The sequence below is a fragment of the Neorhizobium sp. T7_12 genome (assembly GCF_002968535.1).
Lineage (GTDB): Bacteria > Pseudomonadota > Alphaproteobacteria > Rhizobiales > Rhizobiaceae > Neorhizobium > Neorhizobium tomejilense.
This window is the reverse complement of the sequence record NZ_PVBK01000016.1, coordinates 1-56914: the sequence shown is the minus strand read 5'-3', so window position 1 is coordinate 56914 and position 56914 is coordinate 1. Positions and strand designations below refer to the sequence as shown.

50 protein-coding genes and 3 pseudogenes (1 of these 53 cut by a window edge) are annotated in these 56914 nt (G+C 60.6%); 24 read left to right on the top strand and 29 right to left on the bottom strand.

Annotated features, from left to right (window positions below):
- A protein-coding gene (locus tag C5J26_RS25320; protein ID WP_105404291.1) for a hypothetical protein crosses the window boundary here: on the bottom strand, nucleotides 1-209 show its 5' portion. Its footprint begins 160 nt before the window's first position; 209 of the gene's 369 nt are visible here — the first part of the coding sequence; it begins with the start codon at nucleotides 207-209; the stop codon falls past the left edge of the window.
- A gap of 200 nt (nucleotides 210-409) precedes the next feature.
- On the opposite strand from C5J26_RS25320, the gene C5J26_RS25315 reads away from it, so the two are divergent.
- Nucleotides 410-1132, top strand: a complete 723-nt coding sequence (locus C5J26_RS25315) for a L,D-transpeptidase (protein WP_105404352.1) — start codon at nucleotides 410-412, stop codon at nucleotides 1130-1132.
- Between the two features lie 106 nt (nucleotides 1133-1238).
- A complete protein-coding gene (gene recX / locus C5J26_RS25310; protein ID WP_105404290.1) occupies nucleotides 1239-1793 on the top strand; it encodes a recombination regulator RecX in 555 nt (184 codons plus the stop codon).
- A gap of 21 nt (nucleotides 1794-1814) precedes the next feature.
- Here the strand turns inward: recX and C5J26_RS25305 are convergent, their stop codons facing one another.
- From C5J26_RS25305 to C5J26_RS33385, 3 genes are all read right to left on the bottom strand, one after another.
- Nucleotides 1815-2282 carry a group III truncated hemoglobin gene (locus C5J26_RS25305; RefSeq protein ID WP_105404289.1) on the bottom strand — a complete coding sequence of 156 codons (468 nt, stop codon included), beginning with the start codon at nucleotides 2280-2282 and terminating at the stop codon, nucleotides 1815-1817.
- A 140-nt stretch (nucleotides 2283-2422) separates the two neighbouring features.
- Nucleotides 2423-2758 carry a type II toxin-antitoxin system HicB family antitoxin gene (locus C5J26_RS33390; RefSeq protein WP_105404288.1) on the bottom strand — a complete coding sequence of 112 codons (336 nt, stop codon included), beginning with the start codon at nucleotides 2756-2758 and terminating at the stop codon, nucleotides 2423-2425.
- On the bottom strand, nucleotides 2755-2868 hold the full coding sequence (locus tag C5J26_RS33385; RefSeq protein WP_245441271.1) for a type II toxin-antitoxin system HicA family toxin: 114 nt from the start codon (nucleotides 2866-2868) through the stop codon (nucleotides 2755-2757). The genes C5J26_RS33390 and C5J26_RS33385 overlap by 4 nt, the downstream gene beginning before the upstream one ends.
- On the opposite strand from C5J26_RS33385, the gene C5J26_RS33560 reads away from it, so the two are divergent.
- Entirely contained in the window at nucleotides 2839-2973 is a 135-nt protein-coding gene (locus tag C5J26_RS33560; protein ID WP_256386093.1) for a hypothetical protein, read from the top strand. The two genes, C5J26_RS33385 and C5J26_RS33560, sit on opposite strands and share 30 nt — an antisense overlap.
- A 122-nt stretch (nucleotides 2974-3095) precedes the next feature.
- On the opposite strand, the gene pcaF is transcribed toward C5J26_RS33560, so the two are convergent.
- Genes pcaF through C5J26_RS25280 form a run of 3 tightly spaced genes read right to left on the bottom strand, consistent with a single transcriptional unit; the run spans nucleotide 3096 to nucleotide 5721 of the window.
- Nucleotides 3096-4301: a 3-oxoadipyl-CoA thiolase gene (gene pcaF, locus C5J26_RS25290; RefSeq protein ID WP_105404287.1), complete on the bottom strand. Its 1206-nt coding sequence runs from the start codon at nucleotides 4299-4301 to the stop codon at nucleotides 3096-3098.
- Between the two features lie 11 nt (nucleotides 4302-4312).
- Entirely contained in the window at nucleotides 4313-5002 is a 690-nt protein-coding gene (locus tag C5J26_RS25285) for a CoA transferase subunit B (protein ID WP_105404286.1), read from the bottom strand.
- Nucleotides 4999-5721, bottom strand: a complete 723-nt coding sequence (locus tag C5J26_RS25280) for a 3-oxoacid CoA-transferase subunit A (RefSeq protein WP_105404285.1) — start codon at nucleotides 5719-5721, stop codon at nucleotides 4999-5001. Before C5J26_RS25280 ends, C5J26_RS25285 begins: the two co-directional genes overlap by 4 nt.
- 204 nt (nucleotides 5722-5925) lie before the next feature.
- Here C5J26_RS25280 and C5J26_RS25275 point away from each other — a divergent pair, with 204 nt between their 5' ends.
- Both C5J26_RS25275 and C5J26_RS25270 read left to right on the top strand, forming a co-directional pair.
- Nucleotides 5926-6681 (top strand): IclR family transcriptional regulator, encoded by a 756-nt coding sequence (locus C5J26_RS25275; RefSeq protein WP_105404284.1) that lies wholly within the window; start codon nucleotides 5926-5928, stop codon nucleotides 6679-6681.
- Between the two features lie 85 nt (nucleotides 6682-6766).
- Nucleotides 6767-7015 carry a WGR domain-containing protein gene (locus C5J26_RS25270; RefSeq protein ID WP_172746060.1) on the top strand — a complete coding sequence of 83 codons (249 nt, stop codon included), beginning with the start codon at nucleotides 6767-6769 and terminating at the stop codon, nucleotides 7013-7015.
- A gap of 63 nt (nucleotides 7016-7078) precedes the next feature.
- Here the strand turns inward: C5J26_RS25270 and pobA are convergent, their stop codons facing one another.
- Complete coding sequence (pobA, locus tag C5J26_RS25265) at nucleotides 7079-8251, bottom strand: 4-hydroxybenzoate 3-monooxygenase (protein WP_105404282.1); 1173 nt, start codon at nucleotides 8249-8251, stop codon at nucleotides 7079-7081.
- A gap of 117 nt (nucleotides 8252-8368) precedes the next feature.
- On the opposite strand from pobA, the gene C5J26_RS25260 reads away from it, so the two are divergent.
- Nucleotides 8369-9265, top strand: a complete 897-nt coding sequence (locus C5J26_RS25260) for a helix-turn-helix domain-containing protein (RefSeq protein ID WP_105404281.1) — start codon at nucleotides 8369-8371, stop codon at nucleotides 9263-9265.
- Between the two features lie 58 nt (nucleotides 9266-9323).
- Here the strand turns inward: C5J26_RS25260 and C5J26_RS25255 are convergent, their stop codons facing one another.
- Complete coding sequence (locus tag C5J26_RS25255) at nucleotides 9324-9866, bottom strand: Pycsar system effector family protein (protein WP_105404280.1); 543 nt, start codon at nucleotides 9864-9866, stop codon at nucleotides 9324-9326.
- 114 nt (nucleotides 9867-9980) lie between these two features.
- Between C5J26_RS25255 and C5J26_RS25250 the strand changes: the two genes are divergently transcribed.
- From C5J26_RS25250 to C5J26_RS25225, 6 genes are all read left to right on the top strand, one after another.
- Nucleotides 9981-13640, top strand: a complete 3660-nt coding sequence (locus C5J26_RS25250; RefSeq protein ID WP_105404279.1) for a FecR domain-containing protein — start codon at nucleotides 9981-9983, stop codon at nucleotides 13638-13640.
- The gene (locus C5J26_RS25245; RefSeq protein WP_105404278.1) at nucleotides 13640-15589 is read left to right on the top strand and encodes an adenylate/guanylate cyclase domain-containing protein; all 1950 of its coding nucleotides are present in this window, start codon (nucleotides 13640-13642) and stop codon (nucleotides 15587-15589) included. Before C5J26_RS25250 ends, C5J26_RS25245 begins: the two co-directional genes overlap by 1 nt.
- A 187-nt stretch (nucleotides 15590-15776) precedes the next feature.
- A complete protein-coding gene (locus C5J26_RS25240; protein ID WP_105404277.1) occupies nucleotides 15777-16802 on the top strand; it encodes an ABC transporter substrate-binding protein in 1026 nt (341 codons plus the stop codon).
- Between the two features lie 33 nt (nucleotides 16803-16835).
- The gene (locus tag C5J26_RS25235; RefSeq protein WP_105404276.1) at nucleotides 16836-17717 is read left to right on the top strand and encodes an ABC transporter permease; all 882 of its coding nucleotides are present in this window, start codon (nucleotides 16836-16838) and stop codon (nucleotides 17715-17717) included.
- A complete protein-coding gene (locus C5J26_RS25230; protein ID WP_105404275.1) occupies nucleotides 17693-18442 on the top strand; it encodes an ABC transporter ATP-binding protein in 750 nt (249 codons plus the stop codon). Before C5J26_RS25235 ends, C5J26_RS25230 begins: the two co-directional genes overlap by 25 nt.
- Before the next feature lie 73 nt (nucleotides 18443-18515).
- Nucleotides 18516-19892: an LLM class flavin-dependent oxidoreductase gene (locus C5J26_RS25225; protein WP_105404274.1), complete on the top strand. Its 1377-nt coding sequence runs from the start codon at nucleotides 18516-18518 to the stop codon at nucleotides 19890-19892.
- A 97-nt stretch (nucleotides 19893-19989) separates the two neighbouring features.
- Here C5J26_RS25225 and C5J26_RS25220 read toward each other — a convergent pair whose 3' ends face one another.
- The 9 genes and pseudogenes from C5J26_RS25220 to C5J26_RS25185 all read right to left on the bottom strand — a co-directional run bounded on the left by C5J26_RS25220 (nucleotide 19990) and on the right by C5J26_RS25185 (nucleotide 29963).
- Entirely contained in the window at nucleotides 19990-21549 is a 1560-nt protein-coding gene (locus tag C5J26_RS25220) for a bifunctional diguanylate cyclase/phosphodiesterase (protein WP_105404273.1), read from the bottom strand.
- Nucleotides 21550-21665: 116 nt separating this feature from the next.
- Nucleotides 21666-22019 (bottom strand): response regulator, encoded by a 354-nt coding sequence (locus tag C5J26_RS33715; RefSeq protein WP_371681949.1) that lies wholly within the window; start codon nucleotides 22017-22019, stop codon nucleotides 21666-21668.
- A 150-nt stretch (nucleotides 22020-22169) separates the two neighbouring features.
- Nucleotides 22170-22724 (bottom strand): annotated as a pseudogene (locus tag C5J26_RS33710) (ATP-binding protein); the annotation flags it as partial.
- 616 nt (nucleotides 22725-23340) lie between these two features.
- A complete protein-coding gene (locus C5J26_RS25210) occupies nucleotides 23341-24861 on the bottom strand; it encodes an ATPase domain-containing protein (RefSeq protein WP_105404271.1) in 1521 nt (506 codons plus the stop codon).
- A 120-nt stretch (nucleotides 24862-24981) separates the two neighbouring features.
- A complete protein-coding gene (locus C5J26_RS25205; RefSeq protein ID WP_105404270.1) occupies nucleotides 24982-26046 on the bottom strand; it encodes a DUF2218 domain-containing protein in 1065 nt (354 codons plus the stop codon).
- Nucleotides 26043-26879, bottom strand: a complete 837-nt coding sequence (locus C5J26_RS25200) for an ABC transporter ATP-binding protein (RefSeq protein WP_105404269.1) — start codon at nucleotides 26877-26879, stop codon at nucleotides 26043-26045. The genes C5J26_RS25205 and C5J26_RS25200 overlap by 4 nt, the downstream gene beginning before the upstream one ends.
- Nucleotides 26876-27916: an iron chelate uptake ABC transporter family permease subunit gene (locus C5J26_RS25195; protein WP_105404268.1), complete on the bottom strand. Its 1041-nt coding sequence runs from the start codon at nucleotides 27914-27916 to the stop codon at nucleotides 26876-26878. The genes C5J26_RS25200 and C5J26_RS25195 overlap by 4 nt, the downstream gene beginning before the upstream one ends.
- Nucleotides 27913-28956, bottom strand: coding sequence for an iron ABC transporter permease (locus C5J26_RS25190; protein WP_172746058.1), 1044 nt, complete (start codon nucleotides 28954-28956; stop codon nucleotides 27913-27915). The genes C5J26_RS25195 and C5J26_RS25190 overlap by 4 nt, the downstream gene beginning before the upstream one ends.
- Nucleotides 28953-29963 (bottom strand): ABC transporter substrate-binding protein, encoded by a 1011-nt coding sequence (locus C5J26_RS25185; RefSeq protein ID WP_206051221.1) that lies wholly within the window; start codon nucleotides 29961-29963, stop codon nucleotides 28953-28955. Before C5J26_RS25185 ends, C5J26_RS25190 begins: the two co-directional genes overlap by 4 nt.
- A 312-nt stretch (nucleotides 29964-30275) precedes the next feature.
- Here C5J26_RS25185 and C5J26_RS25180 point away from each other — a divergent pair, with 312 nt between their 5' ends.
- Nucleotides 30276-32414: a TonB-dependent siderophore receptor gene (locus C5J26_RS25180; protein ID WP_105404266.1), complete on the top strand. Its 2139-nt coding sequence runs from the start codon at nucleotides 30276-30278 to the stop codon at nucleotides 32412-32414.
- Nucleotides 32415-32559: 145 nt separating this feature from the next.
- Here C5J26_RS25180 and C5J26_RS25175 read toward each other — a convergent pair whose 3' ends face one another.
- The 6 genes from C5J26_RS25175 to C5J26_RS25150 all read right to left on the bottom strand — a co-directional run bounded on the left by C5J26_RS25175 (nucleotide 32560) and on the right by C5J26_RS25150 (nucleotide 41582).
- Nucleotides 32560-33930 carry an alpha-glucosidase/alpha-galactosidase gene (locus C5J26_RS25175; RefSeq protein ID WP_105404265.1) on the bottom strand — a complete coding sequence of 457 codons (1371 nt, stop codon included), beginning with the start codon at nucleotides 33928-33930 and terminating at the stop codon, nucleotides 32560-32562.
- A gap of 25 nt (nucleotides 33931-33955) precedes the next feature.
- Nucleotides 33956-35623: an ABC transporter ATP-binding protein gene (locus C5J26_RS25170; protein ID WP_105404264.1), complete on the bottom strand. Its 1668-nt coding sequence runs from the start codon at nucleotides 35621-35623 to the stop codon at nucleotides 33956-33958.
- A 10-nt stretch (nucleotides 35624-35633) separates the two neighbouring features.
- On the bottom strand, nucleotides 35634-36782 hold the full coding sequence (locus C5J26_RS25165) for an ABC transporter permease (RefSeq protein WP_105404263.1): 1149 nt from the start codon (nucleotides 36780-36782) through the stop codon (nucleotides 35634-35636).
- A gap of 1 nt (nucleotide 36783) precedes the next feature.
- Nucleotides 36784-37791, bottom strand: coding sequence for an ABC transporter permease (locus tag C5J26_RS25160; RefSeq protein WP_105404262.1), 1008 nt, complete (start codon nucleotides 37789-37791; stop codon nucleotides 36784-36786).
- Between the two features lie 114 nt (nucleotides 37792-37905).
- Nucleotides 37906-39993: an ABC transporter substrate-binding protein gene (locus tag C5J26_RS25155; RefSeq protein WP_105404261.1), complete on the bottom strand. Its 2088-nt coding sequence runs from the start codon at nucleotides 39991-39993 to the stop codon at nucleotides 37906-37908.
- 122 nt (nucleotides 39994-40115) lie between these two features.
- Nucleotides 40116-41582: an alpha-glucosidase/alpha-galactosidase gene (locus C5J26_RS25150; protein WP_105404260.1), complete on the bottom strand. Its 1467-nt coding sequence runs from the start codon at nucleotides 41580-41582 to the stop codon at nucleotides 40116-40118.
- Between the two features lie 202 nt (nucleotides 41583-41784).
- Here C5J26_RS25150 and C5J26_RS25145 point away from each other — a divergent pair, with 202 nt between their 5' ends.
- Complete coding sequence (locus C5J26_RS25145) at nucleotides 41785-42693, top strand: AraC family transcriptional regulator (protein WP_105404259.1); 909 nt, start codon at nucleotides 41785-41787, stop codon at nucleotides 42691-42693.
- Nucleotides 42694-42916: 223 nt separating this feature from the next.
- Here the strand turns inward: C5J26_RS25145 and C5J26_RS25140 are convergent, their stop codons facing one another.
- The gene (locus tag C5J26_RS25140) at nucleotides 42917-43804 is read right to left on the bottom strand and encodes a LysR substrate-binding domain-containing protein (RefSeq protein WP_105404258.1); all 888 of its coding nucleotides are present in this window, start codon (nucleotides 43802-43804) and stop codon (nucleotides 42917-42919) included.
- A 110-nt stretch (nucleotides 43805-43914) separates the two neighbouring features.
- Between C5J26_RS25140 and C5J26_RS25135 the strand changes: the two genes are divergently transcribed.
- Entirely contained in the window at nucleotides 43915-45168 is a 1254-nt protein-coding gene (locus C5J26_RS25135) for an SRPBCC family protein (protein WP_105404257.1), read from the top strand.
- A complete protein-coding gene (locus C5J26_RS25130) occupies nucleotides 45158-46243 on the top strand; it encodes a hybrid-cluster NAD(P)-dependent oxidoreductase (RefSeq protein WP_105404256.1) in 1086 nt (361 codons plus the stop codon). Before C5J26_RS25135 ends, C5J26_RS25130 begins: the two co-directional genes overlap by 11 nt.
- 50 nt (nucleotides 46244-46293) lie before the next feature.
- Here C5J26_RS25130 and C5J26_RS25125 read toward each other — a convergent pair whose 3' ends face one another.
- On the bottom strand, nucleotides 46294-46899 hold the full coding sequence (locus tag C5J26_RS25125) for a dimethylsulfoniopropionate lyase (RefSeq protein ID WP_105404255.1): 606 nt from the start codon (nucleotides 46897-46899) through the stop codon (nucleotides 46294-46296).
- Nucleotides 46900-46902: 3 nt separating this feature from the next.
- Nucleotides 46903-48939, bottom strand: coding sequence for an NADH:flavin oxidoreductase (locus tag C5J26_RS25120; protein WP_105404254.1), 2037 nt, complete (start codon nucleotides 48937-48939; stop codon nucleotides 46903-46905).
- A gap of 144 nt (nucleotides 48940-49083) precedes the next feature.
- On the opposite strand from C5J26_RS25120, the gene C5J26_RS25115 reads away from it, so the two are divergent.
- The 5 genes from C5J26_RS25115 to C5J26_RS25095 all read left to right on the top strand — a co-directional run bounded on the left by C5J26_RS25115 (nucleotide 49084) and on the right by C5J26_RS25095 (nucleotide 53650).
- Nucleotides 49084-49713, top strand: coding sequence for a TetR/AcrR family transcriptional regulator (locus tag C5J26_RS25115; protein ID WP_046669143.1), 630 nt, complete (start codon nucleotides 49084-49086; stop codon nucleotides 49711-49713).
- Nucleotides 49714-49750: 37 nt separating this feature from the next.
- Entirely contained in the window at nucleotides 49751-50530 is a 780-nt protein-coding gene (locus tag C5J26_RS25110; RefSeq protein WP_105404253.1) for a pyrroline-5-carboxylate reductase, read from the top strand.
- Nucleotides 50531-50589: 59 nt separating this feature from the next.
- Nucleotides 50590-51591, top strand: coding sequence for an ABC transporter substrate-binding protein (locus C5J26_RS25105; protein ID WP_046669145.1), 1002 nt, complete (start codon nucleotides 50590-50592; stop codon nucleotides 51589-51591).
- Nucleotides 51592-51690: 99 nt separating this feature from the next.
- The gene (locus tag C5J26_RS25100) at nucleotides 51691-52578 is read left to right on the top strand and encodes a proline/glycine betaine ABC transporter permease (protein ID WP_105404252.1); all 888 of its coding nucleotides are present in this window, start codon (nucleotides 51691-51693) and stop codon (nucleotides 52576-52578) included.
- A complete protein-coding gene (locus tag C5J26_RS25095) occupies nucleotides 52571-53650 on the top strand; it encodes a glycine betaine/L-proline ABC transporter ATP-binding protein (RefSeq protein ID WP_105404251.1) in 1080 nt (359 codons plus the stop codon). The genes C5J26_RS25100 and C5J26_RS25095 overlap by 8 nt, the downstream gene beginning before the upstream one ends.
- A gap of 37 nt (nucleotides 53651-53687) precedes the next feature.
- On the opposite strand, the gene C5J26_RS25090 is transcribed toward C5J26_RS25095, so the two are convergent.
- Nucleotides 53688-54575, bottom strand: a complete 888-nt coding sequence (locus C5J26_RS25090; protein WP_206051220.1) for an AraC family transcriptional regulator — start codon at nucleotides 54573-54575, stop codon at nucleotides 53688-53690.
- A 165-nt stretch (nucleotides 54576-54740) separates the two neighbouring features.
- Here C5J26_RS25090 and C5J26_RS33705 point away from each other — a divergent pair.
- Nucleotides 54741-54926: pseudogene (locus tag C5J26_RS33705) on the top strand (inositol utilization protein); the annotation flags it as partial.
- Nucleotides 54923-55684, top strand: a complete 762-nt coding sequence (locus C5J26_RS25080) for an SDR family oxidoreductase (protein WP_105404249.1) — start codon at nucleotides 54923-54925, stop codon at nucleotides 55682-55684. The pseudogene C5J26_RS33705 and the gene C5J26_RS25080, both read left to right, overlap by 4 nt.
- A gap of 46 nt (nucleotides 55685-55730) precedes the next feature.
- Here C5J26_RS25080 and kdgR read toward each other — a convergent pair whose 3' ends face one another.
- Nucleotides 55731-56654, bottom strand: a complete 924-nt coding sequence (kdgR, locus tag C5J26_RS25075) for a DNA-binding transcriptional regulator KdgR (protein WP_245441267.1) — start codon at nucleotides 56652-56654, stop codon at nucleotides 55731-55733.
- Nucleotides 56655-56713: 59 nt separating this feature from the next.
- Here kdgR and C5J26_RS25070 point away from each other — a divergent pair.
- A pseudogene (locus C5J26_RS25070) lies at nucleotides 56714-56914 on the top strand (hypothetical protein); the annotation flags it as partial.

Genomic DNA, 56914 nt, shown 5'->3' with positions numbered 1-56914 from the left:
TAGATCATCCGTTGCGCCGTTTCGATCTGGGATTCAACCGGCGCGCCGTCGTTATAGGGCAGACCGACGCTGATACTCGATTGCAGGTTGATGTAACCTTCAGGTCGCTGCGGAAGGTTTGGGGGCATATGAGTCGACTGAGACCAGGCAGGGAGCGCCGATGCGAACAGCAGGGCGGCGAGGGTGATCGACTTGAGCGATTTGCGCATGAAATAACCTCCGGTTGCGGCTTATTGGCATGCAGGCGATGAAGGTGACGTTCCCGAAACAGCTCGAATTTTAGCTGACCCGCCGTTCTCGGCCGATGACGGAAAGGTCACCGTGATGTGAATGCGTCGCGCCTTGCTGGTCTGGGCTGGAAACCGCTACTAGCTCACATACGTTGATTTTCAGAAAGATCTTTCGGTCCATGACCAGCGAATACCAGATGTCGCGGCGCGCCTTCGTGATAGGCTCCGTCTCGATGACCGCGACGCTTGCCGGCTGCGCCACCACCGCTGAACGGGCTCCGGTCCCGGAAATGGCCCGCCGTCCGATCGAGCCCCCGAGCGAAGCGGAGCTGCAGGCCCGATACGCCGCCGTCGAGGACAGCGGCCACTTGTTGCCGGCAATCCCCTACAAGCAGATCGACCCGAAATATTATCGCCAGCGCGTGGTCGATCCGACCGGCGAACTGCCGGGCACGGTGGTCGTCGATACGCCCGGCCGTTTCCTCTACGTAGTCGAACCCGGCGGCACCGCGATGCGCTACGGCGTCGGCATTGGCAAGGACGGTTTCGCCTGGCAGGGCGAAGGTGTCATCCACTGGCGCCAGCCCTGGCCGCGCTGGAAACCGCCGAACGAGATGGTCGCGCGCCAGCCGAGCCTCAAGAAGTTCTCCATCGAGAACGGCGGCATGGATCCGGGTATCAAGAACCCGCTTGGTGCACGGGCGCTTTACATCTTCCAGAACGGCCAGGATACGCTCTACCGCCTGCATGGTTCGCCGGAATGGGCTTCCATCGGCAAGGCGACGTCGTCGGGCTGCGTGCGCCTGGTCAACCAGGACGTCATGGACCTCTATACGCGCGTCCCCTATCACGCCCGCATCGTCGTGCATCAGGATGTGCTGAAGGCCGTTCCCACCGTCTGACGCGGCTGCCGCGATGATGTTGTTTCGCCACGGCGGCATGATGTAAGAAGTCCGGCGCCGCCTTGCAGGAAGCGGCGGTAAAAGCGGTCGGAGGCTTAAACTGAATCTGGACGACGAGACGCGGCAATCCGATGCGCCGACGCCGCGCATGCTCTCCTGGGCGCGCAATTCGACGATCTATCGCATAAACCGGCGCATGCACACGGAAAAGCAGCTCTTCGACGCCATAGCGCGCAAGGCACGTGAGAAATTCGAGGATATCGGTGAGACCCAGGTCAGGGCGCTTGCCGAATTCGCCGTTAAATTCGCCTATGACAACAAGGCGCTGGATGATGCCGCCTTTGCCGAAATGAGCACCCGCTCGGGCATGCGCGGCGGCAGGTCCAGACGGGCCATTGCCCAGAAACTGTCGCAGAAGGGCGTGGCCAGCAGCACCGTCGCGGCCGCCATTGCCGAGGCGGATGATTTCCACGCGGCCCTCATCCTGGCCCGCAAACGGGCCTTCGGGCCGTTCCGCAAGAGCGAGCTCGACGAAAAACGCAAGGCTAAGGAGTTTTCCGCCTTCGCCAGGGCAGGTTTCAGCTTCGATATCGGCAAGAGGATCTTCGAGATGTCGATCGATGAGGCCGAGGAAGCACTGGATGCGGGCCGCGACCTCTAGGTTGGATCGACCTGCAGCTTGTCAGGCCTGTTTGAGCGCCGGGTCGTCAAGCGCCGGATTGTAGAAGAGAGACAGCGTCAGGCTTCGCGCGATCCGGTCCGCCGTTGTCATGAACCACGCTTTCGCCTCCGGGCTCGGAGCGATGTCGTCCAGGGTCGCGGCAAACAGCTCCAGCCATTTCGGGAAAAGCTCAGGGCTCATGTTGGCGACGCCTGCATGCGCCTGGACCGGCTTTCCGCCATAGGCACCGTTGCGGAAGGCGACGGAGGACCAGAAGCTTTTCATTTTCGCCATATGCTCCGGCCAGCGTCCGGAAAGCCGTGCGTCGAACACAGGCCCCAGTTCCGGATGCTCCAGTATGCGGCCGTAAAACGTATCGACCAACGTGCCGATGAAGGCGTCGTCGATGCCGATCGCCTTCATTTCCGCTTCCGCGCGTTCCCGGATCGCCGCGATATGTGCCGCGCGTCCCTGCAATTCGTCGCTCATCTCAAAACCTTGGGTTCCGCCGCATTTGCGGCCCGCTTTATATAGGCTCAGCGGATGCGGGACCCAAGGCCTGATGCCCGGTTGCGACGATGTGTCAGGCGAAGATGGGTGGCAATGTCGAATTTGCGCGAGCGGTGCCACTACGACCGTGCTGCGGTCGCGATTGTCTCGGCAAGCCATTCGTTGAGGCTTTGATCGTTGGCGGCAGCGGCGATGACGGCCGCTTCATGGGTGCGCGGATCGAGCCGGACGTTGAATCGCCCCGAAAACGAGCGAAAAGGCTCAATCCTCTTTTCCTTGCAGATTTCAAGGAAGGTCCGGAGCGACTTTTGACCCTCCGCCATCAGGCCATCGAGACTATCAGAATAGAAGTCGGCGCCGCCATTCAGGCCGAGGAACTCCCCGCGAAACATGCCGATCTCCGGATCAAGTGAGACAACCGCTTTGTGGCCTTCGATTTCGATGACATTTCTCATGGTTTCACTCCATGGCTTTCAAGCCATTTTCGAATGCTGGCGACCGCGCCCTTGTCCGCATCGGGGGATGGATGTGGGCGATGGAACACCCTGACCTCGCCGAACAGCACGACACCGACCCGGGATCCCTCCCGCTCGGTCACGTCCGCTCCAAGCGCTTCGAACAGGGCTCGATATCCACCCAACGGATCGAACCGCTCACGGGCCTTGTATAGATCAGCTCAAGCGTGGCGCGATGGCGTTTCTTCATGCTATTTGGTACCACTATATAGTACCAAAATAAAGAGGCCGGCATCAATGCCGGCCTCGATTCATGACAGAGGGTGAGAAACGGGTGCTAAACGCGCTCCAACGCCACCGCAATTCCCTGCCCGACACCGATGCACATCGTGGCGAGTGCATATCTGCCCTTGCGGAGCGACAGCTCCAGCGCTGCCGTGCCGGAAATGCGGGCGCCGGACATGCCGAGCGGATGGCCGAGCGCGATCGCGCCGCCATTCGGATTGATATGTTCGGCATCTTCCTGGAGGCCGAGTTCGCGCAGGACGGCGATGCCCTGGCTTGCAAAGGCTTCGTTGAGCTCGATGACGTCGAAATCCTTCGGCGAGAGCCCCAGGCGGGCGCAAAGCTTCTGCGTGGCAGGGGCCGGGCCGATGCCCATGATGCGTGGCGGAACGCCGGCGGTAGCGCCGCCCATGATACGGGCGATCGGCGTCAATCCGTACTTCGTCGCCGCCGCTTCCGAAGCGATGATCAGGGCAGCAGCGCCGTCGTTAACGCCCGACGCGTTGCCGGCAGTCACCGTCGCGCCCTCGATCTTGTTCAGTACCCTGAGCTTGGCGAGTGCTTCCATGTTGGTCGCGCGGGGATGTTCGTCCTTAGAAACGACCACCGGATCGCCCTTCCGCTGCGGGATGGTCACCGAGGTGATTTCCTTGGCAAGACGGCCATTCTCCTGTGCCGCCGAGGCTTTCGCCTGGCTGCGGACGGCAAACGCATCCTGGTCCTCGCGGGAAACCTTGTAGTCGATCGCCACGTTGTCGCCGGTTTCCGGCATGGAATCGACGCCATACTGCTTTGTCATCAGCGGGTTGACGAAACGCCAGCCGATCGTGGTGTCGTAGATCTCGGCATTGCGCGAAAAAGCGGTGTCGGCCTTCGGCATCACGAAGGGCGCCCTGGACATGCTTTCGACCCCGCCGGCGATCATCAGTTCGGCCTCGCCCGCCTTGATGGCGCGGGCAGCGGTGATGACCGCATCCATGCCCGAACCGCACAGCCGGTTCATGGTCGTGCCGCCGAGCGAAACCGGCAGGCCTGCAAGCAGCGCCGACATGCGGGCAACATTGCGGTTGTCTTCGCCGGCCTGGTTGGCGCAGCCGTAGATGACATCGGCAACCGCTTCCCAGTCGACGGAAGCGTTACGTTCCATCAACGCTTTCAGGGGGATCGCCCCAAGGTCGTCGGCGCGGACGGCAGAGAGCGAGCCGCCGAAGCGGCCGATCGGAGTGCGGATATAATCGCAGATATAGGCTTCGGTCATGATCTTCTCTCTCACAGTTTCGGCACGACGAGATCGGCAACCGGTCCATCGATATGGAGGCGGGCGCCAGTCATGGCCTGCAGTTCCTCGACGGTCATACCGGCGAGCTTTTCGCGCAGGACGAAATGCTTCTCGACGATGTCGATCACGGCGTGGCTCGTATAGACCCGAGTGATACAGGCAACGCCGGTCAGCGGAAAGGTACAAGCTTCAACTAATTTCGGCTCGCCGTTCTTGGTGACGTGCTCGGTGATGACGCAGACCTGCTTGGCGCCGTGCACGAGGTCCATGGCGCCGCCGACGGCCGGCACGCCCTTGGAGCCGACACGCCAGTTGGCGAGGTCGCCGTTCTGGGCCACCTGGAGCGCGCCCAATATGGCAACGTCGAGATGGCCACCGCGCACCATGGCAAAGCTGTCGGCATGGTGGAAGAAGGCAGCGCCCGGCTTCAGCGTCACGGCCTTCTTGCCGGCGTTGATCAGGTCCCAGTCCTCTTCGCCTTCGGCGGGCGCTTCGCCGAAGTTGAGAATGCCGTTTTCGGTGTGGAAGATCGCCTCGCGGCCGGGCGGCTGGTAGCGGGCGACCATTTCCGGAAAACCGATGCCGAGGTTCACATAGGCGCCGTCCTTTATGTGCTGGGCGGCGCGCCAGGCGATCTGGGCGTTGGAAAGCTTGATGTCTTCGCGCGTATCGATGGTCATGCCTGGGCTCCTGGGGCGTAGGCCACTCCGGCTCGGATGAGGACTTCTTCCTGCTGCGGGTTGGCGACCTCGACAACGCGATCGATGAAGATGCCGGGCGTCACGACGTGCTCGGGATCGATGCCGCCGGGCGGCACGATCTTCGACACCTGCACGATCGTCTTGGCGGCAGCCATGCACATCAGCGGGTTGAAGTTGCGACCGGCCTTGTTGTAGGTGAGGTTGCCCAATGGATCGCCGAGCTGCGCCTTGACGATGGCGAAATCCGCCTTCAGCCAGCGTTCCTGGACATAATGGCGGCCGTCGAACTCGGCGATCACCTTGCCGTTGGCAAGCTCGGTGCCGTAGGCCGTCGGCGTGTAGAAGGCCGGGATGCCGGCGCCGCCGGCGCGAATGCGCTCGGCAAGCGTGCCTTGTGGCACGAGTTCGAGCTCGATTTGGCCTGCCAGATAGCGGTCGGTAAAGGCGCGCGGATCTGAGGATTTCGGAAATGAGCAGATCATCTTCCTGACCATGCCGGCGTCGATCATCGCGGCAATGCCGATGCGGCCGTTTCCGGCATTGTTATTGATGACGGTCAAGTCCTTGATACCTTTGTCGATCAGGGCATGGATCAGCTCGATCGGCGCGCCCGATCCGCCAAAACCGCCGATCATGATGGCCGCGCCATCACCGATCTCGGAGACGGCTTCCGCCGTGCTCCCGATTGTCTTGTCCATACGGGATATCTCCTTCGCTATACCCGGCGAACGTGCCCGCCGTGCCTCCGGGAAAACAGATAGATCAGCACGGCAGGGACAGCAAGAAATATGTGCGGTAATTGACCTTTGTTCATATACCGCACATATTGTGCGAACTGGCGATGCGGAGCGTGCACATCCTCATGGCCTCACATTGCATCGACACCGGGCACAGGGAAAACCATGCAGGAAACGGATTTCGTCAGCGGCTTCGCGCGAGGCCTGAAGGTGATAGAGGCTTTTGGCGAAACCACGCCGCGGCTGGCGATCGCGGACGTGGCAAAGGCGACCGGGCTCGACCGGGCAACGGCCCGCCGCTGCCTGCTGACCTTGGCCGAACTCGGTTATGCCGATTATGATGGAAAATTCTTCGTGCTGACGCCGAAGATTCTGCGGCTTGGCCATGCCTATCTCTCCGCCACCCCCCTGCCCCACATCGTCCAGCCTTTTCTCGACAAGCTCGCCGAGGAGGTTCACCAGAGCGCATCCGCAAGCGTGCTCGACGGTACCGAGGTCGTTTATATCGCCCGCGCTTCGCAAAAGCGGGTGATGTCGATCAACCTGATGCCCGGCAGCCGCCTCCCCGCCTATTGCGCCTCGATGGGCCGCGTCCTGCTGGCGGCCATGCCCGATAGCGAGAGCCTGGCGCTCCTGAAACAGAGCAACCTGAGACCCTTCACCCCTCGCACCCTTACCGATCCTGTCCGCCTGATGGAGGAGCTCGCCCGCGTTCGCGAACAGGGTTTCGCGGTCATCGACCAGGAACTGGAGCTCGGCCTCTGCTCGATCGCGGTGCCGCTGGAAAACGACCGCGGCCGGGTGGTCGCCGCGATCAATATCGGCGCACCGGCGGCAAGCGTCCCTGCGGTTGAAATGGCCGAGCGTTATCTGGAACCGCTGAAGGGCATCGCAAGGCTGTTGAAATCCCTGCTGCGCTGAACCCATCAGCGCCGTGAATCGATGAGGCGGGATCGATTCAATCATGTCGTTGGACGGCAGAATCCGGACTTGCGATTCTGCGGGCATGACTAGCGAACCGCTTCTCCTCACCCGCCGCGACCCCGCCCGAAACATGGCTCGCTTCTATGTGCTCACCGTTGAGCCCGATCTTTTAGATGGCGCGGCGCTCACCCGCAACTGGGGCCGCATCGGCACCAAGGGGCGTTTCCGCATCGATCTGTTCGGCTCTTGGCAGGAAGCGGAGCGCCGGTGTTTGGCACTTGTCCGCAGCAAGGTGAAGCGGGGTTATCAGCAGAAAGCGGAGACCGGCTGACAGCTCTCCATTTCGGGCAGCCTCGGTTATGGCATTGCCGATCCGTGGCCGATCGATGCCACGTCAGAGGGGCAGGCCCACATAGTTTTCCGCAAGCGCCGTCGACGCTGCCCGCGAATGGGTCAGATAGTCCAGCTCGGCTTCCTGGATCCTCTGGTCGAATTCGCCCGTGTCTGGAAAACGATGCATCATCGTCGTCATCCACCAGGAGAAGCGCACCGCTTTCCATACGCGCGCAAGCGCCCTCTCGGAATAGGCGTCGATGCCGGCGTCGGAGCCGTCCCGATAGTGCTCCCTGAGCCCGGCAAAGAGGTAGTGGACATCGCTTGCAGCCAGGTTCAACCCCTTGGCTCCCGTCGGCGGCACGATATGAGCTGCATCGCCGACGAGGAACATGCTGCCGAACCGCATCGGCTCGGCAACGAACGAGCGCAACGGTGCGATCGACTTCTCGAAGGACGGTGCGGTGATCAGCGCTTCGGCATGATGCGCAGGCAGGCGGCGGCGGAGTTCGTCCCAGAACCGGTCGTCGCTCCAGTCCTCGATCTTCTCGTCGAGGGCGCATTGGATATAGTAGCGGCTGCGGGTCGCCGACCGCATCGAACAAAGCGCGAAACCCCGTGGATGGTTTGCATAGATCAGCTCATCGCTGACGGGCGCAACCTCCGCCAGGATACCGAGCCAGCCGAACGGGTAGACCTTTTCGAAAACACGGATTGCGCTTTTCGGCACGGCGTTGCGGCTCGGCCCGTGAAAACCGTCGCAGCCGGCTATGAAATCGCAATCGATGCGATGGGTGCTGCCGTCTTTTTCGTAGGTGACGAAGGGGGAGCTGGTATCAAAATCATGGGGCGTGACATTGGCGGCTTCGTAGATCGTCCGGGCTCCGCTTGCCTCGCGACGTTCCATCAGGTCGCGGGTCACTTCCGTCTGGCCGTAGACCATGACGCGCTTGCCGCCGGTCAACCCGTGGAGATCGATCCGGTGGTCGCGGCCGTCGAAGGCGAGCGAGAAGCCCTCGTGCGGCAGGCCTTCGGCGTGCAGCCGCGCGCCGGCCCCGGCCTGGTCGATCAGCCCGACCGTGCCTTCCTCCAGCACGCCGGCACGGACCCGGCCGAGGATGTAATCCTTGCCGACACGATCAAGGATGATGTTGTCGATACCGGCTCCCGTCAGAAGCTGGCCAAGTAAGAGGCCCGACGGTCCGGAGCCGATAATGGCGACCTGCGTTCTCATGCATCTCCTCCCGAGTGTTTTTCGTTTTGGCAAATTGTGCTCGGGTTCCCCATTGGCGGCAATGGACATTCGAGCCAAAAAATTGGACAAACCGAACATCGAGGCTGGAGATACCCGATGGACAGGCACATACCGATCTACCAGCTATACGGAGAGGATCCAGGCAAACGGCATGATTTCTGGCTGCATTGTGAAACAATCAGGTCGAGAAGCAGCCGCCACCAGTGGGAAATCCGCCTTCATCGGCATGAGGCATTCTTTCAGATCCTGTACATCGAGGCTGGGTCAGGCGACGCGACCTTCGGCAGCGAAACGCATCCCATCCGGCCACCGGCGATAGTCGCCGTCCCCCCCGGCCTCAGTCACGGCTTCCGGTTCTCCCGCGATATCGAGGGTCTGGTCATCACCATCCTGAGCTCCCATCTCGGCCACCAGCCGGGAGAGCGCAGCCGCTTCGGCGAATGGCTCGCGACACCGCACCTGACCCCGCTCGATTTGCTGAATGCCGACGCCGCCTACGTGGTGCAAACGCTGAAACGAATTGGCGAGGAATTTGATCACCGCAACAACGGACGCAACGAACTTCTGGCTTCCTATGTAAAGCTCGCCCTGAGGTTGACCGCGCGCATCTCTCACGCCGACAACCCCAACCATGCCCCCGCGAACGAAGGCGAGCGGCGGATGGACATGCTGAACGGCCTGATCCAGCAGCATTTCCGGTCGCACAAGCCGATATCCTTTTATGCCGGCGAACTTGGCATCTCGCTGACGCATCTCAACCGCATTGTCCGGTCGATGGCGGGCTGCACGGCGCACGACCTGCTCACCACCAAACTGATCGAAGAGTCCAAGCGCGAGCTCGTCTTCTCGCTCGCCTCCGTGCAGGAGGTCGGCCATCGCCTCGGCTTTGCCGACCCTGCCTATTTCTCGCGTTTCTTCGTGAAGCAGACAGGGGAAACGCCCCGCGCCTGGCGCCTGCGAGAAATCCAGTCGCTGGACAAGGCAATTTTCTAGGACCGCGGCTATTGCACTGCCCTCACAACCGGAAACACCAGGCGCCTATCGAGGCACTTCAGGTCACCAGAAGAAGCAAGACGTATGCAATTACGGTAAACAGCATTCCGCGGAAGGCATAGGAGACGCAGCGGTATTTCTGCCGGGCGATCAGGGATAGCACGTCGGCGTTGTCCAGGTATTCCTTGAAGAGGTAACTGACATCGCTGCGCTGCGCCGCGTGCTCGAATATTGCTCTGTGCTGCGGCCATGTGCCCCAAAAAAGCGAGGTGGATTTCTCCACCCGCCGCGGCAGCACGACAAGGATGGCCGAAAGAATTGACGAAACCGAAGCTACAGCGAGCAAAGCCGAAACAACCACTGCGGCCCACGTGCCTTCGGTATAACGCGTCAAGGTGAACACGCCTCGCCCCTCGCTCGACGAGATCAGAAAAGCAAGCATGAAGGTAAAGATATAGGCGGCCTTCTGATCCGATATTTTGATCTGATCGTAGAATACGTCGTTTATCTTTCGAACATGGTTGAAGTATTCCTCGGTGATCTCGCCGGACGCCATCGGCATTTCGAGCATCTCGGTCGGCGCGCATTCAAAGTCGCTCAACTTGCGTTTCCCCCTGTTCCGAACTGTTCCCCTGTTAATACAGTCCACCCGAAAAGCAATGCCATTGCTAAAGGTCGTCTTGACACTTGCCATGTTTCTAAGCAGTTGTGAGGTATGTCGGGGGCGTTCAATCGGTTTTATGTTGCAGCAATCGCGCTGCCTATACTTGCTGGCGGGCTGATACCCCCTGCAGCGGCAGAGCCCGTCCAACGGTCAGGGCGGGCCGCCGGCGCAGTCATTGCCCGCAAGGTGGGCGAGGAAGTCCGCTTTATCGACGTGTCCAACTGGCAGTTCGTCGACCTGAAGCAGGACCTTCTTAGCGGTGACGTGCTGCGCACCAATGCGACCGGCCAGCTTGCAATCCTCTTTTCAGACCGGACGCAGGTCCGGCTCGGCCGCAATTCCTCGCTCGTCGTCAAGCAGATCACCGCCAGCACCAGTTCCGACACTGTGCTGGAGCTCCAGTCCGGTACTATCTGGGCCCGCGCAGAACGCGGCGGGCCTGGCGTACGGGTTGAAACGCCGGCGGCGGCAGCGGCGATCCGCGGCACCGATTGGACGATGACGGTCAAGGGCGACCAAACCTCGCTCAACGTTCTCGAGGGCGTCGTCCAGCTGAGCAATCCGCAGGGCAGCGTCGAAGTGCGGCAGGGCGAAGGAGCCGTTGCTTCTATCGGCCAGGCGCCGCGCAAGATCGTCATCGTCGACTCCGACGACCGCGAACAGATGCTGTTCTTCCTGCCGCCGCGAGAGGCATTCGAGCGGATGCCGCCGTCTGCACAGCCAGTCGCCGAGATGCGCCGCAATGCTGATCGTATCGCAGCCATTCCCCTCGAGCGCCGTAGCGCAGAGGATTGGGTCGCACTTGCCGAAGCCCAGCTTTCGCTCGAAGGCCGGCAGCGGGCGCGGCAGACGCTGGCAAATCTCAAGGGCCGGCCGCTTTCTCCCTCGCAGCAGGCCCGCGTGACGCTGATCGAGGCGGTCCTCGCCGCAAGCGAGACCCGCTATGCCGAGGCCGCCAAACTATTCGAGAAAGCGCAGCGGGGGCTCGACCCGAAACGACGGGGTATCGCACTCTATGGCGGCTATTACGCCCGCGCGCTTGCCGACCCCAACCGGGCCGAGGCACTTCCGCCACAGGTGGGGGGATCGGACGGCGCATTTCTGCGCGCCTATGCGCTTGGCTTCCTGCAGGATCTGGGGGCGGCCATAAAGGTTCTCCAGGAGGCGGAGCGCCAGTATCCGGATGATCCGGAACTGCCGGCATATCGCGGCTGGCTTGCCATTCTGCTGAACGATCGCGCCCAGGCGGAAGAGGCGCTCAACCGGTCCCTCTCGATTGATCCCGCCGAACCGACGGCGCTCGAGGCGCGCTCGCATTTCCGCGCCGGCTTCAAGGGTGATTACCAGGGCGCGCTCGCCGATCTCGAAGCGGCCATCAAGGTCGCGCCCGGGGGCTCGACGACCTGGAACGCGATCGGCAACATCCAGGCGGCGCGGAGCGCCAATCGCGAGGCCGAAGCCGCCTTCAAGAAGTCGATCGAGCTCGATCCGCAGGATCCTCTCAGCCATTCGAACCTGGCGCTCTTTTATCTCGATATCGGCCGCATCGAGGATGCCAAGCGGGAAATCGACATCGCGCTCGCCATCGATCCTGGCTTCGACACGGCGCTTGTCGCGCGCGGTCGGTACTATCTGCAGACGGGCGAGCTGGACAAGGCGGTCGACGATCTGCTCGCAGCAAGCGTTGCCAATCCCGGATATTCGCAGGCGCAGCTGCTGCTGGCGGCTGCGAACTATGAGAAAGGCGACCGGGTACCGGCCGAGCAGGCGACGGAAAATGCCGAGAGGCTCGATGACAATGATCCGGTGATTTCTGCCCTGCGCACGGCGGTCGCGATCGACAATTACGATTCGGAAGGCGCCATTCGCAACGCGCAGGAATATCTGCGGCGCTCCAAGGCCCGCGGCGGCGATTTCACCTCGCTCGGCGCCAACCAGCAGGCGGGGTCGACGCTGAACGACGCGTTCCGTCTGCAAGGCATGAATGCCTGGGGCGAATATTACAGCGATGCGGCCTTCGATCCCTTCGCCGGCGCCGCCTATATCGACCAGAGCATCCGCGGCAGCGCCAATCCGTTCGTCAACAACTACTTCTACGGCGACGACGTCATCACAAATACGCCAAACGGGCAGGCTTTCTCGTCCTTCCTGCAGGGCCTGATGCTGGAACCCCATATCATTTCCGGCCGCTCGCGCTCGGCCAACATCATCAGGCGCCCGTTCTTCGAGGGCTCGATCGGCGGCGGGATCAATACCGCAGGCGGCGAACTGGACTATATTGGGGAGGGAGAGGTTCAGGGATACAGCAACCTGCCCTTCCCGATCAGCTTCTATGGGAACTTACAGTGGCAGAGGGTACCGGACAGCCGTGATATTGGCGCGCTGACTGATCTCAATACGGAGAACAAGCCGATCAGCGGAAATGGCTATGTGTCCGCAAGCCCCACTGCTTTTGACCGGATGGTTATCTATTTCAACTCCGGCGAGAACGAGTTTGCCCAGGACTATGCATTCGATCTAGGGGGCGCAGGTATTTTCCCCGTTATATCTGACTTGAATGTAACAAGCCGAGCCACGACCGCCGGTCTCGGCTGGAGCCATAGCGTCGGGTACCGAAATGTTGTGAACGCCGCACTTATGTTTAGCGGCGTTTCGTCTCGCAGCCATCTATATCGGGAAATTGATTTAGGCGTTTTGGCTGTTCCCTTCGTCGATCAAACGGATAGGTTCCGACAGGAGAGTTATACCGCCGCTGTAAACCACATGATCGGCGACGGTGACTTGACGTGGCGCTATGGTATCGAAGGTGGATGGGTAGATTCATCGAGTTCTAGCGACGATCTTATCACCCCAACGCCCACCTCAGTGTCAGACAGCAGCATGGTGGGCCGCGCTTACGTCGATCTCCATCACGAGATCACGCCCGACCTCAAGGCAGAATACGCGCTGTTCGGTTCCATAGTGGATGGAGGTTCGGATGTTCAGCGCCTGGAACCTCGGATTGGAATTGCGTGGTCTCCTGCCGAAGGTCAATGGCTGCGCGCAGGGTTCATTCGAAGCAGCTTTGATTTATCGACGCCGACCTTGTCTCCCGTTGGGGTGGTCGGCCTCCAGCCAAACCAGATTTCGATTGCGACCGAAGGCTATACGGATACGGCGGCATTGCGGTGGGATGCGGAGTGGAGTCGTGATTTCCTAACCGCAGTGGAGTTTCAGCATCAAGATATTGATAATCTGCGTATCAGCCGGCCGCTGTCCGCCATTCCTTTCGCAACCGCCGAAGGGCGCATTGATCGAGCCAGCTTGACGGCCAATGTTCTGCTAGGCGATGGCTTCGGATTATCCTCAACGGTTGCATACACCGACTCTGAGGACCGGGACCCCGCATCCGCTACATTTGGCGGCTCCTTGCCTTTCGTGCCGGAATGGGGAGGACAGGTGGCTCTTACGTGGGTCAATGAGGCCAATATCAAAGCTACTCTTGCCGCCAATTATGTGGGGAAACGCGATGACTCCACCGGCAGGGAATTGGACGACTACTGGACGATGGATGCCAGTCTGATTTGGGAGCCCCTTGATAAACGGCTCGAGCTTGAACTTGGCGCCTTTAATCTTCTCGATGAAGATTTCATCCTGGATCAAGACGATTTCGGCAACCCGATTGCCGGTTGGGGCCGGTCCTTCCGAGGCACGCTCAAAGTTCGGTTCTGATGGACGGCGGGCGCGGCTTCTCCTTTTCGGCCCGGCGTTTTTTCTCGTCGCGCGGCATTCAAGTCGCCGTTCTCGCTGCATTTTTCTTCGCGGCGGTGGCACTTATCGCCCGCCTGCCCGGCTGGCCGCTGATTGACTATCGAGCTTTCGATTACCTCTCGACCGTCGGGGCGAAGCCGCTTGCCGAGGATGGACCGATCATCGTGGCGATCGACGAGCCGTCGCTGGCGGAGATCAACATCCAGTGGCCGTGGCCGCGCAGCCTGCATGCCAGGCTGATCACCCAACTGAGGGCCGCTGGCGCCCGGGTGATCGGCCTCGACATCATCTTTTCCGAACCGTCGGTGCCGGCCGAGGACAAAGCGCTTGCCGAAGCACTTGGGCCGGACGTGGTGCTGGCGGGCGACGAGACGCTTGTGACCTCGGACCAGGCCGACCAGTTCATCCGGGTCATGCCGTTGCAGACGTTTTCCGACAGGCAGGCGCGGACGGGAATTGCCTCAGTCGCCCTGCATCGCGATGGCGTGCTGCGCGAGATGCCCGACTATGACGACGGCTTTGCCGCCGTGGTCGCAACGGCCGCGGGTATCGAGGTGGGTCTGCCGGAGCCCGGGAGCCTTATTCAAGTGTTTGGCGGTCCCCGCACCTATCCGACGGTGTCCTATTACCAAGCCCTCGATCCCGAAAACTTCCTGCCGCCAGGGATATTCAAGGGCCGGATCGCCATTGTCGGGTTGAGCCTGCAAAATGCGCCGTCGATCGACAACGGCGGGGCCGACGCCTTTCCGACCTCCTATACGGTTCACAACGGCAAGCTGACGGCCGGCGCCGAGATTCAGGCGACCATTCTCGACAACCTGCGGCTCAAGAGGTCCATCGCCGAAGCCAGTGGCCCGACGAAACAACTGCTGCTGCTGGCCGCAGTCGTGGCGGCCTCCGTTCTTGTCTGGAAGGGTACCGGCTGGCGCACGGTCGCACTCGGCGCGGTGGCGATTGTCGTACTGTTCGTCGGCAGCTATGTCAGCTTGCGCTTCGGTCGCATCTTCCTGTCCCCTATAGCGTCGTCGCTCGCCTTTGCCGGCATGGCCGCAGCGCAGGCGACGCTCGATTATGCCCAGGAGCGGAAGAACCGCCGGCAGATCACGCGGGCTTTCTCGCAATATCTGGCACCCGCACTGGTCGATCAACTCGCCCGCGATCCATCCAAACTGAAGCTCGGCGGCGAGACACGCGAGCTTTCGATCCTGTTCTGCGATGTGAGGGGCTTTACCACCATCGCCGAACAGCTCAAGGATGATCCCCAACAATTGACGATGTTGATCAACCGGCTGCTGACGCCGCTGTCCGACATCGTGCTTTCACAGGGCGGCACGATCGACAAGTACATCGGTGACTGCCTGATGGCCTTCTGGAATGCACCGCTCGACGACCCGTTGCACGCGGTCCATGCGGTATCAGCCGCGCTTGATATGCTCGACTCGATGCAGGCGCTGAACGACGACCTGAGGGCCGAAGCGGAGGCGACGGGCCGGACCTATTATCCACTGGCGATCGGGATCGGCATCAATACCGGCGAATGCGTGGTGGGCAACATGGGCTCGACGAGCCGTTTCGACTATTCCGCACTCGGGGACGCTGTCAATCTGGCAGCGAGACTTGAAGGCGCGTCGAAGGCTTACGGGGTGCCGTTGCTATTGGGTGAACGGACCGCACAGGCCGTGGGCGAAACGTTCGCGGTCTTCGAACTCGACCGTATTCGGGTCAAGGGCAAGACGGAAGAGGTTCCCGTCGCCACGGCGCTTCGGGAAAGTCCCGACACGGCGCGCGAGGTCCATGCGCAATTTCTTCAGGCACGCTACCGCGGTGATATCGCTCTCCAGCGGTCTCTGGCCCAGAGGCTCATGCGTGATGTGCCGGCGCTCTCGGCGTACCATGGGCAGGCGCTTTAGCCTCAGAGCAAGAAATCGGATTGCCGCATCAAGGTCGTCGGTTCTCATGTCGACGATCGACATGTTGGGACGATATTTCACTATCCGGCGCATTCTTAAATTAATTAGTCTATTTCTTTTATAGAAAATATCTCACCCTTCCGTGCATCGACTTTCGTGTCCTGCAACGACAAGAGGAAAATCAACGATGACATTGGTGAAAACAGTGAGAACCGTGCTGTTCGGCCTGCTCGCCTTCGGCACCATGGGCGGGGTGGTCGCGGCCCAGACGAACGCGCCTCTTCTTCCGAAGGTGCCGCCGGGGACGGTCCTGACGGTCGGGGATCCGGTGACGCAAAAGGCGCTGGAGGTCTCAGGCTTGATCAAGGAGCTGTCGTTCGAAGTCAAATGGGCAAATATCAGTGGCGGCCCGCAAACCTCGGAAGCGTTCCGCGCCAGGGCACTCGACGTCGGGTCGGTTGCAGAAATTCCCTCGATCTTCGCCAACTGGAACAACCTGCCGGTTCGCAACATCGCCTATCGCGAACGCCGCGACCCGATTGCCAATCCCATCTACCGCTTCGGAGTGGCGCCAGGCGCCGGCATCAAGACGCTGGCCGATTTCCGCGGCAAACGCATCGCATTCAGCCCGGGCCAGGCCCAGGGAGCACTCGTCCTTCGTGCACTCCATGCCGCAGGCCTCAAGAAAAGCGACGTCACGCTGGTGGAACTGCCAAGCACCGGCGACGTCTATCCGAAGGCGTTGGCCAGCAAACAGGTCGATGTGGCGCCGCTCGGGGGCGTCTATATAAGGCGCTATATCGCGCAATACGGCTCCGATGGCGCCACGCTCGTGCAACACGGGCTGCGCGATGATCCAGGTCATCTCTATGCACCGCAATGGGTGCTGGACGATCCGGCAAAGGCCGCGGCACTCGCCGAATATGTCGGGCTTTGGGCACGTGCGACCGAGTGGGTGAACAAGAACCCGGAAGCCTGGATCAAGACATACTACGTCGGCCAGCAGGGTCTGAGCCAGGATGACGGCGAATATCTCGTCAAGCTGACCGGGGAGCAGGTTGTTTCCGGAGATTGGAGCGAGGTGAAAAAGCGCCACCAGGAGACGATCAACCTGCTGGCGGCGGAGCTCGGCTACAAGCCCTTCGACGTCGAAAAGATCTTCGACAACCGGTTCGAAAAGACCGCCTCCGCCGCCTTGGCGAAGAGCCAGTAATCCCCCTGCATCATCCAAGAGGAGATCTGAAGCATGGCAACCATTTGGGATGCGGATGAGGCGAAATCATCCCGGGCGTCCAGCCGTGAAAGTGCATTTACCGTTCCAGCCGTGGCGAGACCCGTCACGTCCCGGAGCCGCCGGAGACTGGGACCGGGACCGGCGATACCCTTCGGACTGCAGATCGGGCCGGCATTGCTGGTGCTGCTCTGGGTGGCCGGCTCGGCATTCGGGTGGATCGACCCCCGGATCCTGTCCGCCCCCTGGACGGTCATCGAGGCCTTTGCAAGGCTGATTGAACAGGGGCGATTGCAGGACAATTTCGTGACGTCGGCGACACGCGCCCTGCTTGGGCTCAGCATCGGCCTCGTCATCGGCACGATCCTTGCCGTCACCGCCGGCCTTTCGCGGATCGGCGAGGCGCTGATCGACGGCCCCGTCCAGATCAAGCGCGCCATCCCGACGCTGGCTCTGATCCCCCTGCTGATCCTGTGGTTCGGCATCGGCGAGGGCATGAAGGTCACGACAATCGCCCTTGCCGTGATCATACCCATCTACATCCACACCCATAATGCCCTGCGCAGCATCGACAGCCGCTATGTCGAGCTGGCCGAGACCCTGCGCATGAGCCAGAAGGATTTCATCTTCCAGGTGGTGCTGCCCGGCGCATTGCCCGGTTTTCTCCTGGGCCTGCGGTTTGCCGTCACCCTCTGCTGGGTTTCCCTTGTCGTGGTCGAGCAGATCAACGCCACCAGCGGGCTCGGCTACATGATCGAACTCGCCCGCAACTATGGGCAAACCGATGTCATTCTCGTCGGCCTGGTCGTCTACGTGATGCTCGGCCTCGTCTCGGACGGTCTCGTCCGCCTGCTCGAACGGAGGGTCCTCTCATGGCGCCGCACTCTAGCCAACTGAAGTCCGCATCCAGAACCGTGCATGTCCGCAACCTCATGCGCCGGTTCGCCACCAAGACGATCCTGGATCGCGTCGATCTCGATATCGCCGAAGGAGAGTTCGTTGCCCTGCTCGGCAGGAGCGGCTCCGGCAAAAGCACTTTCCTCAAGGCGCTCGCCGGCCTCGATCACGATGTCGAGGGAACCGGAACGCTTGAAACACCGGACAATCTTTCGGTGGTTTTCCAGGATGCCCGTCTTCTGCCCTGGCGCACAGTCATCCAGAACGTCACGCTCGGCCTGCCGGGGGCTGCCGGGCAGGAAGCAGGCAGAAAAGCATTGGCCGAGGTAGGGCTCGAGGGGCGCGAGGCGGCCTGGCCAAACCAACTCTCGGGCGGCGAGCAGCAGAGGGTCGCCCTTGCTCGCTCGCTGGTCCGCCAGCCGTCCCTGCTTCTGGCCGACGAGCCGTTCGGCGCCCTCGACGCACTGACCCGGCTGAAGATGCACGACTTGCTGCGGGAATTGTGCGCAAGGCATCGGCCTGCCGTGTTGCTCGTCACCCACGACGTCGACGAGGCAATCTCGCTTGCCGACCGGATACTGGTTCTCGACGAAGGTCATCTGATCGAGGACCTGCGGATCGATCTGCCGACGCGGCGCGATCACGGTGATCCGCGCTTTGCAAAAATCCGCACCCAGCTTTTGAGCCGGCTCGGGGTGGAAACTCCCGGACGGCGCGCCGCCTGAAATCCAACGGAACTTGTCATCGTGACCAGCAAGGTTCAGTTCAATCTCAACGCCTCGAACGGGGGATACGTCAATGAGTAAACAGAAGAGACAAATGCGGCTTGGGGCCTTCATCATGGCGACCGGCCATCATGTGGCAGCCTGGCGCCATCCGGCTTCGCAGGCCGACGCTGGCCTGAATATCGATCACTACCGCGAGCTGGCGCAGACGGCGGAACGGGGCAAGTTCGATCTGGTCTTCGTGGCCGACAGCCCGGCCGGCTGGGAGCGCGCCAAAGATCCGGAGGCGCTTCGCCGTTCCTCGCAGGGCGCCCACTTCGAACCCGTGACCCTGTGGGCCGCCCTGTCGCAGGCCACCAGCCATATCGGCTTCGTCGCCACCGCATCCACCACCTATGAAGACCCCTATCTTCTGGCGCGCAAATTCGCCTCGCTCGACTATATCTCCAAGGGTCGGGCGGCCTGGAATGTAGTGACGACCGGCGCGGACGTTTCCAAGAACTTCTCCATCCCGGGCCATCCCGCCCATGCCGACCGCTACGCGCGCGCCGAAGAATTCGTCGACCTGGTGAAAGGGCTGTGGGATAGCTACGAGGACGATGCCTTCATCCGCGACAAGGAAAGCGGCGTCTATCTCGACCCGGACAAGGTGCATCTGGTCGATCACAAGGGCCAGTTCTTCTCGGTTACCGGTCCGCTCAATGTCGGCCGTCCCGTGCAGGGCTATCCCGTCATCGTCCAGGCCGGCGCATCGGAACCCGGCCGAGAACTGGCCGCCCGAACCGCCGAGATGATCTTCACCGCCAACCAGACGCTCGAGGATGCCCAGGAATTTTATTCCGACGTCAAGGGACGGCTTGCCCGCTATGGACGCAGCCAGGACGACCTGTTGATCAGTCCCGGCATATTCCCCGTTCTCGGGGGCACCGAAAGGCAAGCACGGGAGAACTACGACTATATCCAGTCGCTCGTTCATCCCTCCATCGCGTGGAACATCCTTGCCCGCCACTACAAGGGCGTCGATCTTTCCGGTTATTCGCTGGACGATCCCGCTCCGCCTCTGCCGCAGGATACGGAACTCAACAAGAGCCGCCTTAAGCTGGTCACCGATCTGGTATCGCGAAACAATCTGACGCTGCGCCAGTTCTATCTGGCCGTTGCGACCGCCCGCGGCCATCGCACGGTGATCGGCACGCCGGAACAGATTGCCGACGCGATGCAGCAATGGTTCGAGAATGGCGCTGCCGACGCCTTCAACATCATGCCGCCGATCCTGCCCGCAGGACTTACGGACTTCGTCGATCAGGTCGTGCCGATCCTGCGCAGGCGTGGCCTTTTCCGGCACGAATATGAAGGAACGACACTGCGGGAGAACCTCGGCCTCAAGCGGCCGCAGAACGGCTTCGTGCTTCGGTCACAGCTTGAGCCGGAGGCACGGGCAGCCGTATAGCTCCCGCACCACTTTAAATCCCCTGGCCCTGAAGATGGCGACACCGCCAATGCGTCTCGGCCAGGCCTTTCGTTGGTCTCTTCTGTACAGGCTTCACTCAGGCGCTCAATGCCCGCTTGCGGTCGTTGACGAAGCCGATCACTTCCGATTGCGGCATTGCCTTGCCGAAGATATAGCCCTGGCCGATATCGCAACCCTGGCCAAGGAAATAGGCGAGCTGGGCGTTCTCCTCGATCCCTTCGACGGTGGTCTTGAGGTTGAGACTGCGGCTTAAGCCAAGCACGGCATCGATGATTTTGGCGTTCTTGTCGTTATGGGTGAAGCTCGACACAAAACTCTTGTCGATCTTGATCTTGTCGAACTTGAAGCGCGCCAACTGCGCCAGACTTGAATAACCGGTTCCGAAGTCGTCGAGCGCCACCTGGATGCCGGCGGCGTGGAATTGCTCGATCGTTGCGGCGGCAAGGTCTGGGTCGTCGATCAGGGCGTTTTCGGTGATCTCGATTTCCAGCCGGGACGACTGTAGGCCGGTTTGCTGCAGGATATGGAGAACACGGCTTGCGAGCAGCCTGTCTTCCATCTGCACAGGAGAGACGTTGAAGGAGAGCGACAATGTTCCCGGCCAAAGCTGCGCATCGCGGCAGGCTTTCGACAGAAGCTGCTCGAAGAGCGTGGTAATGAGGCCGGTCTCTTCGGCCACGGCAATGAACTGTTGCGGTGAGACGAATACGCCGTCCTTGTTCCAGCGGGCAAGCGCTTCAAAACCGCAGATTTCACCCGTTCTGAGATTGATCAGCGGCTGGTAGAACGGGTCGATCTTGCCCTCGTCGATGGCACGGCGAAGGTCGCCCTCGAGCTTGGCCCGCTCGGAGACCTTCTCCTGCATTTCAGGCTGGAACAGGGAATATTGATTGTGACCCCGGCTCTTCGCCTCGTACAGCGCGACGTCCGACCGGTGGCAGACTTCCTCGAGCGAGCTACCGTGGTCAGGCAGGCGCGCATAACCGACGCTCGCGCCGACCTCCGTCAACAGGGTCCCGATCCGGACCGGCCGGGAAACCGAATGGATGAGCAGTTGCGCGAAGAGCTCCTCTTTTTCCGGTGAGAGATTGCGAGCCACGGCGACGAACTCGTCGCCGCCGAAACGGAAGACGCATTCGTATTCGGCCAATGCGCAGATGCGCCGCGACACCCCCTTCAACAGGATATCGCCTCCCTGATGGCCAAGAAGGTCATTGACCTTCTTGAAGCCGTCGAGATCTATCGAAAACACCGTTGCGGTCTGCGGCCCGATATCCTCACCCGTATCCTGAAGCTTTTCATCCGGGTGCGACAGGACGAACCTGTCGAAGGCATAACGGTTGGGAAGTTTCGTCAGATGATCATGCGTGGCGATATGGTCAGCCGCATCGAAGGCCTTTCGGCGGCTCATCATTTCATTGCGCATGTCGAGAATGCGCAGCACCGAATAGGCAAAGCTCGCGAGACCGGCAACAATCAGTACGATGATGATGAGGTGGGCTTTTCCCGCACTGATCGACTGAACCAGCCTCAGCAGCAGATCGTCATAGGCTATACAACCGACGAGCAACAGCATCGCGACTGCTGCCACCTCCGCCAGCTGTCTGCCAGCCTTGCTTTCCAGAAAATCCTTCATTTACCCCTCCAACCCGGCGATCCTAGGATAAAATAATTAAAGGATTTGTTATTCAGAGTTGTGTGAGAGCGCTTTACAGCCGAAACGACGACCGAAAAAATACGGGTCCGGCGGCATCAATTGAGGTCGTGCCGAGCAATTGCACCTCTGAGCGCCTCTGACAGTTCGGCCAGTTGGTAGGGCTTGCGAAGGATCTTGATGCCTTGCGACTCTGCCGCCTGCTTGGCGGCTTCGGAGTATCCGCTTGTCAACAGGATCGGCAGGTCCATGCGGCGCGATCGAATTTCCTTTGCCAGCTCCACGCCGTTCATTCCTCCGGGCATCATAATGTCCGAGAAGACCAAGTCGATCCGCCGGCCGTTCGCCAGAGCGCCCAGAGCGGCGGCGGCTGTTGCAGCCCGCACGACCTGAAAACCGAGATCTTCCAGCATCTCGCTGACAAGAGCCGCGACTTCGTCGTCGTCTTCCACCAGCAGAACGCTGCCTGCCGACGCCGGACGGCGGCGCGCGACGTGCAGATCGACAAGGTGGTGCTGGTCCGGGCCTGGCTCCTTCGAGGAACGGGGCAACATGAGGGTTATTTTCGTCCCACGTCCGACTTCGCTTTCGATCTCTATCCTGCCGCCGGATTGCTGGGCGAAACCATGAACCTGCGCAAGGCCAAGGCCGGACCCCTTGCCGATATCCTTCGTGGTAAAGAACGGCTCGAACACACGCGCCTGCACCTCGCGGGTCATTCCGGAGCCGTTGTCGCTGACGGAAAGGCGGACGAAGTCTTTCGTGGAGCCGCCTTGATCCAGGAGCGGAACGTTTTCCGCACTGATTTCGATCGTGCCGCCTCTCGGCATCGCGTCGCGGGCGTTGACAGCAAGGTTGAGAACAACAAGTTCCAGCTCGCTTGCGTCAACCTCGACCGGCCACAGATCGGCCGAGAACTCGAGAGTGACATGGACATCGCCCCTCAGGCTACGGTCAAGCAGTTCGCGCATCCCGCCGATCTGGCGAGCCAGATCGATCGTCTGCGGCTGCAGTTCCTGACGCCGGGAAAAAGCCAGAAGCTGCCGTGTCAGGCCCGATCCGCGTTCGGCGGCTTGACGCATTCCGTCCATCAGCCGTTTGCGCCGGGCGGGGTCCGTCTGGCGGTCGAGCATTTCCAGCCCTCCGGAAATGACCATCAGCAGATTGTTGAAATCGTGAGCTACGCCCCCGGTCAATTGTCCGATCGCTTCGATCTTCTGAGCCTGCCTAAGCTTCTCCTCAACATGCGCACGCACGGTCATCTGGTCGCGCAGGGCCTCATTGGCGGCCTTGAGCTCCTGGGTCCGCAAAATGACCTGCTTCTCCAGTTCCTGGGCGGCCTGCTCGCGCTCCGCCAGGAGCCCACGCAACTCCAACTGCCGGGCCCTGGCGCGAAGCGCCGATTGTATGGTGCTGACAAGGGTCTGGGCCTGGACCGGCCGTTCCAGGAGCGCCACGTTGCGCAAAGAGTTGATCAGTCCCTGCCGCCATGCCTCGATGCCGGTCTGCTCCTGACGGCTGGTCAGCAGGATGAAGGGAAGATCCGACCACGGCGGCTGATCCGCAACCCATTTGAACAGGAGGCTCGCGTCTTTTCCAAACAGGGCTTCTTCAGCAATGAACGCAGCTGCAGTACCGGCCCGCAGCGCTGCCACAAGGCTTTGAAGATCGCCGCAGGTCTGAGCCGCGATGCCGCTCCGGCTGAGCAAGCCGGCTGAGGCGGCCGCATCTCTGCCGACCGGTGCAAAGACAATAACCGGTTCCAATCGGTCTTCACCTTGCGCCATTATTTCCGTCTGCTGAACTCGTTACAGGAGCGGCTGAAAAATACGGCGAGCCGGCCAGCACGCCGGTGAACTCCAGGGTTGGCGGCCCAAGCTTTATGCCGTTGTCGGACAGGTTGAACTCGCGCACGCTGTGCTCGTGCCTGCCGCTCCGCTTTTTCACGACGGATATCGCTCGGCGCACGGTGCCCTGCACTTCGAAATACCGCAGCATGACGACGGAATCGCTGAGATAACTCAAGTCGAGCGGAGCCTCGAGCGGGCCCACGAGCCCATGCTGGGCAAGGACAAGGATGGTCAGCACACCACGCTGGCCAAGGTAGGTCAGCAGTTCGTGCATCTGCAGGACCAGAAAACGTTCGTCCGGCATCGCATTCATGTAACCATTCAAACTGTCGATGACGACGACGCGCGCACCGTCGATCTCCACGCTTTTCTGGACGTTGGCGGTGAATTCCCCCGGGGAAAGTTCTGCAGGATCGATCTGCTGCAACCGGATCAGCCCGCTGTCCAGATGGGTTTGAAGATCGAAACCCAAATTCCTGGCCCGAGCCTGCAGCGTTCCACGCCCCTCGTCGAAGGCATAAATGACGGCATGTTCGCCGCGGCTCGCCGCCGCCAAGGCATAGGTCAGGGCAAGCGACGACTTTCCCACCCCGGCGGCACCCAGGAACAGGACATTGGTACCCCGCTCCAGCCCGCCGCCCAGCATGTCGTCGATTTCCTTGTTCCCACTGGAGGTGAACTCGTCGTCGAAGGCCTGATGATGCTCCGCAGCGATGAGGCGGGGAAAAATGTGGAGACCGCCCTTCTCGATCGTAAAATCATGGTAGCCGCCGCGGAACTTGATGCCACGCATCTTGACGACCCGCATGCGGCGCCGTTCGGCGCCGAAGTCGATGGCAAGCTGCTCCAGCAGCACAACCCCATGGGAAATCGAATGGAGTTGCAGGTCATTCTGTTGAGACGACAGATCATCAAGAAGAATGACGGTACACTGCCGGCTGGCGAAGAAGTGCTTCAGCGCCAGGACCTGGCGCCGGTAACGCAGCGGACTGTGAGCGAGCAGGCGCAATTCGGAAAGACTGTCGATGACGACGCGCTTCGGGTTGAGTTCGGAGACGCGATCGAGAATGAGCTTCGTCGTCTCGTTGAGCTCCATTTCCGCCGGATGGAAGACCGTCAGTTCACGGTCGGGATCGAGCGTGGTTTCCGGAGGGACGAGTTCGAATACCTCGATACCTTTGAGCGACCAACCGTGACGGGAGGCCACAAGCTGCAGCTCGCGTTCCGTCTCGGAAAGGGTGATGTAAAGCACCGGCTCACCCTGACGGACACCTGCGAGCAGAAATTGCAGGGCGATCGTGGTCTTGCCCGTCCCAGGCCGGCCCTCGTAGAGATAAAGCCGGTTTTCATCGAGGCCCCCGTCGAGGATGGTATCGAGACCGGGCACGCCGCTCGAGATACGCGGAGGGTCGATAAACTCCGCCTCTTCAAACCGTTCTGCCATGTTCAACCTTTGCAGTGGAAACCCTTGAACAAGATCATATAGATTGCGGCCGACAAGCCTCAAGAGGCCACCGGCGGTATGCCTGACGGCTTTCGAAAGGCTCGCCCGCCCCACAAAGCATCAGGCGGAATGTTGTTCCCAGTACCAGGCCACATACATCATCTTTTTGTCGTGCCTGCGGCTTTTCAGGAAGGCGCGAATGGAACGCACGTCCTCTTTTTCGCAGGCGACCCAGACGAAGGTACCGTCCTCGATGGCGGTGACCGCTTTCTTGGCTTCCTCGGCAAGAATGCCTTTCGCTCCGGCCGGATAGTCCCGCCGATGCAGCCAGCGGACGTCCAACCAACCCGCCGACGGAAGCGGCTGTTCCTCCGCCTCATCCAGCACTTCGATGATCGCCTGCATCCGGGTGCCCGGCGCCACTTCGGCCGCGATCCGGGCGATGGCGGGAAGAGCGCTTTCGTCGCCGACCAGAAGAATGGACTGTGCTGCCGGCAGACTGCCGCCGCCGGGCCCGAGCAGCGCTACTTTTTCTCCGGGCTGCACGTCGCGGGCGAAGTCGGCTCCCGGTGTCGCGACAGGGGACGATGGATGTTGCAGGAAGTCGATCGACAATTCGCGACGTTCGATATCGACGGCGCGGATCGTGTAGATGCGAACCAGAATCTCGTCTTCTCCCTCGGGCCAGGCGACACGGCCGTCTTGGCGGACCCCCGGCCATACCGGCGGCCTGCCCTTCGGGGGAACCAGAAGGCGAACGTGCATGTCGCTGCCGACGAACGGCGCGACATCGGCGCAGGCAAACTTCACTCGCCGCATATGAGGGGTCACATCCTCCGCCGAAACGACCGTCACCTCGTGGATATTCGGCAGCACCGCGAGGGACGAATGCTCCGACCACGTCAATTCAAACGGATCCTCCCCTGCAAAATAGAACAGGTGCTCTGCAATCATCGTCTGATTCAGCTGCAACGCCGCTTGCGACTCGCATGCCAGTTCGATCAGGAGCTTGCTGTCCGCCAGCCGAATGCTTGTCGTGCTGTTCTTGCTCTTCAGCAGGGCGTGGTCCTTGCTTCGCTGCACGTCGGCATGCTCGATGAAGTGCTCGCAGATTTCGTCGAGCATGCGTTCGGCATCCTTTGGCAGTGCGACGCCGGACAATTTGAGCGACTGAACTGCATTCATGACCGATTCTCCTTTAGATCTTGCTCCTCCGCCATCCGATGACGGCCGATCGGCAGCATGATCGGCCGGCCCGATGTCGGGTCGGTAATGACGCGGCTCTCAAGCCCGAAGACCTGCCGCACGTTCTCTTCCGTCAGCACGTCCTCGGGACTGCCTGCGACATGCACGCGTCCCTCGGCTATCGCGACGAGGTAGTCCGCGTAGCGCGCCGCGAGATTGAGGTCGTGGAGGACCATGACGACGGTGGTTCCCCGCGCGTGGTTGAGATCGGTCAGCAGATCGAGAACTTCGACCTGGTGATTGATGTCGAGAAACGTCGTCGGTTCGTCCAGCAGCAGAACATCCGTCTGTTGCGCCAGAGCCATGGCGATCCAGGCACGCTGGCGCTGCCCGCCCGAAAGCTCGTCCACCGGCCGTTCGGCAAGCTCGACGGTCTTGGTCGCCGCGAGCGCGCTCTCGACGGCTTCGTCGTCCTTGCGCGTCCAGCGCGAAAACAGGCTTTGATGCGGATGCCGCCCGCGGCTGACGAGGTCTGCGACAGTAATTCCCTCCGGCGCGATCGGCGACTGAGGGAGTAGACCCAATGTTCGAGCCAGTTCCCGGGACGGGATGCGGTGGATCGATTTGCCGTCCAGCAGAACATGCCCGTGGCTGGGCGAGATGAGCCGGGACATGGCGCGCAACAGCGTGGACTTGCCGCAGGCATTGGCGCCGACGACTGCGGTAATCCTGCCGGGCGGCACGGCAAGATCGAGCCCATGCAGGATTTCGGCATGGTTATATCCGGCCGAAAGCCCGCTGGCGGTAAGAGAGTGAGTGGAGCGAACGGTCATAGCGAGCCTCCCATCCGGTTGGCCCGCACGATCTGGTAGATCAGATAGGGCGCGCCCAGTGCTCCGGTCACCACGCCCACCGGATAACGGCCCGGTAGAAGGAATTGACCGACATAATCGCCGCCCAGCACAAGTACCGCTCCGATCAACGCCGCCGGTATCAGCAACGATCCGTTGCGTCCGACGATCCTAGAGGCGATCGGTCCTGACAGGAAAGCCACAAAGGCAATCGGCCCCGTCACCGCCGTTGCGGACGCAATCATGCCGACGGCCGCAACGATCACCAGCATGCGGGTTCTTGCCACCTTGACCCCCAGGGCCGCAGCCATGTCGTCACCCACGCGAAGCGCCTCCAGGTCACGTGCCCGGCCGAGCAGCAGCCCGCCGAACGTCGCCAGCGCCAGAAGAAGCGGAAGCGCCTGGCCGAGCTGCGCGCCGTTGACGCTGCCGGTCAGCCAGCGCATGGCCTCCTGCAGGTTCCAGGCCGGAGCGCTGGAGAGGATATAGGCGACCACGCTTTCCAGCATGGCCGAGATACCGATGCCGACGAGGAGGAGCCGCGTTCCCGCCACTCCGCTTCGGAATGACAGGGCGTAGACCATGAGCGCCACGCCGAGGCCTGCGCCAACCGCGAGGACCGAAACGATCGGCCCGCTCAAGGAGAGGACGACGATGGCGAACACGGCCGCAGCACTTGCGCCCGACGTGATCCCGATGATGTCCGGGCTGGCAAGGGGATTCCGCAACATGAGCTGGAACGTGACGCCGCCGAGCCCAAAGGCCAGTCCGGCGAGGACCGAAAGGACCGAGCGCGGCAGCCGCAGCTTGCCGACCGTAAAGGCAGCACCTGCGACATCCTCCCCGAGCAGGACGCGCATGACGTCACCGGGCGGCGTGAAGGACTGGCCGAGCGACAAGGTCACCGCAAAGAGGGTGACCACGATAGCCAGCAGAATGACGGTCACGAGACCGTGCCGGCGCGCCCGGCGGCGGCGATTTTGGGCGATGAGATCAATGGTTGGGGAAAACACTGTCACAGTTCTCGAACCCGCTGCCGCCTGACGATCCAGATGAAGAACGGCGCCCCGACGAGGGCCGTGATGATTCCGACCTCGATCTCGGCTGGCCTGGTGACGATACGGCCGACGACATCCGCCGCCAGCAGCAGGCAAGCGCCGCCAAGCGCGGAAAACGGCAGCAACCACCGGTGATCGATCCCGACCAGCAGACGGCAGGCATGCGGCACGACCAATCCAAGAAAGCCGATCGGGCCGCAAACTGCCGTTGTCGCCCCGCACAGCAAGATGGCGCCGAATGAGGCGACGGCGCGGGCCACCGCGACGCGCTCCCCCAGTCCTGCCGCGACATCGTCGCCCAAAGCCAGCGAATTCAGCTTTCGCGCCGACAGAAGGCTGACCGCGAAACCGATGGCAAGAAACGGCAGCACCGGGCCAATGCGCTCAAAGGTCGCTCCGCTCACGCCGCCGATCTGCCAGGAGCGGATGCCGCCCGCGATATCGGCGCGCGGCAGCACCACGGCGATCACCATGGAGGAGAAGGCAACCGACGTCGCGGCTCCGGCCAGCGCCAGCTTCAAGGGCGTTGCCCCGCCACGCCCGAGCGATCCTATCGTGTAGACGAAAACTGCCGAACACCCCGCTCCAAGGATCGCGGCCCAGATATAGGCGTGCGCGGAGGACATATCGAACAAGGCGACGCCGGTCACGACGGCCAGCGACGCACCCATATTGACGCCGAGAATGCCCGGGTCGGCGAGAGGATTGCGGGTCACGCCCTGCATGATCGCCCCGGCAAGCCCGAGCGCGGCTCCGGCAAGTACGGCAAGTACCGTCCTCGGGATACGCACGCTCACCGCTGCCTGACCGATGCTGTCGATCTGCCCCGCAAGCGCCGCCATGACATCGCTCCAGGCCACTTCGCGGGTGCCGACCGTGACCGAGAGCGCACAGAGGGCGGAAAGGGCCACGACCAATCCGGCCAGCCAGAGGCCGCGGGTCCGGTTCGAGCGTCGAGAACCGAGCGGCCGGGAAAACGATCGTATGCTGCCGGCCGTCATCTGGACTTTCTGGCCGCTTCCGCGAGCAGTTCCACATAGTCCTTCAAGACCCATGGGATCGAAAGCGGTGTCGGATTTGCCGCCGTGCCGATCGGGTTGCGGCCCAGCATGACGAGGGCGCCCTTGTCCACGGCCGGCATTCTGGACATCAGGGGGTTGGCCGCCAGCGCATCGAGCAGTTTCTGGTTCCCATAGGTGACGACGATATCGACGTCGTCGAAGACATCGATACGCTCGGCGCTGACAGAGCCTGCGAATTTTCCGGACTTCGAGGCCTCGACAACGCTTCTGGGAGACTTCAGACCAAGATCCTCGAAGAACCTCACCCGGGTATCGTTCGTCGTGTAGAAGTTGACAGTGCTCAGGTCGGTCGCATCGAGATGGGTAATGAACATCGCCGATTTACCCTGAAGCTCAGGATGCCCGCCAACCACCTTGGCGATGTCGGCTTCGATCCTGGCGATCAACGCGTCGCCTTGCGGGGCCATGCCCATCCCGGCACTGTTCAAGCGGATCATGTCACGCCAGTCGGTCGACCAGGGCGCTTCGGGATAGGCGACGACGGGGGCGATCTGGCTCAGCGTGTCGTAATCCGATTGGCTCAAGCCGGAATAGGACGCCAGGATCACATCGGGCCTGGTGGCAGCGACCGCCTCAAAATCGATGCCGTCCCCTTCATCGAAAAGCACGGGTTTGGTGGCATGGAGCGCTGCCAGCCTCTCGGCGACCCAGGGCAATATCCCATCGCCGTCGTCGTCGCCGAAATTGGCCCTGGCGAAGCCGACGGGCACGACACCGAGCGCCAAGGGCACTTCATGGTTTGCCCAGGCGACGGTAGCTACCCGCACAGGCTTTTGGGGAATGATCGTCGTTCCGAACGCATGCTTGATGGCGACGGGATAGGTCTCTCCTTCGGCCGCCCGGGCGTCTGCCCCGGCGCTGCCGAACGCAACAATCCAAATGCATATCGCCGCCATTTTCACGGCCGAAAGCAATAACCGCAGCATCGTCAAACTCCGCAGACTTTAAGTGGACTTCCACTTTCAGGTTAAGGGAGCCCCGTCAACCACCCTCCAGGCCTGCACCGACAAGAGCACTGAGATTTCCGTGGGATCCTACAAAGCACGGAGAATTTACAATACTGGACAAACATGCTCAAGTTAATAGCCGTCCCGGGGCATATCAGACCAAGCCATCGCGGCCGCATGACCGGGGGAAATCCCTCGCGGGCGGGTTGCGAGGATGTCGTTCGGGATGGTTCCCCAGACCTGGCATCAGTCTCGGCGATCTCTCGCCGAATCAACTTCTGGAACGTGAATATGGACAACGAAAGAACAAGCGCTCGCTCGAGACCGGCCCTTATCCGCTACCGGAATGCGGCCCTTCTGGCTTGCACGGCGCTTGTCGCCTTCACGCCGACCGTCGTGCTTGGCCAGGAAAATTTAAACGCCGATACGACACTCGCACCGATCGTCATCCAGGGCAGCGGCACCGGCCTCGACACCGACAACGATTCGAAGTCGATCGTCGCGACGAAGACGACCGGGGGCGGCAAGATGGTGACCGATATTCTGGACACGCCCGCCTCCGTCTCCGTCATCACATCCAAGGAAATCCAGGAGCGTGGTGCAAGCAGCGTTGAGGAGGTCTTGCAATACACGGCAGGTGTCACCGCCGACTTCTACGGCTCCGACGACCGCTTCGACTATTTCAAGATCCGCGGCTTCGACGCCTACATGTACCGCGATGGATTACTCATCGGCCGGCCGTTCGGGGGACTTCGGGAAGAAGCCTACGCCTTTGAGCGCGTGGAAGTGCTCAAAGGCGCCAACTCAACTGGCTTTGGCGTCTCCGACCCCGGCGGTTCGGTGAATTTCGTCACCAAACGGCCGAAGAGCGAGCGTTTCGGCGAAGCCTACGTCACGGGTGGCTCCTTCGACCACGCCGAAACGGGCCTCGACTTCGGTGACAACATTACCGAGGACGACACGTTGTCCTATCGCCTGACCGGCAAATTCAAACGAGCCGAGGAAGAATACGACTACTCTCAGGACGACGAAAACTTCATTATGGGCGGACTGACCTGGCGCCCGAGTGGCGACACCAGCCTGTCCGTCGTTTATGATCATCTGGACCGCCAGGGAATACCCGGCAGCGGCGGGCACCCTGTGGGCTCGAATTTCGACCGAAGCCTATTCCTGGGCGAACCGGACTACAATTATCGCGATGTGAACCGCAATACGCTCAGCGTCATGTTCGACCACGACTTCGGCTCCGGCCTGACGTTCAACTCAAGCGCGCGATACAGCAACACCAGGAGTAATTTCGGCTATGCTTATGTAGCGGCAGCACCGGCGGCCGGCACGACAATCGTGGACCGGGACTTCTTCGCAAACGACTCGACGTCCGAAAACTTCGTTATCGACGCCCACCTGCAATATGACGCCAGCTTTGAGAATGTGGACAGTCGCAGCCTGTTTGGCGTCGAATATAACGATTATCACGGCACAACCAACAATTACTACGGCGACGCACCGGACATCGACTATACAAATCCGGTCTATACTGGGCGGCCTTCCTCGGTCCCACTCTATCAGAGCCTGGTCAACGACCAGAAGACCAAGGCGATCTATTTTCAACAAGAACTAACCTTCTGGGAAAAACTGACCGCGACAGTGGGGCTGCGAAACGACTGGCTCGATCTCGAACAGACGAACAACCTTGCTGTTGCTCCAGCCAATCCCATCACCCGGGCCGATGTCAGCGAATTTACGAAACGGGCAGCGCTCAGCTATAAGATAACCGACGAAATCGCCACCTATATAAGCTACGCCGAGTCGGCGGTCCCGGCCACGATTGGCCTGGAGCCTGAGCGTGGCGAACAGTGGGAGGTCGGCGTGAAATATCGGCCATCCGAGATTCCGGCGTTGTTCAGCATCGCGGTCTACGATTTGACCAAGGAAAACATCACACTCAACATCGGCGCCCCGCCGGTGGCAACGCCGGTTGGCAAGGTCAAGTCCCGCGGGGTGGACTTCGAAGCCAAGGCCGAGGTGACGGACAACCTCAGCCTGACCGCCGCCTATTCCTATATTGATACCGAGATCGTCAAAAACGCCGGTGCCAATGAAGGCAACCGTCTTGCCATGGTGCCGGAACACACGGCTTCAGCCTGGGTCAACTACACGCTGGAGGGGAATGGGCCACGCGGCGACATGACGTTTGGGCTCGGCGCGCGCTACATGAGTTCGTATTTCGTCAACAACGCCAACACGGTGAAGTCGGACCCGAACGTCGTTTTCGATGCGGCATTCACCTACAAGATCCAGGAAAACACGACGTTCCAGCTCAACGTCAGCAATCTGTTCGACGAAAAGCACGTGGCCAATGGTGGTTTCGGCGCCGACTGGTACAATCCCGGCCGCGCAATCTATGCAACGCTGCGCCAGACCTGGTGATCCTCCCGTCCCATCCGCAATTTCGCCGGTCGGGACAACATTTCGGTACACCGGCGATCTGCAGCCAAGACCGCTTTGGATGAAGGGCAAGAAGCCCCGCGGCACGGCCGCGAGACTTCTTGAGGCGCAAGACCAGGAGAGTTGGTCAGGCGGCCTGATCCTTGCGGCCCGTGCGGGCCCAGGCCGGCAGCCAGTCGCCGTGAGCGGCAAGCAGTTCGTCTGTCATCGCCCAGATCTGGTCGAGATCGAGTTCCGCCGCCGTATGCGGGTCCATCATCGCAGCGTGGTAGATGTGCTCGCGGTTCTCGGTCATCAATGCCTGAACCGTCAACTCCTGGACGTTGATGTTGGTGCGGATCAGTGCCGTGAGCTGCGGCGGCAGGTCGCCGATGAAGGTCGGCTGGATACCCGACGCGTCGACCAGGCAGGGAACCTCGGCTGCGCAATTGTCAGGCAGCGAAGTGATGCAGCCATTGTTGCGCACGTTGCCGTAGATGACGGAGGGTTCGCCGGTCCAGACCGAATTGATGATCGACGAGGCATACTCCTTCGACTGCGCGACCTCGATCTTGTCGGCTGAACGATAGGCTTCCGCCTGCCCCTTCCAGCGGGCGATCTGCTCGATGCAGCGCTTCGGATATTCGTCGAGAGGAATGCCGAATTTCTCGATCAGGTCCTCGCGGCCTTCCTTGATGAAGTAAGGCGTATACTCGGCGAAATGCTCTGAACTCTCGGTGACGAAATAGCCGAGGCGGGTCAGCATCTCGTAGCGCACCTTGTTCGGGCAGCGCGGGTTCCAGCCGGGCTTGGGCGCGCGACCTTCGCGGTAGGCACGGACCAGATCCGGATAGAGGTTCTTGTAGGACCCATCCGCCTGGCGATGCTCGAACTCCAGATAGAAGGCCATGTGGTTGATGCCGGCCGAGCGGTAACGGATTTCCTCGTAGGGAATGTCGAGGTCATGCGCCAATTCCATTGCCGTGCCCTGCACCGAGTGGCAGAGGCCGACCTGCTTGATCGTGGGATATTTCTGCGAAATCGCCCAGATGTTGATCGCCATCGGGTTGACGTATTGCAGCATGATCGCCTCGGGGCAAACGGCGAGCATGTCCTCGCAGATCTTCCACAGATGCGGCACGGTGCGCAGGCCGCGCATGATGCCGCCGATGCCGAGCGTATCGGCGATCGTCTGGCGCAGGCCGAACTTCTTTGGAATCTCGAAATCGGTCACCGTGCAGGGTTCGTACCCCCCGATCTGGAAGGCAACGACGACGAAGTCCGCACCGGCCAGCGCCTTGCGCTGGTCGGAATAGGTCTCGGCCTTCGCCTTGGCGCCGAGTGTTGAAATCAGCTTGTTGACGACGATCGCGCTTTCTTCGAGACGCTGCGGATTGATGTCCATCAAGGCGAAGGTGGCACCCGACAGCGCCGGGCGCTGCAGGACGTCTCCGATGATGTTCTTCATGAAAACGGTCGAGCCTGCTCCGATAAATGCGATCCTGGGATTTCGTGCCATTATAACCTCCGGCATTCGGCAATCATTATGCCACCTCGAAAGCGGCCTTGACGAGCCGTTCGGTGTAGGCGGTCTTGGGGTGGGATAGAACGTCGTCGACGGGGCCTTCTTCCACGATCTTGCCGTGCTGCATGACAATGACCCGGTGGCAGAGGGCACGCACGACCTTCAGATCGTGCGAGATGAAAAGGTAGCTGAGACCCCGCTCGTCCTGCAGCTTGCGCAAGAGTTCGATGATCTGCGCCTGGACGGAAAGGTCGAGAGCCGATGTCGGTTCGTCGAGCAGGATGAATTCAGGCTCGAGCGCGATGGCGCGGGCAATGGCGATACGCTGCCGCTGGCCGCCCGAAAACTCGTGCGGGAAGCGCGACAGGATGTTGCCCGGCATGCCAGCTGCGATGAGCGCCTCGCGCACGCGGTCGAGCCGTTCGGCCTTCGTCGCACCGAGCCTGTTGACGACAAGCCCTTCCTCGATGATTTGGCCGATCGTCATGCGCGGATTGAGCGACGAGAACGGATCCTGGAAGACCACCTGCATGCGCGAGCGCAACGGCCGCATTTCGACGCGCGAACGGCCGTGGATCGGCTGCCGGTCGAAATAGATCTCGCCGCTGTCGGTGTCGTTCAGCCGCAGAAGCGCCTGGCCGAACGTTGTCTTGCCCGAACCGGACTCGCCGACGATTCCAAGCGTTTCGTGGCGGCGAAGCGTCAGATCGAGGCTGTCGACCGCAACAAGCTCCTTCAGCTCCGGCTTGAAGAAGGTGCCATGGCGCAGCATGAAGGAGACGCGCACGCCTTTGGCGTCGAGAATGACGTCGCAGCCCTCCGGCAGCGGATTGACCTGGCCGCGGGGCTCGGAGGCGAGCAGGTGCCTGGTATAGGCATGCTGCGGACTGGTGAAGAGCTTTTCGGTGACGTTGTGCTCGCACATCTCGCCGTGCTGCATGACATAGACATAATCCGAGAACTGCCGCACGACGGTCAGGTCGTGGGTGATCAGGATCACCGCCATCCGCAATTCCTTCTGGAGGTTGCGGATGAGGTTGAGGATCTGCGCCTGCACGGTAACGTCGAGCGCCGTCGTCGGCTCGTCGGCGATCAGCACGTCCGGATTGTTCGACAGCGCCATGGCGATCATCACGCGCTGGCGCTGGCCCCCGGAGAGCTGATGCGGATATTGCCGCAGGCGGGCTTCCGGGTCAGGAATCTGCACGTGCCTCAGCAGTTCAAGCGCACGGACCTCAGCCTGTTTCCGGCTCATTCGGCGATGCACGCGAATGGCTTCGATGATCTGGCTGCCGATCGTGTAGATCGGGTTCAGCGAGCTCATCGGCTCCTGGAAGATCATCGAGATACGATCGCCGCGCAGCTTGCGGCGCTCGCGTTCGGAGAATTTCAGGATATTGGCGCCCTCATAGGCGACCGTCGATTGCGGCGACACCACGGCGCGCTTCGACAGCAGCCCCATGACGGTGCGTGCGGTTACCGACTTGCCCGATCCGGATTCGCCGACGATGGCGATCGTCTCGCCGCGGTAGAGCTGGAAGGAAATATCCTTCACGGCCTCCACCGTGCCGTGCTCGACCTTGAAGCTCACGGCGACGTTGCGGGCATCGATGATCGGCTCTTCCGTGCGGCCGGCATGGTCGAGGCGGATGGGCGGGGCGAAGCTGTTGGCAAGTGCGAGAGCCATCTGGACCACCTCAATAAGGATCGACTGCGTCGCGCAGCCCGTCGCCGAGCGCATTGAACGCAAAAACCGTGATGAGCACGAAACCGACCGGCGCCAGGATCCAGGGATAGGTGCCGATCACGGAGTAGTTTGCCGTGTCCTGCAGCATCAGTCCCCAGGAGATCAGCGGCGGCTTCACGGCGAAACCAAGAAAGCCGAGGAAGGATTCGAGCAGCACGACGCTCGGGATATGCAGCGTGACAGCGACGATCACGTGGCTCATGACGTTCGGAAAGATGTGCTGGAAGATGATCCGCCGGTCGCTCGCGCCGACGGCCATGGCCGCCCGAACATAATCGATGCGGGCGAGCGCCAGCGTCTTGCCGCGCACCTCGCGCGACATCTGCGCCCAGCCGAGCGCCGACATCACGACGATGACGAAGCCGAGGAAAACATTGGTCGGCGCCGTCACCGGGATCAGCGAGGTCAGGGCCAGATAGAGCGGCAGCTGCGGAAAGGCGAGGACGACTTCGACGAAGCGCTGCACCCAGGTATCGAACGAACCGCCGAAATAGCCCGATACCATGCCGACCGTGGTGCCGATCACCGTGACGATGAAGACGACGGTGAGCGCGATCGTTAGCGAAATCCGCGAGCCGATGATGGCACGCGACAGCACGTCACGGCCGAACTTGTCGGTGCCGAGGAAATGCACCGGCTGCCCGGTGGTGGAACCGAAGAAGTGGCGGTTCGTCGTGATCAATCCGAACAGCCTGTACTCGGCGCCCGCCACGAAGAAGCCGAGAAGGTTGGGGTTGTCGTAGTCGGGGCCGACGACCGGCTGAAAGGTCACGGGGTCGAGCTCCCCGGATTCGGTCTGTCCAAAGACGCGCGGCTGGAAGACGATATTGCCGTCCTTGTCGTGGAAGCTCATTATCTGCGGTGGAGCAAAGCCCACGTCCGTTGCCTTCGGGTCCATCGGCGCGAAGAACTCCGCAAAGATCGCCATGACGAGCAGCAACCCGACGAGGATGAGGCCGATCATTCCGGTCCAGGAGCGCCGCAGCCGGCGCCAGACCAGCGCCGTGTAGCTTTCATTGCCTCGCGGCGCGGTCTTGGCCGTCTGTTCGAGGGACATCTGCTCGTGGGGCCGTGGCGGAGAGGAGTCGAAAGCGAGCATATCAGGCTCCTCCATAGGCACGGACGCGCGGGTCCAGCATGGCCAGCAGCATGTCGGCGATGATGTTGCCGACAATAAGCGTGGCCGAAAGCACCATCATGAAGGTCGCCGTCACATAGACGTCGCCGACGGCCATCGAGCCGACGATCGCCGGCCCGACGGTCGGTAGCGAAAAGATGATCGCCGTCTCGATCTCGCCGGTCAGCATGTAGGGAAGCACGACGCCCTGATACATGACGAGTGGGTGCAGGGCATTGGGCACGGCATGACGCATGACGACCGCGCCGCCCGAAAGCCCTTTGGCCCTTGCCGTCTCGACATACTGGGCGTTCAGCGTATCGAGCAGATTGCCGCGCATGACGCGCATGTTGTAGGCGAGCCCGCCGAAGGTGGCGATGGCGACAACCGGCCAGACGTGTTTGACGAGGTCCACGAATTTCGCCCACGACCACGGTGCCCCTCCATATTGCGGCGAGAAGAAGCTGCCGATTTCAGAAACGTTGAGCTGGAAGACGAGCAGGTAGACGATGATCAGCGCCATCAGGAAGCGCGGCACCGTCATGCCGAGAAACGAGATGCCGGAGAGCAGGCTGTCGATCCAGGAATATTGTCGGGTTGCCGCCCAGATGCCGAATCCGATGCCGAGCAACGAGGCAAGGATGTGGCAGACCAGCGCCAGGAGCAGCGTGCGCGGCAGGCGTTCGCCGACGACGTCTGCCACCGGTTTGTTGTAGAACATGCTGTAACCGAAATCGCCCTGTGTAACGATGCCCTTGATCCAGGTGAAATACTGGATGACCATCGGTTGATCGAGGCCGTGGGCAATGCGGTAGGCCCGAGCCTGTTCGTCGGCTTGTGCGAAGGACGCGCCGCTCTGGTTGATCAGCTGCGAGCGGATGTAATCGGCATAGTCACCCGGGGGCGCCTGGATGATCGCGAAGGTCACGATGCTCAGGATGAGCAGGACGGGAATCGCGGACGCAATGCGCACGAGCAGGAATCGTAACATCGGACGGTTCGCTTCTCCTTGCCGCCTGTCGCGCCTGTCGGTGCGGCCGGCTTGTTGATCTTGCCCGGCCGCGCTTCACGCGCGGCCGGAGTTCTTGGTTGGGAGGGGGAGCTCTTAGTTGATCGGGCCCTTTTCGCCCGGCTTGCCGGGCAGCTGCTCGGGGAACAACTCATATTTGCCCTGCTTGTCGGCAGCGACCCACAGGCGCTCGCGGATGACGGAATCCTCGGCCCAGTTGAACATGAAGATCGGAGTTCCTTCCGGCACGTTCGAGAAGCGCTTGTTGATGATCAGCGCACCCGGATATTCCGTCAGTCCGACCGTATCGACATTCTCGGTTGCGACCTTCTGGTACTGCTTCATCAGGTCGACGCGCTGGTTGTTGTCCTGGCTGGTCTGGAATTTGGTGACGATAGCCACCAGCTTTTCTTCGTACGGCATCAGGTCGAGTTTGCCGTCCTTGCCGGCGCGGTGGTGCCAGCTCGTGCGGGGACCGACAGGCGCAAGCTGCTCGGTGTTTTGAACCACGGAGGCGAGTTCCGGCATGTTACGCTGGATCAGCCAGTCGAAACGGCCGCTATAGTGGGCGTCGTCGCGCTTCGGGCCATCGAGCGCATTGAGGATGACCTTGACCCCGAGCTTTTCCATCTGGCCGATGACGCCTTCCGCGAGGCTCTTGTCCGTCGCATAGCCGTTGTTGACCAGAAGCACGATCTCGACGTCCTTGCCGCCTGCGGTTCCGGCGGGGAAATTCACGAAACCGTCGCCGTCGGTATCCTTGAGGCCCGCTTTGGCCAGCAGTGCCTTGGCGCCATTCAGGTCGAAGGGATAATAGACCACGGAATTGCGGTCGTAGAAGCTGGTGCCCGAGGACAGGCCGCCCGGATAGATCGCCGTGAACGGACCCTTGACCAGCGAATCGCCGATCGCCTTGCGGTCGAGGCCCATGGTGATCGCCTTGCGGAAATCCTCGTTGCGGTTCAGCTCGCGAACGGCCTGGCCGCGTGCGTCCGGCTCACCCCAGCCGTTGCCGGAGAGGTTCAGGCGCATGTTGTAGCCAATCAGGCGTGGGCCGAAGGCAAGACGGGCCGGGGCGGTCTTCTCAGCGGCGCGCTTCAGCGATGCCACGAAATTTTCCGGCTGCTCGAGGTTTGAAATGTCGCCGGATCCGGCGACGGCCTGCACGTCACGGTCGGCCCAGGTCGACAGCTTGTAATGCAGTTCGTTGAGATAAGGGAGTTGATTGCCCTTCTCGTCGACTTTCCAGTAGTATGGATTGCGGCGCATCACGATGATGTCGTCGGGACGGTATTCGACCGGCACCCAGCCGCCCATCACCGGCATGTTCGCGAATTCCGGCGGGAACGCATTCTTGAACTGATCGTAGGTGTTTTTCGAATATTTCGGATGCTGCGGCTTCAGGATATGCGACGGGCCCGGGCAGAAGCCCGGATAGGCCATCGTATAGAGATATTGTTTGGGGAAAGCCTCCTTGAAGGTCCATTCGACGGTATGGTCATCGAGCCTCTTGAGTGTTGTCCCTTGTCCGAACGCTTCAGGCGATGCGCCGCCGCCGAGCGGCGAGACATTCGGGTCGATGACCTCGTCTTCCCAGTAAAACATGATGTCGTCCGCATTGAAGGGGACGCCGTCGGACCATTTCGCGCCTTCGACCAGATGCATGGTCAGCTTATGGCCGTCCTCCGACCAGTCCCAGCTCCTGGCAAGGTTCGGCAACGGCTCGGTATCCTTGGCTTCAACCTGGAAGAGCGGCGCGGTGCGCGTGAGGCACTCGGACAGGCCGATATCGATGCCACCCCATCCCTGGGTCTGGCCGGCACCATAGTTCCAGCCTTCAGGCCGACCGCCGATGACATGCCGCAGGGTATCGCCGTAGACGCCGGGGCCATCCACCATGTTCTCCGTCTTGAAGACAAGCGGCACCTTGGGCAGGCGGTCCTTGACGGGCGGCAGCTTGCCGCTGGCGACGAACTTCTTCGTGACCCAGTCGGGCTCATGATAGGTGGGCAGTGCCTTGAACTCTTCAATGGAATCCCTGGACACGTATTTGATCTTGCCTTCCGCCGGGAACTGCGCCGGAACGGGCGGAGCAGTGGGTTCTGAGGCATAGGCGCTCAAAGCCGAGACCGAGACGCTCAGCGCCAGTCCGGCAAGACGGCCAAGGTTGCGGAAATTTGTCATCGTTTCTCCCTCCTGTTGCGGAGCACTTTGCAATGCCCCGGTTCTCCTCAAACGATCCGGATGCGGGCTTGCGGCGACAGGCTCCCTCCCGGAGCCCGATCGCCACCCGTCCTCCCGAAATCTCAGACAGCCTGCTTGAGCGCCGCCTTTTCGGCGCGCAACTCGTCGATCGAGCGGACATTGCGGCGCGCCGCCCCGGCCCAGTCGCGGGTCTTCACTGTCGATTTTGCCAGCCGCTCTTTGGCCGCAGGAATGGCATCGGCATATTGCGGCAACCAACCGGCCTGGGCGACAACCATCTCATCGACCATCTGCCAGACTTCCTCCGGAGTTGAGATGGCGCCGACCAAGGGGTCGTGCAGGACCGCCAGCTTCAGGAGGTCGAGATCGCCGCTGATGGCTGCGTGCACCGACATGCGCTGCACGTTGATCGAGGCGATGCAGGTCGCGGCACAGGCTTCCGGGATCGTGATGCCGGAGACCATATTGATACCGAAGCGGTCGACGAAACCCGGCGACTCGATAATCGCGTCGGCCGGCAGGTTGGTGATGACGCCGTTGTTCTTGACGTTGAAGTGGCCGCGATAGACGCGGTTGGTTTCAAGCGCTTCGAGAATATGGCTCGCATGCTCGTTCGAGCGCTTGGATGGATCGATCGGCTTTTCGGCCGAGGCGAGGAACTGCGGGAATTCCGTTTCGAACCAGTTGCGGGTTTCCGTCGAGTGCCGGAGGTAGCCGCCGGTCTCGCCGTGGATCCAGTCGGACATGTCGATCCACTTGGTGATCTCTTCCGGCCGCTTGCGATACCAGGGCAGGTATTCGGACAGGTGGCCGTTGCTCTCCGTAGAATACACGCCGAAGCGCTTCAGGACGTCGATACGCAGCTTTTCCTGCTGGGAGAAAACCGGGTGCGCCTCAAAGGCGGCGACGAGTTCGTCCTTGCCGATCTTTCGGCCGTTGAGGCGCAGATCGATGAACCAGGTCTGATGGTTGATGCCCGAGCAGATATAGTCGAGATCCGAGCGGGATTTGGCGCCGAGAACATCGGCGATCTGTTCTGCGCCGTGCTGGACGCCATGGCAGAGCCCGACGGTATCGACCTTCCCGTATTCGATCGCAGCCCAGGTGTTCATCGCCATCGGGTTTGCGTAGTTCAGGAATTTCGCACCGGGTTCGGCGACCTCGCGGATGTCCTTGCAGAAATCGAGGATCACCGGGATGTTGCGCTGGCCGTAGAGAATACCGCCGGCGCAGATCGTATCCCCGACGCACTGGTCGATACCGTATTTCAGCGGGATGCGGATATCGTCGGCATACGCTTCCAGGCCGCCGACGCGAACGCAACTGATGATGTAGCGAGCACTCGTCAGCGCCTCGCGACGGCTGGTGGTTGCCGTCACCCTGGTCGGCAGCCGGTTGGATTCGACGATCTTGTCGAGGATCGCCTTGATCATCTGGAGGTTATGCTCGTTGATGTCCGTGAGCGCGAATTCGATATCCCTGAATTCCGGAACGCACAGGATGTCGGTGAACAGCTTTTTCGTGAAGCCGACGCTGCCTGCGCCAATGATAGCGATTTTGAAGCTCATGATTTCAACCTCGATGCGATGAAAATACCGGCGCCGGGGGATGGGAAGAAGAATAGCCGCCGGGCTTGCGCACTGCGGCAAAAAAGGCCAGAAATCCGGCCTATTCCCCTCCCCGCCGCTCCTCGATGCTGGCGGTGTCCTCTCTCTCGGGGGCAGATTATGCGCAAATTCGGCGGGGCCGCCAGAGAAGGATTATGCTTTCATGGGTAATTCTATGCTGCAGGAATTAATCGAGCGGGGGCCGGTCATGCGGACCGTTTCGTTGCCGCGGGGCCGACAGACTTTGCACACGATGCCGACCAGCACGGGCTATGAAATCCGCACGGATGCAACCTATGATTGGGATGGGCGCAAGCGTGGCCAAACGCCGTTCACCGTGCTTCAGCACACGATCGGCGGCGCCGGCAACCTCAGATACGACAACCGGGAGCTGCGGGTGAAGGAGGGCGAAACCCTGTTGGTTCTCGTCCCGCATAACCATCGCTATTGGCTGGAGGATGGCGGCCGATGGGAGTTCTTCTGGATCTCGATGAATGGCGACGAAGCGCTTCGCATTCACCGCGCCGTTCTCGCGGTGACAGGCCCGATCCTCAAGCTGCAGCCGCGCACCATCGAGCATCTGGCCGATTGCAGCCTGCGTCTCATCGATGGCGCGGAGACCCCGGGCCGCGCATCGGCCATCGCCTACGAAGCGGCCATGGCGCTCTATGACGACGTCTTCGGTTCGCATCCCATCTTCAGCGAAGAATACCGGACGATGCAGCATGTCATCGGCCACATCGTGAGCAATCTCGAACATCCGCTGCCGGTCGAGGAGCTGGCCAAGGTCGCGGGTCTCAGTCGAGCGCATTTCTCGCGCATCTTCGCCGCCAGCGAAGGCGTTCCTCCGGCCGAGTTCGTTCTGCAAAAACGCCTGGAGCGCGCCATCAAGCTTTTGACCAAGACCGACAGCATGCCGGTGAAGGAGGTGGCAATCCGCTCCGGCTTCCGGGACGCCAACTACTTCTCCAAGGTCTTTCGCCGTGCCTACGGCACCAACCCCACCGAATTCCGCACGACCGGCATGTATGCGAGCGTCGGCAGGGGCGCTGACACCACGCTGCGGCGGTGACCGACGACCTATTTTTCCGCCTCGTAGGAGAGCTTCGGATACCAGGCCGTCCGGGCGCCTCAAAGCCCTCGGAGAAATCGCAGTTCAAGGACAACTGGGCGCCGCTGCTGACCTGGATCGAGGATAGCCGGGCCGATCTCATCCGTTGCTGGTGAGAGCGTAAAACCCTACCTATGGGAGTCTCGAACGACATGGGAACTGGTCCGGGTGCCAATACTGCTGGTTATGCGTGCAGTGCTGCCGTGAGCCAGGCAACGGCTCTGTCATTGGCAATCGTTCGTCGCGCCTTGAGTGGCAGCAGGATATTATATCGCCCGTCAGCCTTGTACGTCAGATCATGCAGCGCGACCAACGTTCCGGCATCAAGAAAAGCCTGAACGAGGGCGCCCCAGCCGAGTGCGACTCCCTGGCCATTACACGCAGCGAATATCGTTTCGGTATAATGGCTGAATCTCAGGGATGGCTTGAGATCGAAGGAGGCTCCGATCTGGTCAAGCCATTGAGCCCACGAAAACCACAACGGGTCGGAACTGTGAGTTTCGATATACTCGTCTGCCGATGATAGAGGACCTGGTTGTCTGCGTTTGAGATAATCGGGCGAACACACGGGCGTTATGAAATCGTCTTTTGAAGCAATGACCGTCCCATCGTTAAACGGCGGTATTCCATAACGAATGGCGATGTTTATCTCACCACTATCGAGATCGATTTTTTCATCCTGGGATACAACACGCACCTGGATACCAGGGTTTTGGGAACGGAAGTCGGCCAGACGCGGAAGCAGCCAGAAAGACGAAAACGCGATCGTCGCGCCGATCGTGACGACATCCTGGCCGGACGCTTTGATCGCCTCGACCGTCTCCGCAATATTGGCGAGGCTCTGCGCCAGCGACGCCCCCAGAATGCGACAGGCAGGCGTAGGTTCGATCGCGCGATGTTTTCGCACGAACATTGGCTGCCCCAGTTCTTCCTCAAGCAAAGCAATCTGCCTACTTACGGCCGCCTGTGTGACGCCAAGTTCGGTCGCGGCCGCAGTAAAGCTCTTTCTGCGCAAAACTGCTTCAAGCATCAGCAGCGCGGTCAAGGATGGGAGTCGTTTACGAAACTGCATGCTCCCGCCCTCGATCCATTACTTTTCATTATGCCAACGTAACAATTTATGCCGTTGAACCGATTGCATGGCAAGCGCACCTTGCCTGAAAGCAGGCAAAGAGGTTCTTCATGCTGAACAAACTTGCGTCCTCGATCTCTTCACTTTTGGACGCGCGTGCCGACGGGCATGCTCTTCCAGCCGGCCTGTATACCCGGTCAGACGTGTTCGAAGCCGATGTCGACGTCTTCTTTCGTCGGCACTGGATCTGCGTCGGACTTGAATGCGACGTGCCCGAGCCCGGCGACGCTGCGGTTATCGACATCGGCAAAACCAGCCTGATCCTGCTGCGCGACGATGACGGCGAAATCCGCGTCGTGCATAACGTCTGTCGCCACAGGGGCTCGCGCCTCCTCAATCCCGGCAAGACGATCGTCTCGAAGCTGGTCTGTCCCTATCACACCTGGACATACGAACTCAGCGGGGAATTGAGCTATGCACCCCATATGGGCAAGAACTTCGACAAAAAATGCCATAGCCTGAAGCCTGTGACCTTCAAGTCGATCGGCGGCCTCATCTATGTCTGCCTTGCCGACAATCCGCCGAAGGATATTGCTCGCCTCGAGTTGGCGATGACCGAGCGCCTGGCACCCTACGATATTCGCAATTCCAAAGTCGCATTTGAAACCGATGTGATCGAACACGGCAACTGGAAGCTGACGATGGAGAACAATCGTGAGTGTTACCATTGTTCGGCAAACCACCCGGAGCTTTGCGTCTCGTTTGTCGATCTGGATTTCGGTTTCGATCCCGAGACACTCAGCCCGGAGGACAGGGCGCAGGCCGAAGAACATCTTGCGCTTTACGAAGAGCGCACACTTCAGTGGACAGCAGACGGCTATCCATCCGCCGCCATCGAACAACTCGTCGATTGCGAGACAAATTTCAGGACGCAGCGCCTTATCATTTCTGGTGCGGGCGAATCCCAAACTCCAGACGCCACGGCGGCCTCATCCAAACTTCTGGGAACGATGACCCGCAAGGATCTTGGTGATGTGCATCTGTGGGGCCATAACAGCTGGAACCACTTCATGGGTGACCACGCCATCGTGGCAATAGTCATTCCAATTTCGCCCGACAAGACGCTGGTGCGCACGAAGTGGCTCGTTCACAAGGACGCCGTCGAGGGCGTGCACTACGATCTTGAGAAGTTGACGAACGTCTGGGTGGCGACCACGGATCAGGACGCAGAACTCGTCGCCCGCTCCCATGCCGGTGTCGAAGACCCTGCCTATGTGCCCGGCCCCTATTCGCCATTCTCAGAGACGAATCTCGACAAGTTCGCCTCTTGGTACATCGATCGGATGCGTGCGCATGGATACTAGGAGCGCCTTCGCAGCTGTCGATCAGATCGAGAACACTGAATTCTGGGACCGGGATTTGGACGAGGATCTGGTTTGCATCGACGTCCACCAGGAAACGCACGATGTAAAAACATTCACGTTCGCGTCTTCGCTTGGGAAAAAGTTCGCCTTCAAGGCCGGCCAGTATTTCCTGTTCGATCTCGAGATTGACGCCGAGCCCGAAAGCCGCTGCTACAGCATATCCTCCTCGCCGCAGCGTGCCAACGCGTTTTCAGTCACCGTGAAACGCGTGCCTGGCGGTAAGATTTCCAACTGGTTTCATGACAATGTCACAGCTGGCTCAACGATGAAGGGCAATGGACCGCTCGGACATTTCATCCGGCCCAATGCCAAGAAACTGCTGCTTCTGTCTGGTGGATCGGGGATCACGCCAGTCATGTCGATGATACGCGAACTGGCGGATACCTTCGAGCCCATCGACGTCGTGTTCATGCATGCGGCGCGAAGCCCCAAAAACTTGATCTTTCGAGAAGAACTCGCCAGTCTGGCAAATAAAGGAAAGCAGCTCCGCCTGCATTTCCTACCTGAGCTCACCGCCGGAGAAGCCCATTGGCCTGGCCTTACCGGGCGCATCTCGGCAGACTACATGAAGCTGGCCGTACCTGACATTGCAGAGCGTGTCGTGATGTGTTGTGGCCCGGCGCCATTCATGGCTGCTGCCCGCGTGATTGCCGCAGATCTCGGCGTTCCGTCATCGAGTTATATCGAGGAGAGCTTCGACGCTGCCGTCATCGACGATATCGACCTTCCGGTTGCCCAGGAAGCAGCCACGAGAATGTTCACGGTGGAGTTTGCCAAGCAAGTTCGTAAGATCGAAGTTTCAGGCGAGCAGACCGTTTTGTCCTGCGCGAAAAAAGCTGGCGTGAAACTCCCCTCTTCATGTTCAAACGGGGTGTGTGGCACCTGCAAATCAAAACTGGTGTCCGGATCCGTCGACATGAACCACAATGGTGGGATCCGCCAGCGAGAGATCGACGCCGGGTTATTCCTGCCGTGCTGTTCGAAGCCACTCAGTGACCTCGTGGTCGATCGGTAGGACTTAAAACAATTACAGGGATGACCGGAGAAACGATCGATCGCCTTGCCTCAGTGTTTCCGCTGGTCGGGTAAAAGTGCCCAGAATGCGAAGAGAGGCCCCTCGCCCGACCGCATCGCGTGCCGGATTCCAGGTGGATTGTAAAAGGAGCCACCCACGCCGGGCGTGAACCAACCGGAATCGCCCTGCATGAATTCGCCATCCGACAGGACAAGATAGATTTCCTCCGGTGCATGATCGTGGTCCGGATACCGCACGTTCGGCGCCATCAGGGTCGCGCCGAGCCACACGTCCGAACGGTCCTCTAGGCCGCCCGGCCCGACGATCATGGTATTGGCGTGGCTCATCGGGAAATTTGCACTGGCCGAATTGTCATAGGTCGAGCGACAGTTCCATTCGAGCTTTGTCTCCAGCGCGGCGAAGCGGTGGAGCAAGATGTTCAACGAGGATTGCTCCGCCTTTGCAGCCAAGACACTCTGCAAATGCAACCCACAAACCGGAAGCCGCTTTGCGATATTCACCCGCTCCGGCAGCGATGTTTGCAGGTGCGCAAATATCTGCACTAGTGACTGCCGGGCCCGTGAATCCTTGGCAACCCGGTCGAACGCAACGAACGCGGCATTCAGAAAATCCTGCAAGGCTTCGCTGCGGGCCATTGCTCAAATATCCTTGGCAAGCCGCAATGCGTCATAGATCGCTGCATGGGTGTTGCGAGCAGCGACCGCGTCGCCAATCCGAAAGAGCTGGTAGGTGCCAGCGGGATTGCGCTCGGCCGTTTGCGGCACGCCGGAAATCAGCTGGTCGTAGGAAACTTCACCGAGATTCCTCGAGCCGGGCCTCATCTCGAAATAAAGGTCGTCCAATGGAATCGTACCGTGATTGATGACGATCTGGTCGATAGTCCGTTGCTTTTCAACACCGCCGTAGTCGCTGCCGACATGGGCAATGATCTGGTTGCGGCTCTTTTCGGCCGATTGCAACCGGTAGGTGACGGTGAAGGTCACGTCGAATTTCTGCAGCGAGCGCATGTAGGGAACAAGGTTCATCGCCATGACCTCCGGCGCGAAGGAACGGTCGGGCGTCATGATCTCGACCTTGGCGCCTGCCTTGGCGATGAATTCCGCGGCCTGCAAGCCGGCATGGTCGCCGGCATCGTCGAAGATGAGCACATTGGTGCCCGGCTTGACGTCACCCGAAATGATATCCCAGGAGGAGACGACGAGCTCATTTCCCTTCGACAGAACTTCGGTATGCGGCAATCCACCAGTTGCGATGATGACCACATCGGGCTCTTCAGCCGCGATCATATCGGCGTCCGCCCAGTTGTTGAAATGGAACGTGACACCAAGCTTCTCGCATTGGCTCATCCGCCAGTCGATGATGCTGATCATCTCGCGGCGGCGTTCGCTCTGCGCGGTGAGGCGGATCTGTCCGCCAGGATTGTTGGCCGCCTCGAAAACCACGACCGCATGCCCCCGCTCGGCGGCCACGCGCGCCGCCTCGAGGCCAGCCGGCCCGGCTCCGACAATGACGACCTTCTTGCGGATGTCTGCTTTTGCAATGGTATGCGGCATGGTCTGCTCGCGACCCGTCGCGGCATTGTGGATGCAAAAGGCCATCCCGCCCTGGTAGATGCGGTCGAGACAATAATTCGCGCCGACGCAAGGGCGTATGTCCTCCTCACGCTTTTCGATAATTTTGCGAACGATGTGGGGATCCGTCATGTGGGCGCGGGTCATTCCGACCATGTCCACTTTGCCCGCGGCAATGGCGTGCCGTGCCGTCGCCACATCCGGGATTTTGGCCGCATGAAAGGTCGGAAATTGGGTTGCTGCACGGATTTCTCCGGCAAAATCGAGATGGGGCGAGTTCGCCATGCCCTGGATCGGAATCACGTCGGTCAGGCCGGCATCCGTATCGATGTGACCTCGGATCACGTTCAGATAGTCGATCAGGCCACTGTCGCGCAGCCGTCGCGAAATCTCGATGCCGTCAGCTTTTCCAGTACCTCCGGGGAGACATTCGTCGGCCGTGTAGCGAACGCCGAGGATGAAATCGTCTCCGACGCGCGCTCGCATCGCCTTGAAGACGTCGAAACAGAAACGCATGCGATTTTCGAGCGAGCCCCCATATGGACCGTCCAGTTCGTTGGTGAGCGGCGAATTGAATTGATCGATCAGGTGACCGTATGCCTCCAACTCGACACCATCCATGCCGCCCGCCTTCATGCGCTCGGCTGCGTCCGCGAAGTCTCTGATAATGCGCTCGATGTCCCAATCTTCCATCTTCTTCGGGAAGGAGCGGTGCGACGCTTCACGATGATGGGACGGCGCGACCACCGGCAACCAATCGCCCTTGTCCCAACGGGTGCGCCGGCCGAGATGGGTCAGCTGGATCATGATAGCTGCGCCCTCTTCGTGCACGGCATCGGTCATTTCCCGGATCCACGGAACGATTTCGTCCTTATAGGCAAGCAGGTTGTTGAAGACCGGCGGGCTGTCTTTCGACACCGCTGCCGATCCCGCCGTCATTGTCAGCGCCACGCCGCCCCTCGCTCGCTCGAGGGTATAGGCTCGGTAACGTTCCTTCGGCATGCCGTCCTCAGGATAGGCGGGCTCATGCGATGTAACGATGATACGGTTGCGTAGGGTCAGATGCTTCAGTGTGTAGGGCTGAAGGAGGGGATCGTTCGACATGCGACGGCTCCGGTTATGGCCTTTGCGCGTAAGGCTAAGCAGGAATGTACATGTGTGTCAATATTGAAAACATCAACGTACCTGCAGTCGACATTGATGTACATTTTACTTGAAGTGCGATTAGGAGTTTGTTAGGAAGTGTCTATGGAACAGGCGGTAAATGACAGCGGCTGGCGTGGTTCTCAGGAGGGCTGGCTTGAAGCCGCCTATGAAGCGCTGCTCGAATCCGGCGTAGATTCAGTAAAGATCCTGCCGCTTGCCAAGAAGCTGGGCCTGTCGCGGACAAGCTTCTATTGGTTCTTCAAGGATAGGGAAGAACTGCTGAGCGCGCTGATATTGCGCTGGAGGGACAAGAACACAGGCAACCTCGTGAAGCAGTCCGAAGCATATGCAGAATCCCTTGCGGAAGCGATGCTCAATGTCTTCGATTGCTGGCTCAACAAAGATCTCTTCGACTCCCAGTTCGAGTTTGCAATTCGCAGTTGGGCATTGCAATCGCCGGAGATCCAGGTTGAAGTTCAGCAGGCTGACCTGGCCCGAATAGGCGCTTTGAGCCGTATGTTCGTGCGGTTCGGCTTTGACGAAGAGCCTGCGGACGTGCGCGCGAGAACAACCTACCTGGTCCAGATCGGCTACATCTCCATGCAGTCCACCGAGGATATCGGACTGCGTATGAAGCGCATTCCCGAATATATCGCAATCTATACCGGTCAGATCCCGCAACAGCGGGAACTCGATCGCTTCTACGCGCGGCACGGCTATAAACAAGGGTGAGAGCAAGGTGGAAGCTGGCAGGGGCTGGAGAATTGGCGTGATCGGCGGCAACGGCTGGCTGGGCAGCGCCCTTGCCGGCGCGGTGCTGGATGCCGGCTTCGTCAAGCCACAGGACCTGTCGCTCTCTTATCGCAGCCAGCGGCCGGATCGTTTCGACGAGGCTTTCTGGACATTGGACAATCAGGCCCTTGCCGACCGCTCGGATGTTGTCGTTCTCTGCGTCCGCCCTGCTGACTGGCGTGACCTCAACGTCGATATGAAAGGCAAGCTGCTGATTTCCGTCATGGCAGGCATTCCGCTGGACGCGCTGAGCGACCGTCATCGGACCGCCTATGTCGTTCGTTCGTTGCCGAATGCAGCGGTCGAGATCCGCCAATCCTACACGCCATGGATCGCGACGCCTGGGGTCAGCGAAGAAGAGCGTATATTTGTCAGAGCCCTGTTCGAGACCTGCGGTGTTCAGGATGAAGTGCACAGCGAAACCGATATGGACTATTTCACCGGCCTGTCCGGATCAGGCCCCGCCTTTCCGGCGCTTCTTGCCGACGCGATGATGCGAGATGCCCTGTCCCGGGGCATCCCCGTCGCGATGGCCAGGCGTGCCGTTAACACGCTTATCATCGGGGCGGGGCGTCTCATGGAAATGCGTAAGACCTGTCCCAGCGAAATCGTGCAGACCTTCCTCGATTACCGCGGCACCACGGCAGTCGCGATCGAGGCAATGCGTGCTGCGGGTTTCGAAACAGCCATTGCTTGCGGACTGACGGCAGCGCTCGAGAAATCGATGAGTTTGGGAGACGCTCCCAAGCAATTGTGAATCGGGCATCCGCGGCGCCCCGCATTCCACGTCCAGCCGCTAAAAAAGGGAACAGTACTATGAATAAGCTTTTGGCTTCGGGTTGCGTGCTGGTCGGAGTGTTCGCCGGCGCATCAGCGGCAAGTGCTGCCGGGTGCGGCCGCGTCACGATCGCGAGCATGAATTGGCAAAGCGCGGAGGTCATCTCCAATCTGGACAAGTTCATTTTAAACGAAGGTTACGGCTGCCAAGCAGAGATCACGGTTGGAGACACCGTGCCGACCATCACCTCCATGGCGGAAAAGGGCCAGCCTGATATCGCTCCGGAGGCCTGGATCGACCTGCTTCCCGACGTGGTCGCGAAGGGCACGCAGGAGGGCCGGATCGTCAAGGTTGGATCTCCACTGCCGGACGGCGGCAATCAGGGCTGGTGGATCCCGAAATATGTCTCGGACGCGCATCCGGACATCAAGACCATTCCGGATTTGCTGAAGCATCCCGAACTCTTCCCAGGCGAGGAAGACCCAAGCAAAGGCGCAATCCTCAACGGCCCTCAGGGTTGGGGTGGCACCGTCGTGACAACCCAGCTGTTCAAGGCGTTCGGCGGGGAAAAGGCCAAGTTCACGCTGATCGACACCGGATCGGCAGCCGGTTTGGACGGTGCTATTGCAAAGGCATATGAGCGGAAAAAGAGCTTTGCTACCTACTATTGGGCGCCGACGGCGCTGCTCGGCAAATACCCGATGGTGAAACTCGAGGCCGGCGTGAAAAACGATCCGGCTGAATGGAAGCGTTGCAACACCGTTGCCGATTGCCCGGATCCGAAGCCGAATGCTTGGCCGATCGACACGATCGTTACCCTGGTCGCCAAGCCCTTTTCGGAAAAAGCAGGACCCGAGGTGATGACCTATCTCGAAAAGCGGTCCTGGAGCAACCAGACCATCGGCAAACTGATGGCATGGATGACGGACAATCAGGCCAGCGGCGAGGATGGCGCCAAGCATTTTCTGAAGGAAAACAAAGATATCTGGACCAAGTGGGTTTCCAAGGACGCCGCCAAGAAAATCGAGGCAGCGCTCTAATAGGCCCTTGGGGCGATGTGCCGAACACGTCGCCCCTTCCGCTTGCCGTCAAGAGAAGAAAAAGACCTCACACGGCTCTTTCCAGAGAAAGGGAACCGAATGGAATGGTTTTATAAATTTCCCCATATGGATGACGACGCGCTTCGTAACTTGAAGAAAGCGATCGATGAGGGTTTTCGGGCTTTCACCCGCGCCTATGGCGATACGATCGAAAGCATGTTTTCGCCTCTGCAGAGTTTTCTGCTGGCGGCCGATCGCTTTATGACGCAGACACCGTGGCCGATCATCACGGCGATCATCCTCACGATTGCGTGGTTTGCGAGCCGAAGTGTCAAAATCGTGCTGAGCTGTCTGATCACGCTGCTGCTGATCGGTTATTTCGACATGTGGACCGACACGATGCGTACGGTCGCGATGATCTTTGTCTGCACCGTCCTGTCGATTGCCGTCGGTCTGCCGATAGGCATACTCATGGCGCGTTCGAATGGCGTCAAACGGGTCGTCAACCCGATCCTCGACGTGATGCAGACCATGCCGAGTTTCGTTTATCTCATTCCGGTCGTCATGCTGCTGGGCATCGGCCGCGTCCCGGGGCTCATCGCCGTGGTGATCTACGCCATACCGCCCATGATCCGGCTGACCGATCTTGGTATCCGCCTCGTCGACAAGGATGTCCTGGAGGCTGCCGACGCCTTCGGCACCTCGGAGACCCAGAAGCTTTTCAAGGTGCAACTGCCGCTTGCCCTGCCAACGATCATGGCGGGGATCAACCAGACGATCATGATGGCGCTGGCGATGGTGGTGGTCGCCTCGATGATCGGCGTTCAGGGGCTTGGCCAGCCGGTGCTGAAGGCAATCGCCAACCAGTATTTTACCCTCGGCATGTTCAACGGCCTCGCAATCGTTGGGATCGCCATAATCTTCGACCGGGTCAGCCAGGCCTATGGCAAGCGGCTCCAGAAACATCGGGAGATCGTCCATGGCTGAGCAAGGTTTGGGCGGCATCGCAGTCCGCAATCTCTACAAGATCTTCGGTGCCGATCCCGCCGCGTATGTCGATGCCGTTCGCAACGGTCTAACCAAGACAGAACTCAACGATGCGCATGGCCATGTGCTGGGGCTGCGCGATATCAATCTGGACATCAAGTCGGGCTGTATTCAGGTCATCATGGGCCTGTCCGGTTCGGGCAAATCCACGCTCATCCGCCATATCAACCGCTTGATCGATCCGACCGCGGGTGAAGTGCTGGTCGACGGGGTGGACGTCGTGAAGATGAACAAGGACGAACTGCGAAACTTTCGGCGTCATCAGACGGCAATGGTCTTTCAGAAGTTCGCCTTGCTGCCGCACCGGAGCGTGCTCGACAACACCGTCTTCGGCCTTGAGGTCCAAGGCATCGGCCGCTCCAAAGCGATCGACGTCGCAATGAGGTGGCTGGAGCGCGTTGGGCTGAAGGGGTTCGAGCATAGGTACCCCAACCAACTGTCTGGAGGGATGCAGCAGCGCGTCGGACTTGCCCGCGCATTGTCGAACGATGCGCCTGTCCTGCTGATGGACGAAGCCTATTCCGCACTCGACCCGCTCATCCGCATGGACATGCAGTCGGTTCTTCTCGATATTCAGAACGAGATCAAGAAAACGATCGTGTTCATCACACATGATCTCGACGAGGCTCTCCGGCTGGGAGACCAAATCGCCATCCTGCGCGACGGCGAGGTCATACAGCAAGGTACAAGCCAGGACATCGTCCTGAGGCCGGCGGATCAATATGTGGCCAATTTTGTCAAAGAAGTGAACCGCGGACGGGTCGTGCAGGTCGAAGCGATCATGGCTCCCTTGCGTTCCCGGACCGGAGGTGAGCAGCCCACCATTCCGGCAAATGTCACGATCGAAGAAGCGATACGGGCGCTGGTCTCTGCACCTGATGGCGACGTGACCGTTGTTGACCCGTCAGGCAAGCCGGTTGGAACCGTGAGCTTCCGGCTGCTGGCAGGGGCTATGGTCAATTCCCGTGAGGTCGAGCACCGGTCTTTCGACGCGCCGGCGATCGTCGCGTGACGGAAGAAGCTGGGAGGTCGATGGGGCTTTGCCACGATCAGCAGATCTGCCGCATCCGGCGCCAGGCGGCAGGCGTATCGCCGGCAATCTGCCTGAACGCCTTGGTCAAATGGGCCTGGTCGGTGAAGCCAAGCTGGGCCGCTATCTCCGCGACGGCCAGATCGCTTTCGACGAGCAGCCTTTTCGCCAGGTCGATGCGCCTGGCGAGTTGCCACTGCAGCGGCGTTTTACCGGTGGTCTGCTTGAATACGTTGGCAAACCAGCTTTCCGAAAGGCCGACGGTTGCAGCCATTTCGGCAACCGTCAGGCGGCAGTCGCTCAAGCCGTCGATGCGTGACACCAGCTTGTTCATCTGTGCCTGGGTCAGCCTGCCATTGGCTTTTTCGGTTTCATGGTCGGGTATGTCGAGAAGACCGGCGACGATGCTGCCCACGAGGCTTTCGCCATAGACCGCGTGCTTTGACGGACTGGATATCTCGTCGACCAGCAAACCCGCCAGCGTCTCGATGGCACCGACATCCTGAAGCTCCACCGGCCGGCGCACCGCGGCCAAGGCGGCGGAGGCCCCAACCGAGGGCGACAGGAACCGGAGCAACCGATCCCTGTGCATATGCAGGTTGAGGTGGGAAAAGCGGTGCTTGGTTTCGCTGCTGGTCCACATGGGAACGCCGGCGGGAACATAAACGGCGCGGGTCATCGGACGGGAGTGCTGCGATCCGTCTCGGTTCGACACGCGAATTCGAGACGATACGTCGTTGAAGAAAATCATGATGCGCGGATCGTCCGCCAAATAATAGCCCGTGGCGCCCGACTGGCTTTCCGCTTCCCAGAAGACACTGACCAACCCGTCGAAACGACGCCACTTGGCCGGCGCGACAACCCTTATCCCCTCCGTATGCCAAGCCATGGAATGCCAAAAACTCAACGTCGGAACCCTTCACCATCTGCCATTGGAAACATCATACCCGCCGCCGAGGCGTCTCGACCAGCTTGCTCAGGCGGCGCCTCATAATATGATAATAGACGTCAGGTATATAAAGGCTCCGGCCAGATAGTAAAGGTCCGCACCGCAAAGCACGCTGCCCACCAGGGCGGCACCCTCCGCCTTGACAAAGGATATCATCCGGCCTTCACCTCACCCGGTCATAGGGGATGGATCTTCGCGCCCCTGGTCAGCTGGCATCGCCGCGATCTGATCCAGCGCCTTGATCCTCGTCACGATTATCTTATGGATGCCCTTCCCGGTATTCAGGCCATGCGGGAGAAATTTCGATGAACGTCCGACATCCACTTTTCGATCTGAGCGGTCGCCATGCCGTCCTCACCGGTTCGAGCCGCGGCCTCGGCCTTGCCATGGCGCGCGGACTCGCGTCCGCCGGAGCCCGGGTGACGCTGAACGGGCGCGATGAGGCGACGCTTTCCGCAGCAGTGAACCAGTTGAAGACGGAGGGGTGCGAGGCCTCCGGGCTGGTCTGCGACGTAACCAACGCCGACGAGACAAAGGCCGCGTTCGCCGGCCTCGACGGGGTCGATATTCTCGTCAACAATGCCGGCATTCAGATCCGCGCGCCCTTCCTCGAGCACAGCGCCGAAACCTGGCGGCGGATGTTCGACACCCACGTGATGGGCGCGGTGTTTCCCTCGCAAGCCGTGCTGCCCGGGATGATCGAGCGCGGTGGCGGCAAGATCATCAATATCTGCTCGCTGATGAGCGAGGTCGGCCGCAAGACGGTCGTGCCCTACACGACAATGAAGGGCGCGCTGAAGATGCTGACCCGCGGCATGGCGACGGAGCTCGCCCGTCACAACATTCAGGTCAACGGCATCGGTCCGGGCTATTTCGCGACCGAGATGAACCGCGCGCTGATAGACGATCCGGCATTCGACGCCTTCGTGAAGAACCGCACGCCCGCCGCCCGCTGGGGCCAGCCGGATGAACTTTCCGGTGCAGCGATCTTTCTGGCCTCTCCGGCATCGGATTTCGTCAACGGCCAGGTGCTCTATGTCGACGGCGGCATCCTGGCGGCTCTTTGAGCCGCCTCGCTTCCGCAATGCCGATCGGCGTTGAAGCCGCCAGGCATTAGTTCTTTGCGGGCTGGTAGCCGAGCCCGGCGGAGGCGGTGAGCCCTGCCGTGCGCAGGAGATCGACATATTCGGATTTCCGGCTTTCATCAAAGCGGAACATCGGAAAGGAAATCGACAGCGCGGCGATCGGTTTTCCGAGGTAGTTGAAGATCGGCGCCGCCATGCATCGCACGCCCGCCTCGCTCTCTTCCACCTCTTCGGCAAAACCACGACTGCGGGCCATCTGCAACTGGGCAAACAATTCCTGCGGATCGGTGATGGTGCGCGGCGCGAGCTTCGTCAGCTCCATCTTGTTGATCCGCTCCCGGATCTCGTCGTCGTCGCGCCATGCAAGAAGCGCCTTGCCCAGCGAGGTGCTGTGCAGCGGGTTACGCAGCCCGAGCGTCGATTTCATCGAGAGACTGTAGGCGGAGTCGTATTTGTGAATGTAGACGACCTTCTGGTCGCGATCATCGAGAATGCCCAGATTGACGGACTCGCCGGTCACCCTGGAAAGCTTTCCCATCGCCTGGTCCGCCACGCGCAGCAGATCCGTCTGCTCGGTCAGCGATCGCGCGCCGAGGCTGAAAAGTTTCAGCGTCAGTCCGTATTTCTCCGTCTCCGCATCCTGCTCGACATAGCCGAGTTCAACCATGGTCTGCAGCAGCCGATGCGCGGTGGTCTTCGACGTCATGGCGCGTTGAGCGAGATCGGCCAGGCTCACCTTCTTTCCCTCGACCAACGCCTCCATCACGGCGAAGACCTTGAGAACGGCGGCGACATTTTCGGTTTTTGGATTCAGCTCTGACATAGCATGTTCTATTTTTTTCGAAATCTCATTCTGGAATTTATAGAAACCTGTGTCAAGATAAAGGATGGGCGTGGGTAAACCCCGCCTCAGCGGAAGAATGCACAAAAAAACACAGTTGAAAAGCCGCAAGGAGTGTGATTTCCTAAAATCCGGAATAACGTTCCGAATATTTTTGGGAGGACGGCGGCATGCATCCGCTGCTGCGGCAAAAGCAACACCTGATCCAGCGCAGTGACGTCTGCGGCCTCATCGATCGGCTAATCGACAACCTTGTCCATATCGAAGATCGCACCGGTGAATTCCTCCTGCGCCTCGATGACGGCCGGGTTATCGACACCAAGGGCCTGTCTCTTATACACATCTCCGAGCCCACGAGACGGAGCTACACC

What these genes read in the sequence shown, in the direction of transcription:
- C5J26_RS25225 (WP_105404274.1), top strand. Translation starts at nt 18,516, where the DNA reads ATGAGTAAACAGAAGAGACAAATGCGGCTTGGGGCCTTCATCATGGCG.
- C5J26_RS25270 (WP_172746060.1), top strand. Translation starts at nt 6,767, where the DNA reads ATGACTAGCGAACCGCTTCTCCTCACCCGCCGCGACCCCGCCCGAAAC.
- C5J26_RS25280 (WP_105404285.1), bottom strand. Translation starts at nt 5,721, where the DNA reads ATGGACAAGACAATCGGGAGCACGGCGGAAGCCGTCTCCGAGATCGGT.
- C5J26_RS25210 (WP_105404271.1), bottom strand. Translation starts at nt 24,861, where the DNA reads ATGGCAGAACGGTTTGAAGAGGCGGAGTTTATCGACCCTCCGCGTATC.
- pcaF (WP_105404287.1), bottom strand. Translation starts at nt 4,301, where the DNA reads ATGACCGAAGCCTATATCTGCGATTATATCCGCACTCCGATCGGCCGC.
- C5J26_RS25140 (WP_105404258.1), bottom strand. Translation starts at nt 43,804, where the DNA reads ATGCAGTTTCGTAAACGACTCCCATCCTTGACCGCGCTGCTGATGCTT.
- C5J26_RS25135 (WP_105404257.1), top strand. Translation starts at nt 43,915, where the DNA reads ATGCTGAACAAACTTGCGTCCTCGATCTCTTCACTTTTGGACGCGCGT.
- C5J26_RS25240 (WP_105404277.1), top strand. Translation starts at nt 15,777, where the DNA reads ATGACATTGGTGAAAACAGTGAGAACCGTGCTGTTCGGCCTGCTCGCC.
- C5J26_RS33560 (WP_256386093.1), top strand. Translation starts at nt 2,839, where the DNA reads ATGGAACACCCTGACCTCGCCGAACAGCACGACACCGACCCGGGATCC.
- C5J26_RS25105 (WP_046669145.1), top strand. Translation starts at nt 50,590, where the DNA reads ATGAATAAGCTTTTGGCTTCGGGTTGCGTGCTGGTCGGAGTGTTCGCC.
- C5J26_RS25115 (WP_046669143.1), top strand. Translation starts at nt 49,084, where the DNA reads ATGGAACAGGCGGTAAATGACAGCGGCTGGCGTGGTTCTCAGGAGGGC.
- C5J26_RS25220 (WP_105404273.1), bottom strand. Translation starts at nt 21,549, where the DNA reads ATGAAGGATTTTCTGGAAAGCAAGGCTGGCAGACAGCTGGCGGAGGTG.
- C5J26_RS25285 (WP_105404286.1), bottom strand. Translation starts at nt 5,002, where the DNA reads ATGACCATCGATACGCGCGAAGACATCAAGCTTTCCAACGCCCAGATC.
- C5J26_RS25160 (WP_105404262.1), bottom strand. Translation starts at nt 37,791, where the DNA reads ATGTTACGATTCCTGCTCGTGCGCATTGCGTCCGCGATTCCCGTCCTG.
- C5J26_RS25130 (WP_105404256.1), top strand. Translation starts at nt 45,158, where the DNA reads ATGGATACTAGGAGCGCCTTCGCAGCTGTCGATCAGATCGAGAACACT.
- pobA (WP_105404282.1), bottom strand. Translation starts at nt 8,251, where the DNA reads ATGAGAACGCAGGTCGCCATTATCGGCTCCGGACCGTCGGGCCTCTTA.
- C5J26_RS25245 (WP_105404278.1), top strand. Translation starts at nt 13,640, where the DNA reads ATGGACGGCGGGCGCGGCTTCTCCTTTTCGGCCCGGCGTTTTTTCTCG.
- C5J26_RS25100 (WP_105404252.1), top strand. Translation starts at nt 51,691, where the DNA reads ATGGAATGGTTTTATAAATTTCCCCATATGGATGACGACGCGCTTCGT.
- C5J26_RS25150 (WP_105404260.1), bottom strand. Translation starts at nt 41,582, where the DNA reads ATGAGCTTCAAAATCGCTATCATTGGCGCAGGCAGCGTCGGCTTCACG.
- C5J26_RS25205 (WP_105404270.1), bottom strand. Translation starts at nt 26,046, where the DNA reads ATGAATGCAGTTCAGTCGCTCAAATTGTCCGGCGTCGCACTGCCAAAG.
- C5J26_RS25125 (WP_105404255.1), bottom strand. Translation starts at nt 46,899, where the DNA reads ATGGCCCGCAGCGAAGCCTTGCAGGATTTTCTGAATGCCGCGTTCGTT.
- C5J26_RS25175 (WP_105404265.1), bottom strand. Translation starts at nt 33,930, where the DNA reads ATGGCACGAAATCCCAGGATCGCATTTATCGGAGCAGGCTCGACCGTT.
- C5J26_RS25200 (WP_105404269.1), bottom strand. Translation starts at nt 26,879, where the DNA reads ATGACCGTTCGCTCCACTCACTCTCTTACCGCCAGCGGGCTTTCGGCC.
- C5J26_RS25145 (WP_105404259.1), top strand. Translation starts at nt 41,785, where the DNA reads ATGGGTAATTCTATGCTGCAGGAATTAATCGAGCGGGGGCCGGTCATG.
- C5J26_RS25080 (WP_105404249.1), top strand. Translation starts at nt 54,923, where the DNA reads ATGAACGTCCGACATCCACTTTTCGATCTGAGCGGTCGCCATGCCGTC.
- C5J26_RS25155 (WP_105404261.1), bottom strand. Translation starts at nt 39,993, where the DNA reads ATGACAAATTTCCGCAACCTTGGCCGTCTTGCCGGACTGGCGCTGAGC.
- C5J26_RS25180 (WP_105404266.1), top strand. Translation starts at nt 30,276, where the DNA reads ATGGACAACGAAAGAACAAGCGCTCGCTCGAGACCGGCCCTTATCCGC.
- C5J26_RS25260 (WP_105404281.1), top strand. Translation starts at nt 8,369, where the DNA reads ATGGACAGGCACATACCGATCTACCAGCTATACGGAGAGGATCCAGGC.
- C5J26_RS25170 (WP_105404264.1), bottom strand. Translation starts at nt 35,623, where the DNA reads ATGGCTCTCGCACTTGCCAACAGCTTCGCCCCGCCCATCCGCCTCGAC.
- C5J26_RS25250 (WP_105404279.1), top strand. Translation starts at nt 9,981, where the DNA reads ATGTCGGGGGCGTTCAATCGGTTTTATGTTGCAGCAATCGCGCTGCCT.
- C5J26_RS25305 (WP_105404289.1), bottom strand. Translation starts at nt 2,282, where the DNA reads ATGAGCGACGAATTGCAGGGACGCGCGGCACATATCGCGGCGATCCGG.
- C5J26_RS25165 (WP_105404263.1), bottom strand. Translation starts at nt 36,782, where the DNA reads ATGCTCGCTTTCGACTCCTCTCCGCCACGGCCCCACGAGCAGATGTCC.
- C5J26_RS25095 (WP_105404251.1), top strand. Translation starts at nt 52,571, where the DNA reads ATGGCTGAGCAAGGTTTGGGCGGCATCGCAGTCCGCAATCTCTACAAG.
- C5J26_RS25275 (WP_105404284.1), top strand. Translation starts at nt 5,926, where the DNA reads ATGCAGGAAACGGATTTCGTCAGCGGCTTCGCGCGAGGCCTGAAGGTG.
- C5J26_RS25235 (WP_105404276.1), top strand. Translation starts at nt 16,836, where the DNA reads ATGGCAACCATTTGGGATGCGGATGAGGCGAAATCATCCCGGGCGTCC.
- C5J26_RS25230 (WP_105404275.1), top strand. Translation starts at nt 17,693, where the DNA reads ATGGCGCCGCACTCTAGCCAACTGAAGTCCGCATCCAGAACCGTGCAT.
- C5J26_RS25185 (WP_206051221.1), bottom strand. Translation starts at nt 29,963, where the DNA reads ATGCTGCGGTTATTGCTTTCGGCCGTGAAAATGGCGGCGATATGCATT.
- C5J26_RS25120 (WP_105404254.1), bottom strand. Translation starts at nt 48,939, where the DNA reads ATGTCGAACGATCCCCTCCTTCAGCCCTACACACTGAAGCATCTGACC.
- C5J26_RS25190 (WP_172746058.1), bottom strand. Translation starts at nt 28,956, where the DNA reads ATGACGGCCGGCAGCATACGATCGTTTTCCCGGCCGCTCGGTTCTCGA.
- C5J26_RS25315 (WP_105404352.1), top strand. Translation starts at nt 410, where the DNA reads ATGACCAGCGAATACCAGATGTCGCGGCGCGCCTTCGTGATAGGCTCC.
- C5J26_RS33390 (WP_105404288.1), bottom strand. Translation starts at nt 2,758, where the DNA reads ATGAGAAATGTCATCGAAATCGAAGGCCACAAAGCGGTTGTCTCACTT.